We start from the raw sequence: 55,635 nt of genomic DNA, 5'->3' as shown, positions 1-55,635 counted from the left end.
GCGCGGCTGGCGCGAGCATCTCGCGTTCGCGGTGGCGGCCGGCGCCGCCGCGTGCCGGCATACGGGCGCGCACGCCCCGACGCTCGACGAGGTCGTCGCGCTGCTTGAAGGGTGAAGGCACGCTGAAGAGGCGAAGAAGGGACGGTGGCCGGCCGCCGATCGGTCACCGATAAACCGCATTCACCATGCTGCGCCGCAGTGCTACGATGAAGCGTCCTATTGCGGGAGAGGCACGATGGACACGAACACGTTCACCAAAGGCATCTACACGGCCAAGGCGCATACGCACCGCTCGGACAACGGCGAGTTTCAGGGCTACGTGATCCTGGCGCGGGACGACGGCGACGAGACGGAAAACATGCGCTACGACGTCCACACGACGAGTTCGAGCGAGGAAGAAGCGTTCGAGGAAGCCAAGGCGCTCGCGCACCGGATCCTCGGCGAGATCGAGCTGTGACGCGCAGCACCCTCACGCGCGCGCCGCGGCGCGACCGCGACGCGCCGTCCCGCTCGATTCAGAGCAGCCGCGCCACCATCGATACCAGCATCGTCAGCACCAGCGTCGACATGAACGGGAACGGGTAGCGCCGCCCGCCGAGCGTCAGCGTGACGTCGCCCGGCATCCGTCCGATGCCGAGCTTGCCGAGCCACGGCCAGCAGCGCGTGAGGATCATCACCGCGATGAACGTCGTCAATAGCCAGCGCAACATGCCTGAGGCCCGTTTACATAGGGAACGTACATGTGTCGCGCCCGTCAGAGCGCGTGCGAACGGTCGCCGCGCGCGAACGCGTCGAGCGTGCCGTCGATCCCGCGCGAAAACGCGATCACCTTGAACAGCTCGCCCATCTCGGCCTCCGAGATCAGCTTCTGCACCGCATTCGCGGCCGGCAGGAACGCGTGGACGTCGGACGGATCGATCGCGGCCAGCGCGTCGGTGATGCCCGCGTTCAACAGGAAGCGCGCCTGCGACGTGTAGCCGAGCAGATCGGCGCCGGTCGCGACGCCCGCGTCGTAGATGCCGGTGAATTCGACGTGCGCGGTGATGTCCTGCAGGCCCGGGTACACGAACGGGTCGTCGTGCGCGTGGTGGCGGTAGTGGCACATCAGCGTGCCGCGGTCGCGCTGCGGGTGGTAGTACTCGTGCGCAGGGAAACCGTAGTCGACCAGCAGCACAGCGCCGCGCGCGAGCATCGTGCAGACGGTGCGCGTGAACGCCAGCGCGGCCTCGTGCGTTTCGGTCACGTAGCCGTCGCCGACGTCCAGCCCCGCGAGCACCGCCGGCAACGCGGCCGCGCCGACCGGCCGGTCGTCGAACACGAACGCCTGCCGCGCGTCGAGCGCGACGCCGCGCTCGCGCCACGCGCCGTCCGCCTTCGCGAAGAGGCGCACCGGCATCGCGTCGAGCACCTCGTTGCCGACCACGACACCCTCGAACCGCTCAGGCAGCGCGTCGAGCCAGCGCACCTTCGCGGCCCGCGCCGGCACCGCGGCTTCGATCGTGTCGCGCTGCCGCTCGCGCAGTTCGCCGGACAGGTCGACGATCAGGTATTCGTCGAGTTCGACGCCCGGCGCGTCGAGCGCCGCGAGCAGCCCGGCCGCGAGCTTGCCCGTGCCGGCGCCGAATTCCATCACGCGGCGCGTGCCGCTCGCCGCCAGTGCTTCGGCGACCGGATTCGCGAGCGTCTGCGCGAATAGCGGCGACAGCTCCGGCGCGGTGACGAAGTCGCTGCCGTCGTCGGCGCGACGCCCGAACTTGCGCGCGCCGCCGCTGTAATAACCGAGGCCCGGCGCATACAGCGCGCGCTCCATGAAGCGGTCGAACGGCAGCCAGCCGCCGGCCGTCGCGATCTCGTCGCGCAGTTGCGCGGCGAGGGTTTCGGACTGCGCGAGCGCGTCAGGGCCGGGAGCAGGTAAACTAGCGGGTTCGTGAGCTTTCGGGTTCATCCCGGCATTGTAAATGACCGTTTCAGCCGATACGTCGACCCCACGCGTGGTGCTCGTCACGGGCGCCCTGGGCAGCGCGGCCGACGCCGCGTCGATCGGCCGTGCGCTCGCGACGGGTTTCGCCCGCCGGGGCTGGGACGTCGCGCTGCAGCGCGGCCACGGCGCGCCGCGCGCGGCCGCCGACGCGCTCGTCGCCGAAGTCGCGGCGCTCGGCCGTCGCGCGGCCGTGCTCGACGCCAATCTGGCCCTGGAAACCGATGCGGCCGCGCTCGTCGCCGCGTGCGGCGAAGCGCTCGGCCGGCCCGCGTGCGCGGTGTTCGTCAGCGCCAGCGCCGGCGCCGACGACGCGCACACGGTGGACGGCGCGTCGCTCGCTGCTGCGCTCGCACGCAACGTGACGGCGCCGCTCGCCTTGGCGCGCGCACTCGCCGACGCGACGCCCGACGCCGCGCGCGACGACGAAACGCTGCGCGCGTGCGCGATCCACGTACTGGATCAGGCCCTGTTTCACCCGGCGCCAGCGCAGCTGTCGCACGCGCTGATGCAGGCCGCACTGAACCGCGCGACGTCGGCGCTCGCGCTGGCGCTCGCGCCGAAGGTGCGGGTCGCGGCGCTGGTGCGCGGCCACGCGCCGCACGCGGACGACATCGCGGCGGCCGCCTGCTATCTCGCGAGCGCGCCCGGCGTCACCGGCGCGACACTGACAGTCGACGGCGGCGAGCACCTGGTGCCGCCCGCCGCCGGCCCGAATGAATGAACCGCGCGGGCGCGGCCTGAGAGCCGCCGCCCGCGCCGCTTTGCGTGCGCGCACGCCAATTTGACTGGGACGACCATGTTTTCCGCTCTCCTGCACCCCCGCCTCGCGGATTGCCGCAGGCTCTACCTGCGCGACTACGAGGTGCACATCAACATCGGGGCCTTCGAACACGAGAAGCGCGGCGAGCAGCGCGTCGTCATCAACATCGACCTGTTCGTGCCGCTCGCGCTGTCCACCCCGGTCGACGACCGGCTGCACGAAGTCGTCGACTACGACCTGATGAAGCAGAGCGTCGCGCAATGCCTGGCGCGCGGCCACATCCACCTGCAGGAAACGCTGTGCGATTCGATCGCCGCGCACCTGCTGGCGCACGACACCGTGCGCGCGGTACGCGTCCGTACCGAGAAACCGGACGCCTATCCGGACTGCGACGCCGTCGGCGTCGAAGTCTTTCGCATCAAGGACGAGGAGCGCGCATGAACGCCCCCCACATGAACGACACGGCGGCCGACGCCGCCACGCTGGACGACGCCGCCGCGTCGGCCGGCCGCCCCGCGCTGACGCGCCGCGAGCAGAAGGAAGCGTACGAGAACAACAAGCTGTTCAAGCGGATCGTGCGCCAGGTCGGCCAGGCGATCGGCGACTACAACATGATCGAGAACGGCGACAAGGTGATGGTGTGCCTGTCGGGCGGCAAGGACAGCTACGCGATGCTCGACGTGCTGCTGCGCCTGCGCGAGCGCGCGCCGATCGACTTCGACATCGTCGCGGTGAACCTCGACCAGAAGCAGCCGGGCTTCCCCGAGCACGTGCTGCCCGAATACCTGACGCAGGTCGGCGTGCCGTTCCACATCGAGAACCAGGATACCTACAGCATCGTCAAGCGGCTCGTGCCGGAAGGCAAGACGACCTGCTCGCTGTGCTCGCGGCTGCGCCGCGGGATCCTGTACCGCGTGGCCGGCGAGCTCGGCGCGACCAAGATCGCGCTCGGCCATCACCGCGACGACATCGTGCAGACGCTGCTGCTGAACATGTTCTACGGCGGCAAGCTGAAGGGGATGCCGCCGAAGCTGCAGTCGGACGACGGCAGGAACATCGTGATCCGCCCGCTCGCGTACGTGAAGGAAACCGATCTCGAGAAATACGCGGAATTGCGCGAATTCCCGATCATCCCGTGCAACCTGTGCGGCAGCCAGCCGAACCTGAAGCGCGCGGAAATGAAGGCGCTGATCCGCGACTGGGACAAGCGCTTCCCGGGCCGCGTCGACAACATGTTCAACGCGCTCGCGAAGGTCGTGCCGTCGCACCTGATGGACACGACGCTGTATCCGTTCCAGTCGCTGCGCGCGACGGGCGAGGCCGACCCGCAAGGCGACATCGCGTTCGACGAGGAACCGTGCGCGTCGGGTGACGAGTCGGCGGCGCCGGGCGCCGCCCGGCCGATCTCGATCGTCCAGTTCGACGACCTGTAAGCAGGGGCGGAACACCCGCCGGAACCGGGCGCCGGCAGCCCTTTCCGGCGCCGTCGCCCCGCCGCGACAGGCCCGGAGCGCCAGGGGCCGCATGCTAAAATAGAGGGCTTCAAACTCCTCTGACAAGCTGGCGCCATGAATATCGTGATTTTGGCGGCAGGCACCGGCAAGCGCATGCGCTCCGCGCTGCCGAAAGTGCTTCACCCCCTGGCTGGCAGGCCGCTCCTCTCCCACGTCATCGACACCGCACGCACGCTGCAGCCGTCCCGGCTGGTCGTCGTCGTCGGCCACGGCGCCGAGCAGGTCCAGGCCGCTGTCGCCGCGCCCGACGTCCAGTTCGCGGTGCAGGCCGAACAGCTCGGCACCGGCCACGCGGTGCGCCAGGCGCTGCCGCTGCTCGATCCCGCGCAACCGACGCTCGTGCTGTACGGCGACGTGCCGCTCACGCGCGCGTCGACGCTGCGCCGTCTCGTCGATGCCGCGCTCGACGGCCGCTACGGGATCCTGACCGTCACGCTCGACGACCCGACCGGCTACGGCCGGATCGTGCGCGACGCGGCCGGCTTCGTCACGCGCATCGTCGAGCAGAAGGATGCGTCGCCGGACGAGCTGAAGATCGCCGAGATCAACACCGGCATCATCGTCACGCCCACCGCCCAGCTGTCGATGTGGCTCGGCGCGCTGAAGAACGAAAACGCGCAGGGCGAGTACTACCTGACCGACGTCGTCGAACTCGCGATCGAGGCCGGCTTCGAGGTCGTCACGTCGCAGCCCGACGACGAATGGGAAACGCTCGGCGTGAACAGCAAGGCGCAGCTCGCGGAGCTCGAACGCATTCACCAGCGCAACGTCGCCGATGCGCTGCTCGTCGACGGCGTCACGCTCGCCGATCCGGCGCGCCTCGACGTGCGCGGCGCGCTGCGCTGCGGCCGCGACGTATCGATCGACGTGAACTGCGTGTTCGAAGGCAACGTGACGCTCGCCGACGACGTGACGATCGGCGCGAACTGCGTGATCCGCAACGCATCGATCGGCACGGGCACGCGCATCGACGCGTTCACGCACATCGACGGCGCCGAACTCGGCGCGCACACCGTGATCGGCCCGTACGCGCGGCTGCGCCCGGGCGCGCAGCTCGCGGACGAAACGCACGTCGGCAACTTCGTCGAGGTGAAGAACGCGGTGATCGGCCACGGCTCGAAGGCGAACCATCTCACGTACATCGGCGACGCCGACATCGGCGCGCGCGTGAACATCGGCGCGGGCACGATCACCTGCAACTACGACGGCGCGAACAAGTTCCGCACCGTGATCGAGGACGACGTGTTCGTCGGCTCCGACACGCAGCTCGTCGCGCCCGTGCGCGTCGGCCGCGGCGTGACGATCGCCGCCGGCACGACGATCTGGAAGGACGTCGCCGAAGGCGTCCTCGCGTTGAACGAGAAGACGCAGACCGCGAAGAGCGGCTACGTCCGCCCGGTCAAGAAGAAGAGCTGAACCTTTTGCGGGCGCCCGCGCGGCGCCCGCGTCGACTTACAGGACTGACCATTCATGTGCGGCATTGTCGGCGCAGTTGCGCAGCGTAATATCGTTCCGGTGCTGATCGAAGGATTGCGGCGCCTCGAATACCGTGGCTACGACTCGTGCGGCGTCGCCGTGCTCGAGCCCGACGCACCGAAGCGCGCGCGCAGCGTCGCGCGCGTCGCCGATCTCGATGCGCAGGTGCGCGAGACGCACCTCGAAGGCTCGACCGGCGTCGCGCACACGCGCTGGGCCACGCACGGCGCGCCCGTCACGCACAACGCGCACCCGATCTTCTCGTCGAACGCGCTCGCGCTCGTGCACAACGGCATCATCGAGAACTTCGAGACGCTGCGCGAAACGCTGCGCGCGAAGGGCTACGAATTCGTGTCGCAGACCGACACCGAAGTGATCGCGCACCTCGTGCACAGCCTGTACCGCGGCAACCTGTTCGACGCGGTGCGCGAAGCCGTTCACCAGTTGCACGGCGCGTATGCGATCGCCGTGATCCACAAGGACCAGCCGCACACCGTCGTCGGCGCGCGCCAGGGTTCGCCGCTCGTCGTCGGTCACGGCGACGGCGAGAACTTCCTCGCGTCCGACGCGCTCGCGCTCGCGGGCAGCACCGACCGCTTCACGTTCCTCGAGGAAGGCGACGTGTGCGAGCTGTCGCTCGACGGCGTGACGATCGTCGATCGCCACGGCGCCACCGTGCAGCGCGAGATCCGCGTGGTCAGCGCGTACGGCGGCGCGGTCGAGCTTGGGCCCTATCGCCACTTCATGCAGAAGGAAATCTTCGAGCAGCCGCGCGCGATCGGCGACACCGTGCCGCAGACGGAAGCCTTCGACGCGACGCTGTTCGGCGACGCCGCGCCCGCCGCGTTCGCGGAAATCGACAGCCTGCTGATCCTCGCGTGCGGCACGAGCTACTACTCGGGCCTCACCGCGAAGTACTGGCTCGAATCGATCGCGAAGATCCCGACCCAGGTCGAGATCGCCAGCGAATACCGCTACCGCGAGTCGGTGCCGAACCCGCGCCAGCTCGTGCTCGTGATCTCGCAATCGGGCGAGACGGCCGATACACTCGCGGCGCTCAAGCATGCGCAGTCGCTCGGCCATACGCATACGCTCGCGGTGTGCAACGTCGCGACGAGCGCGATGGTGCGCCTGACCGAGATGCAGTTCCTGACGCACGCGGGCACCGAGATCGGCGTCGCGTCGACGAAGGCGTTCACCACGCAGCTCGTCGCGCTGTTCGTGCTGGCCGCGACGCTCGGCAAGCTGCGCGGGCACGTGGACGCCGCGCAGGAAGCGCAATTCGTGAAGGAGCTGCGCCACCTGCCGGCCGCGCTGAACAGCGTGCTCGCGCTCGAGCCGCAGATCATCGCGTGGTCGGAGGAATTCGCGCGCAAGGAAAACGCGCTGTTCCTCGGCCGCGGGCTGCACTACCCGATCGCGCTCGAAGGCGCGCTGAAGCTGAAGGAAATCTCGTACATCCACGCCGAAGCCTATCCGGCCGGCGAGCTGAAGCACGGGCCGCTCGCGCTCGTCACCGAAGCGATGCCGGTGGTGACGGTCGCGCCGAACGACACGCTGCTCGAGAAGCTGAAGTCGAACATGCAGGAAGTGCGCGCGCGCGGCGGCGAGCTATACGTGTTCGCGGATGCCGACACGCAGATCGTCAACGACGACGGCCTGCACGTGATCCGGATGCCGGAACACTATGGCCAGTTGTCGCCGATCCTGCACGTCGTGCCGCTGCAACTGCTCGCGTATCACACCGCGTGCGCGCGCGGCACCGACGTCGACAAGCCGCGCAACCTCGCGAAATCGGTGACGGTGGAGTAAGGCCGCGCGACGGGATGGCCCCTCGCCGGGCCGTCCCCGCCGCGTGCGCGCGCAAGGCAGGCCATTCGGCCAGGTCGAAATATGTACCACGTAGTGGTATATAATCCGGTGCTGACTCGACCGGCTCGACATGCCTGCTTCCGTACGGCGCGTGTTCAAGACGAAGGGGTTTCACCAGGCAGCGGGAAAGCGGAATCGCCGATGGCGAGCTCTACCGCGCGGTGCGGGAACTGGCCTGCGGCCGGGGCGTCGATCCCGGCGGCAACGTCTGGAAGAGGCGCCTCGGAAAGCGCGCCGCGGACGTAGGTCGACACACCGACAGCGACATCGCGACGCCGGTCGCACTGAAAGCGCTTGTGGAGATTTGCAATGGCCAAGGGTCGATTCAAGAGCGACGCAACGGAGGCGATCCACAGCGCCGCGTCGGGGCTTTATCGCGCCAACCTGCTCGACAAGAAGACGATGCGGGAATACGACGATCTCTGCATCGAAGCCGCGCCGCAATTCGATCCGGAAGCGATCGCCCGCATCCGCAAGTCGGTCAACGTCAGCCAGAGCGTGTTCGCGCTCTACCTGAACACGACGACATCGACGATCCGCCAATGGGAACAGGGCGACAAGCGGCCGAGCGGCATCGCCGCGCGCATGCTCCAGATCGTCGAAAAACACGGGCTCGAGGTGTTCTCCTGAGCCGGCTTCCCCGACTGCCCATGCACGGCCCGGCCGCACGCGCGCCGCAACGAATATGACGGAGAGACAATGGTAAGACTGTTTGGATGCGGATTGCTGGCGCTGACGTTCGCGTCGACGAGTTGGGCCGCCGAGCACTATGTCGAGGTCTGGAACCCGCCCGAGGCGCGGCAACCCGCGGCTCGCACGCCGGCTGCGCGCCCGGGCGCCGACGCGCGTACCGGCAAGAGCGCGGAGAAGCACGCGAGCGCCACGCCGAAAGCCACCGCGAAACCGCACAAGCGCCGCGTCGCGCAGGCCGTGAAAGCCGGCCCGCACCGCCCGGCCGCCACCGCGACCGATACGCCGGCCGCCCCGCGCCCCGTGGCGCAACCCGCGCCGGGGCATCTCACGGTGATGCAGCCGGGCGCACCGGACGCGACGCATGCGCTCACGTTCTCCGACATCCCGCGTCAATACACGCCGGACGGCAACGTGCTGCAGGTCGGCACGCACGGCCGCTCCGCGGAGGTGACTCGATAATGGAAGCGCAGACCTACCACGGCTACCAGATCTGGGGCCACGCGATCCTGCAGCAGGACGAGATCATGCAGCCCGAGCGCTTCGCGGCGAGCGGCACGATCACGCAGAACAACCGGCTGGTCGAGGCGTCGGGCGTGCTCGGCGTATTCGACACCGAAGACGACGCGCGCGATGCAGGGCTCGAATGGGCGCGCGCGTGGATCGACAACCACAGCTGACCGAACGCAAGCGCGCACCCACGGCCGTCACCGATGAGGCCGCGCAGGTGCGGCGCGCACCGCAAATGAAGAAGGGGCGTCCGCGACGCCCCTTCTTTCATTCGAACCCCTCGACTCACGCCGCGGCGTGCGGCGGCCTCACCGTCTCCCGCGGCCGGCCGACGAGCCGTGCCAGCACGACGATCGCCACCAGCGTCGCGACGTACACGGCGATCTGGATACCCGCCGGGCGCGCGGTATAGCCGACGAGCGTATGCAGCGCCTTGCCGACGATGCTCGATTCCTTGAGCAGCCACGACGTGTCCCACACCGCATCGCCCCACGACGGCACGAGGCCCGCGGCCAGCAGGAAGCCGACGCACTGGCTTGCCATGCCCGCCGCCAGCAACACGATCAACCCGTTGGTGACGGAGAACAGGCGCTTGAGCGGAATCTGCAGCAAACCCGCATACATCGCATAGCCGAGGCCCGCGCCGCCGAGCACGCCGAGCAGCCCGCCCGCGATCATCTGCGGCGTCTGCCCCGGGTCTCCGGCCGCGATCCCGTACAGGAACAGGACGGCCTCGGAACCCTCGCGCAGCACCGCGACGCCGACCACGATCGCGAGCCCGGTCAGCGGCCGGCGGCCGCCCGCGACCGCGCGGCCGACCTCGCCCATGTGCAGCGCCATTTCGCGGCCGTGCCGGCTCATCCAGATGCAGTGCCACGCGAGCATCAGCGTCGCGACGAACATCACGCCCGCGTTGAAGACCTCCTGCCCCATGCCGGACGCCCATTGCGAGATCACGTCGGCGAACGCCGCGATCAGGCCGGCGCCGACCACGCCGCCGACCAGCCCGCCGCCCACCCACCAGCCGCGCCGCGGCACGCCCTTCGTGGCGGCCATCACGATCGAGACCACCAGCGCGGCCTCGAGCACTTCACGAAAGACGATCAGGGCAGTGGACAGCATGTCGGTATCGGCTTACTTGACGGTCAGGTGCGTCTTCGACTGCGCTTCGTGATACTCGTCGTGGAACTCGTAGGTCCCGGCCTTCAGCGGCCCGACGAGAATCTCGACCGACTTGCCGGCCGGCACGACCTTCTCCGCCTTGAAGTCGTCGCTCTCGAATTCGGCGGGCGTCGCGTCGAGGTTCTTCACGACGAATTTCACCTTCTTGCCGGCAGGAATCGTCACGCCGTCCGGCGAAAACTTGTGGTCCTTCAGCGTGAGGTTGACGACGTCGTCGGCAGCGAAGGCGGACGTGGCCGACGCGCCCAGCAGGGCCAATGCGAAACCGATAGCGAAACGGGTCATGTGCGTAATGGTTTGAAATATGGAAGGGAATCGATACTAAGATCGATTCGCATTTTCACCTCGAAGTACCCTTACTCGCGGCATGGAGATCGTGCACCGTCGATGCGACGCGCGCGTTGCCGCGCAAGGCTTTGCCGGGTTTTGCCGGCAATGCACGGCCGTCAATCGGGAAAGATTCGGACTGACGCACGCATGCAAATGCCCATTCATCAGACCTCAGCATTACAAATGGCTGATGCGATGCCCACCGCCGTATGCGGCGCACTTGACCTTCCCACCATGGCAAGCTTCATGCTGAACGTATTCGTCAACCACCAACCCGGAGAACACACGATGGAATTCGAAGTCCAGGACATGACCTGCGGCGGTTGCGCCAGCGCGATCACGCGCGCGGTGACGGCCGCCGATCCCGCCGCGAAGCTCGACATCGATGTCGCGGCGAAGATCGTCAAGGTCGAGTCGGCGCAAGGCGCCGAACGCGTGCGGTCGATCATCGAAGCCGCCGGCTTCCATCCCGCGCTGCGCAGCGCGTAACGCGCTTGCGATCGCCGGCGCACCGCCGAACGGCGAGGCGCCGGCAGCCACCCATGCGTCAGCGCAGCCGGATCAGCGTCGACTTCAGTTCGGTGTACTTCTCGAGCGCGTGCAGCGACTTGTCGCGGCCGTTGCCCGACTGCTTGTAGCCGCCGAACGGGAAGTTCATGTCGCCGCCCTCGTCATAGCAGTTCACCCACACCGTGCCCGCGCGCAGCCGGCGCGACACGTCGTGCGCGGTCGTCAGGTTCGACGTCCATACGGCCGCGGCCAGCCCGTATTCGGTGTCGTTCGCGATCCTGACGGCCTCGTCGACGTCGTCGAACACGATCACCGACAGCACGGGCCCGAAGATCTCCTCGCGCGCGATCTTCGCATCGGGCTTCACCTCGAACACCGTCGGCTCGACGTAGAAGCCGCCCGTTTCCGCATGCACGCGTGCGCCGCCGGTCACGAGCCGGCCTTCGCCGCGCCCCGCCTCGATGTAACCGAGCACGCGCTCGAGCTGGATGCCGTCGACGATCGCGCCCATCGACACCGACGGATCGAGCGGATTGCCCGGCACGTACGCGCGCGCGGCCGCGACGAGCTTCTCGATGAACGCATCCTTGATGTCGCGATGCACGAGCAGCCGGGAGCCCGCCGTGCACATCTCGCCCATGTTGTAGAAGATCGCGCCGGCCGCCGTCTGCGCCGCGCGGTCGAGATCGGGGCAGTCGGGCAGCACGATGTTCGGCGACTTTCCGCCGAGCTCCAGCCACGCGCGCTTCAGGTTCGACTGCGCCGCATACTGCATGATCAGCTTGCCGACCGCCGTCGAGCCCGTGAACGCGATGCAGTCGACGTCGCGATGCAGCGCGAGCAGCTTGCCCGGCTCGCCCGCGCCCGGCACCACGTTGAACACGCCGGCCGGCATGCCGGCCTCGAACGCGAGCTGCGCGACGCGGATCGCGGTCAGCGGCGATTTCTCCGACGGCTTCAGCACGACGCTGTTGCCGGCCGCGAGCGCGGGGCCGAATTTCCATGCGGCCATCAGGATCGGGAAATTCCACGGCACGACGGCGGCCACCACGCCGACCGGCTCGCGCGTGACGAGGCCGACGAGATGGTGATCGGCCGGCGCGACCTCGCCGCCGACCTTGTCGATCGCCTCGGCGAACCATTCGACGCAGTACGCGGCGCCCGGCACGTCGACCGTCGTCGTGTCGCCGATCGGCTTGCCCGCGTCGAGCGTCTCGAGCAGCGACAGCTCGTCGAGATGCGCGCGCATCAGTGCGGCCCAGCGCAGCAGCACGGCCTTGCGCTCGCGCGGGTTCAGGCCGGCCCACACGCCCGCATCGAACGCGCGGCGCGCGGCCGCGACGGCGGCGTTCACGTCCGCTTCGCCGCAGTCGGCGACCTTCGCCAGCACGCGGCCGTCGATCGGGCTCACGCAGTCGAAGGTCCTGCCGCCGTGCGCGTCGCGCGGCGCGCCATCGATGAATGCGCGCCCTTCGATCTCGAGCGACGCCGCCTTGCGTTGCCAGTCAGCCAAAGTCAACTTGTTCATCGGGATACCTCAATGTTGTGGCATTCGCGATGCGGCACGCCGCGCGCGTGGCACGCGGCCGGCCTGCAGCGAATGCGGTGACGCGCGGTCAGAAGGTCGCCGGCGAATTGGCCGAGACGACCTCGCAGATCAGTTCCGCGCTGGGATTGCGAAAACGATGCGGCAAACGGCTTTCGAAGTAGTAGCCGTCGCCGGGGTCGAGCAGCCACGTCGCGCCGTCGACGGTCAGCTCGAGCCGGCCCGACACGACGACGCCGCCCTCGTGCCCCGCGTGCACCAGCATCTCGGGGCCCGTGTCGGCCAGCGGCTGATAGGTTTCGCGCAGGATGCACATGTTGCGGTCCTTCACGTTCGCGCCGACGAGCTGAAACGCGAGCAACTCGTTGCCGAGGTTCGGCATCTCGTCGCGACGCGACACGATCGCGCGCGATTCGACGAGTTCGAACGTGAAGAACTCGGCGAGACTCATCGGAATGCATTCGAGCAGTTTCTTCAGCGAGCCGACCGACGGGCTCACGCGCCCCTGTTCGATCAGCGAGATCGTGCCGTTGGTGACGCCGGCGCGTTTCGCGAGTTCGCGCTGCGACAGGCCATGCTTGTTGCGCACGAAACGCAGGCGCTCGGCGACTTCGGTGGACATCGATTCGGTTTCGGACACGATAAGTGCGATGACAAAGTGAAACGACGCATGGGACAGCCGTTGAATATTCTAATCACTTTATGACGCACATCAGCGGGGAAAACCCTGAAAGCCGTTCGAAATAATGGACGGCGCGCCGACTATTCCCTTTATGAATCTTTTATTCGTACTGCTCGGGAAAGCCCTGATGCAGGACCATTAAAAAACATTTGACGCCGTTATTGGCTCGTATATGCTGGCTCTCAGGTCAGCGTCAAAGCGGCATCGCAATGCAGCAATCGATGCCCGTCAATGTTGAATGACGCAGGGCCGGCGCCTCGATTATTTTAAACGCCCCGCGCGTCGAAACGATCAGGTGTTCAATACTTTCAACAAACCAGTCGAGTGTAATCGTGAGAGTCCGTGGCCCTCTGGTGAGGTGGGATCGAGGCGATGTGCGAAGTTTGCGCAGCGCCGGTCCCGCTTCCGACGGCAGTTGCGGCTGGCATAGTCCTCGCCTGCTTCACCTGTCGATCTACACCATCCTGTCCCGTCGTTCCGTTCGGCGCCACAACGCCGTTTCCGCACGCGCATTCGTCGCCGTCGATACCGACGAAGTGGCGTCGCTGCTGCCGTAGCGCCTCTCCTTTCTTTACGCCGTTCGTTTCGTCCGCCGATTCGCCAACCGCATCGTCCATGCGGTGACGGAACGCGTGCGCGCATGCGTTGCCGCGTCGCGCATCGCGATGAACCGAACGACGGCCTGACCGTCGCGCGCAGCGCGGATCGCCACGCCATCCCGTTGCGCCCATTCACCAGCGGCCGTGCGCCTCGCGCCCGGCTGCGGGGTCGTGTCGCGCCCGCGTTTTGCCGCATTCGGCTCGATGCACGTCACGTCCCTACGGATTACTGATTGACGTCATGGAAAGGAAACCTCTCGTCGGCATCACCGCCGACCTCACCCAGCTCGGCGCCCACGCGTCGCATACGGTCGGCGACAAGTACGTCGCCGCGATCGTCGACGGCGCGCAGGCGCTCGCGATGGTGCTGCCGGCCCTCGGCGAGCGCCAGTCGACCGACGACGTGCTCGACGCGGTCGACGGGCTGCTGTTTACCGGCAGCTACTCGAACGTCGAGCCGCATCTGTATGGCGGCGAACCGAGTGCGCCGGGCACGAAGCACGACCCGGCGCGCGACGCGACGACGCTGCCGCTGCTGCGTGCGGCCATCGTCGCAGGCGTGCCCGTGCTCGCCGTATGCCGCGGCTTCCAGGAGCTGAACGTCGTCTTCGGCGGCACGCTGCACCAGCACGTGCACGACGTGCCCGGCCTCGCCGATCACCGCGAGGACGACGACGCGCCGCTGGACACGCAATACGGCCCCGCGCACGTCGTGCGCCTGACGCCCGGCGGCAAGCTGCATGCGCTCGCCGGCGGCCGCGACGAAGTGCACGTGAACTCGCTGCACAAGCAGGGCATCGCGCGGCTCGGCGCGGGCCTCGCGATCGAGGCCGTCGCGCCGGACGGCCTGATCGAGGCCGTGAGCGTCGCCGACGCGCCGGCGTTCGCGCTCGCCGTGCAGTGACATCCGGAATGGCAGCACGCGCAGAACCCGCTGTCGAGCGCGATCTTCCGCGCGTTCGGCGACGCCTGCCGCGCCCGCCGCGCCGCCCGCACGCGGGCCACGGCCGCCGCCGCGCTCGCCTGAGCGCGCCCACCAGACAACGAGAACAGACATGCAAGACATCGAAGGCTTTCTGAAGCAGCACCGGATCACCGAGATCGAAGCGATCATTCCCGACATGGCCGGCATCGCGCGCGGCAAGATCACGCCGCGCAACAAGTTCACGTCCGGCGAATCGATGCGCCTGCCGCAGGCCGTGATGGTGCAGACCGTCACCGGCGACTATCCGGAAGACGGATCGCTCACCGGCGTGACCGACCCCGGCATGGTGTGCGTGCCCGACACGTCGACGATCCGCCTGATCCCGTGGGCCGTCGACCCGACCGCGCAGGTGATCCACGACTGCGTGCATTTCGACGGCTCGCCGGTCGAGATCTCGCCGCGCTACGTACTGCGCCGCGTGCTCGACCTGTACAAGGCGAAGGGCTGGAAGCCCGTCGTCGCACCCGAGCTGGAGTTCTACCTGGTCGACATGAACAAGGACCCCGACCTGCCGCTGCGCCCGCCGGTCGGCCGCACGGGCCGCCCGGAAACGGGCCGCCAGTCGTATTCGATCGAGGCCGTCAACGAGTTCGACCCGCTGTTCGAGGACATCTACGAGTACTGCGAAGCACAGAACCTCGACATCGACACGCTGATCCACGAAGTCGGCGCCGCGCAGATGGAGATCAACTTCATGCACGGCGACGCGCTGTCGCTGGCCGACCAGGTGTTCCTGTTCAAGCGCACGGTGCGCGAGGCCGCGCTGCGTCACAACATGTACGCGACGTTCATGGCCAAGCCGATGGAAGACGAACCGGGCTCGGCGATGCACGTGCACCAGAGCATCGTCGACGAGGAAACGGGCCAGAACCTGTTCACGTCGCAGGAGACGGGCGGCGCGACGTCGATGTTCTACAACTACCTCGCGGGGCTGCAGAAGTACACGCCGGCGCTGATGCCGATCTTCGCGCCGTACATCAACTCGTATCGCCGCCTGTCGCGCTTCATGGCCGCGCCGATCAACGTGCAGTGGGGCTACGACAACCGCACGGTGGGGTTCCGCATTCCGCATTCGGGCCCGGCCGCGCGCCGCATCGAAAACCGCATCCCGGGCGTGGACTGCAACCCGTACCTCGCGCTCGCCGCGACGCTCGCGGCCGGCTACCTCGGCATGACGCAGCGTCTGGAGCCGACCGAGCCGCTGGTGAGCGACGGCTACAGCCTGCCGTACCAGTTGCCGCGCAATCTCGAGGAAGGGCTGACGCTGATGGCCGCGTGCGAGCCGCTCGGCGAGATCCTCGGGCCCAAGTTCCTGAAGGCGTATTTCGCGCTGAAGGAAACCGAATACGAAGCGTTCTTCCGCGTGATCAGCTCGTGGGAACGCCGCCATCTGCTGCTGCACGTGTAAGCGTGCCAACCGCATACGGAATCACGGAGGAAACATGACTTACCGCAACGAATCTGCCTGGATCCAGCCGGCCGCGCCGAGCGCCACGGCCGCCGCGCCGCGCGCGACGCAGGCGCGCTCGACCGCCGAATACCGCGCGCTCGACGCCGCGCACCACATGCACCCGTTCTCGGACATGGGCGCGCTCAACCGCGCCGGCAGCCGCGTGATCGTGAAGGCCGACGGCGTCTACCTGTGGGACTCGGACGGCAACAAGATCATCGACGGGATGGCCGGCCTCTGGTGCGTGAACGTCGGCTACGGCCGCAAGGAGCTCGCCGACGCCGCGTATCGCCAGATCCAGGAACTGCCGTTCTACAACACGTTCTTCAAGACCACGCACCCGCCGGTGATCGAGCTTTCCGCGATGCTCGCGGAAGTGACACCGGCCGGCTTCAACCACTTCTTCTACTGCAACAGCGGCTCGGAAGGCAACGACACCGTGCTGCGCCTCGTGCACCAGTACTGGCGCGTGCAGGGCAAGCCGCAGAAGAAATACGTGATCTCGCGCAGGAACGGCTATCACGGCTCGACGATCGCGGGCGGCACGCTCGGCGGGATGGGCTACATGCACGAGCAGATGCCGTCGAAGGTCGAGCACATCGTGCATATCGACCAGCCGTATTTCTTCGGCGAAGCGCAAGCAGGCGAGACGCCCGAAGCGTTCGGCCTCGCGCGCGCGCGGCAGCTCGAGGCGAAGATCCTCGAACTCGGCGCGGAGAACGTCGCCGCGTTCATCGGCGAGCCGTTCCAGGGCGCGGGCGGCGTGATCTTCCCGCCGTCGACGTACTGGCCGGAAATCCAGCGGATCTGCCGCAAGTACGACATCCTGCTGGTGGCCGACGAGGTGATCGGCGGGTTCGGGCGCACCGGCGAATGGTTCGCGCATCAGCACTTCGGCTTCGAGCCGGACCTGATCACGATGGCGAAGGGCCTGACGTCGGGCTACGTACCGATGGGCGCGGTGGGCATCCACGAGCGCGTCGCGCGCCCGATCATCGACAACGGCGAATTCAACCACGGCCTCACGTATTCGGGCCACCCGGTGGCGGCGGCCGTCGCGGTCGCGAACCTGAAGCTGCTGCGCGACGAAGGGATCGTCGAGCGCGTGAAGACCGACACGGGCCCCTACTTCCAGGCGCTGATGCGCGAAACCTTCGCACGTCATCCGATCGTCGGCGAAGTGCACGGCCACGGGATGGTCGCGAGCCTGCAACTGGCCGAAGCGCCGGCCGAACGCCGCCGCTTCGCGAACGGCGGCGACGTCGGCACGATCTGCCGCGACTTCTGCTTCAACGGCAACCTGATCATGCGCGCGACCGGCGACCGGATGCTGCTGTCGCCGCCGCTCGTGATCTCGCGCCAGGAAATCGACGAGCTCGTGTCGAAGGCGAAGAAGGCCGTCGACGCCACCGCCCAGCAACTGGGTATTTCGTAACGGTTTTGCCTACAGGCGTGCGGCGGGCGCCGCACGCCGCCATCATCCAGGGGAATTCCACCATGCGTGCCTGCTTACTTCGCCAAGCCTGTTCCATCGCGGCCCTTGCCGCAGTGGCCGCGTTCACGTCGGTCGCCAGCCCGTCGGCCCATGCCGAGGACCTGAACGTCTACAACTGGTCCGACTACATCGCGCCGGACACGATCCCGAACTTCCAGAAGCAGACGGGTATCCACGTCAAGTACGACAACTACGACAGCGACGACACGCTTCAGGCGAAGCTGCTGGCCGGCAGCTCGGGCTACGACATCGTCGTGCCGACGTCGAACTACATGGCCAAGCAGATCCAGGCCGGCGTGTACCAGAAGCTCGACAAGTCGAAGATCCCGAACCTCGCGAATCTCGACCCGCTGCTGATGAAGATGATCGCCGACGCCGACCCCGGCAACCAGTACGGCGTGCCGTGGGCGTACGGCACGGACGGCATCGGCTACAACGCGCAGGCGGTGAAGAAGGCGCTCGGCGACAAGGCGCCGGTCGACAGCTGGGCGCTGGTGTTCGACCCGGCCAACATGGAAAAGCTGAAGAGCTGCGGCGTGTCGTTCCTCGACCAGGCCGTGGACGTGTTCGCCGCCACGCTGCAGTACATGGGCAAGGATCCGAACAGCAAGAACCCGGCCGATTACCAGGCTGCGTTCGAGGTCCTGAAGAAAGTCCGCCCGTACATCACCCAGTTCAATTCGTCCGGCTACATCAACGACCTCGCGAACAACGACGTGTGCGTCGTGCTCGGCTGGTCGGGCGACGTCGGCATCGCGCACCGCCGCTCGGCCGAGGCGAAGCGCTCGTACGACATCAAGTTCGCGAACCCGAAGGAAGGCGGCCTGCTGTGGTTCGACGTGATGGTGGTCCCGAAGGACGCGCCGCACCCGGAAGCCGCGATGAAGTGGATCAACTACATTTCCGACCCGAAGGTCAACGCGGCGATCACCAACACGGTGTTCTACCCGACCGCGAACAAGGCCGCGCACCCGTTCGTCACGCCGGCCGTCGCGCAGGACCCGACCGTCTACCCGCCCGAAGACGTGCTGAAGAAGATGGTGCTGATGAAGCCGATGCCGGCCGACATCCTGCGCCTCGAGAACCGTCTGTGGGCGCAGTTGAAGACGGGCCACTGACCGCCATGCATCGCGGCGGCGCAGGCATCGCGGTACGCCTGCCCGCCTGAGATCCGCGGACGTCCGTCCGCCCGCGCGCCACGCGCGCTGTTCCATCCGGCACGAGCCGTTGCTCGCGAGTCGCGTTGCGCGCCTCGCGCGGGGACGCTCACGCCTGCAATCCGTGAAGAACGAATGGTGACTCCCATGCAATCGATACCCTCTTCCGCTGCCGCACGCCAGACCCAACCGGCCGCCGCGCCCCGTACGCAGAACGATGCATTCGTGCGCATCGAAAACGTCGTGAAGAAATTCGGCGACAGCACGGCCGTCGACAACGTGAACCTGACGATCGCGAAGAACGAGCTGTTCGCGCTGCTTGGCAGCTCGGGCTGCGGCAAGTCCACGCTGCTGCGCATGCTCGCCGGGCTGGAAACGGCCACCTCCGGCAAGATCTTCGTCGACGGCGAGGACCTCGCGTCGCTGCCGCCGTACCGCCGCCCGGTCAACATGATGTTCCAGTCGTACGCGCTGTTCCCGCACATGACGGTCGAATCGAACGTCGCGTTCGGCCTGAAGCAGGAAGGGACGCCGAAAAACGAGATCAAGGAGCGCGTGGCCGATGCGCTCGCGCTCGTGCAGATGAGCAAGTACGCGAAGCGCAAGCCGCATCAGCTGTCGGGCGGCCAGCAGCAGCGCGTCGCGCTCGCGCGTTCGCTGGTCAAGCGCCCGAAGCTCCTGCTGCTCGACGAGCCGATGTCCGCGCTCGACAAGAAGATCCGCCAGAAGACCCAGCTCGAACTCGTGAACATCATCGAGAAGGTCGACGTGACCTGCGTGATGGTCACGCACGACCAGGAAGAGGCGATGACGATGGCGAGCCGCCTCGCGGTGATGAGCGAAGGCAAGATCGTGCAGATCGGCTCGCCCGGCGAGGTCTACGAATACCCGAACAGCCGCTTCTCGGCCGAATTCATCGGCTCGACGAACCTGTTCGAGGGGCGCGTGGTCGAGGACGAGCCCGATCACATCTTCGTCGAGAGCGACGACCTCGAAGCCCGCATGTACGTGAGCCACGGCGTGACCGGCCCGCTCGGCATGCCGGTCGGCATCTCGGTGCGCCCGGAGCGCATCCACGTGTCGCGCGAGAAGCCGGGCTCGAAGCACAACTGGGCGCGCGGCGTCGTCACCGACATCGCGTACATGGGCAGCTATTCGCTGTATCACGTGCGCCTGCCGAGCGGCAAGACGGTGGTGTCGAACCTGTCGAGCTCGCACCTGATGAACGACGGTGCGCCGGCGTGGAACGACGACGTGTTCGTGTCGTGGTCGCCGGCCAGCGGCGTCGTGCTGACGCAGTGAGGACGCCGCGATGAGAACCTCCGCTTCCACGCCTTCCGCGCCGGTGTCGACCGGCGCCGCGCGCACCGGCGCGGGCCGCGCCCGCCCGGGCCGCTTCGCCCCGCTGTCGCGCTTGCTTCCGTCGGGCCGCACCGTCGCGATCGGCGTGCCGTTCCTGTGGCTGGCCGTGTTCTTCGCGCTGCCGTTCGTGCTGGTGCTGAAGATCAGCTTCGCCGACCAGGTGATGGGCATCCCGCCGTACACGTCGCTCGTCGAGATCAAGGACGGCGTCGTGCACTTCGCGCTGCAACTGTCGCACTACGCGTTCCTGCTGCAGGACGACCTGTACGTCGCGACCTACCTCAGCTCGCTGAAGATGGCCGCCGTGTCGACGGTGCTGTGCCTGCTGATCGGTTACCCGATGGCGTACTACATCGCGCGCTCGGAGCCGAGCCGCCGCAACGTGCTGATGATGGCCGTGATGCTGCCGTTCTGGACGTCGTTCCTGATCCGCGTGTACGCATGGATCGGCATCCTGAAGGACGACGGCCTGCTGAACCACACGCTGATCGCGCTCGGCATCATCCACACGCCGCTGCGGCTCTACCACACCGATGCGGGCGTCTACATCGGGATGGTCTATTCGTACCTGCCGTTCATGGTGATGCCGCTCTACGCGCACCTCGTGAAGATGGACCTGACGCTGCTCGAGGCCGCGTACGACCTCGGTGCGAAGCCGTGGGTCGCGTTCACGCGCATCACGCTGCCGCTGTCGAAGAACGGGATCATCGCCGGCAGCCTGCTGGTGTTCATCCCGGCGGTGGGCGAGTACGTGATCCCGGAGCTGCTCGGCGGCGCCGACACGCTGATGATCGGCCGCGTGATGTGGGATGAATTCTTCAACAACATGGACTGGCCGATGGCGTCCGCGGTGACGGTCGCGATGGTGCTGCTGTTGCTGGTGCCGATGGCGCTGTTCCAGTACTACCAGGTCAAGGAACTGGGAGACGCGAAATGATCAAGCCGAACAAACCGCTGTCGACGGGCGTGCTCGCCTTCGGCTTCCTGTTCCTGTACATCCCGATCATCAGCCTCGTCGTGTACTCGTTCAACGAATCGAAGCTGGTGACGGTGTGGTCGGGCTTCTCGCTGAAATGGTACGCGGCGCTGCTGGACGACGACGAGCTGCTCAACTCCGCGTGGCTGTCGCTGAAGATCGGTCTCCTGACAGCCACCGCGTCGGTCGTGATCGGCACGTGGGCGGGCTTCGTGCTCGCGCGCTTCGGCCGTTTCAAGGGCTTCACGCTGTACACGGGGATGATCAACGCGCCGCTGGTGATTCCGGAGGTGATCCAGGGGATCTCGCTGCTGTTGCTGTTCGTCGCGCTCGAGCAGATGTTCGGCTGGCCGAAGGGGCGCGGGATGGTGACGATCTGGATCGGCCACGTGATGTTGTGCGTGTCGTACGTGGCGATCATCGTGCAGTCGCGCGTGAAGGAGATGAACAAGTCGCTCGAGGAGGCCGCGCTGGATCTCGGCGCGACGCCGCTGAAGGTGTTCTTCGTGGTGACGCTGCCGCTGATCTCGCAAGCGCTGCTGTCGGGGTGGCTGCTGTCGTTCACGCTGTCGATCGACGATCTGGTGCTGTCGGCGTTCCTGTCCGGGCCCGGCTCGACGACGCTGCCGCTGGTGGTGTTCTCGCGCGTGCGGCTGGGCTTGAACCCCGAGATGAATGCGCTGGCGACGCTGTTCATCACGGCCGTGACGATCGGCGTGATCGTCGTGAACCGGATGATGATCGCGCGCGAGCGGCGCCGGATGGCCGACTTGAAGGCGGCGTTCGCGGCGGCCTGACGGCCCGCCGCCTGCTTCGACGACAACAAGCACTGCAGACAAGCAACACGCGCTGCCCCAGGGGGGCGCGCGATTCGATCCCGATTTGACAGGCGCACGACTAGGAGAATCCGCAATGAAGAAGAAACTGATCTGCCTGCTGGTGGCCGGCGCGTTGCCGGGCGTCGCGCTGGCCGGTTCGACATCCGCCGAAATCAAGGCGCTGCAGGCGCAGGTCGCGGCGCTGCAGAAACAGATGAAGGCGATGCAGGCGCAGCTCGCCGCGAAGCCGGGCGGCGCAGCGGCCGTCGCGGCGTCCGGCGCGAGCGGCGGCATGGCCGGCGGCGGCAGCGGCGGCAGCGCCGTCGCGGTCGCGGCCGATCCGGGCTCGCCGGATTACGGCCGCGCGCGCGCCATGCTGACCAACGACGAGGTCAGCGAAATGAAGCAGCAGATCGCGAACCAGCAGTTGAAGGTCGACTCGCTGACCGACGCGGCCAACACGGGCCCGCTCGCCGGCCTGTCGGTCACCGGCTACATCGATCCGACCTACGTCTACAACCGCGCGGCCGGCACGTCGTCGTTCCTGTTCGCGAACCACGAGAACGCGTACAACTATTTCAACAGCACGTTCGGCGATCTTTACCTCGACATCAAGAAGACGTTCGGCGTCGGCCCGATGGCGCCGTCGGCCGAGATCACGCTGATGCCGAACCGCGGCAACGGCATCACGCTGCTGCAGAACTCGCGCGGCTCGATCACCGACAACCTGCTGAACACGGCGGTCGTCAACGTGCCGATCACCGCGTCGACCACGCTGGTGGCCGGCCTGATCCCGAGCTTCGGCGGCTACGAGGTGCAGCAGTCGAACCAGATGCTCACGCTCACGCACAACCTGCTGTACGATTTCTCCGATCCGGGCAGCTACGTCGGTGTCGGCGCGAACTACACGAAGGGCGCCTGGGCGTGGAAGTTCTTCCTCGGCAACGAGCAGTACCGCACGTACGGTTCGGTCACGCAGACGGGCACCAACGCGCTCGGCGATCCGATCACCACCAGCAACAAGGTGCCGACCTTCACTGCGCGCGCGGACTACACGTGGTCGAGCGCGCTCGACATCGGCGGCTCGTTCAACATCGGGCGGCAGACGCTGGCGAGCGCGATCGACGATCAGGGCAACGTCCACTACGGCCCGGGCGGCGCGGCGCCGAGCGGCTACGGTTCGTTCTTCTTCGGCGAACTCGACGCGACCTACACGCTCGCCGACGTTCAGTACAACGCCGAAGTCGACTACGGCCGGCAGCAGCATGCGGCGTTCAACGGCGGGCTCGCGCAGTGGTACGGGCTGTCGCTGCTCGCGCACCGCAAGTTCAACGCGCCGGTGGTCGGCCGCATGGGCGTGACGCTGCGCTACGACCTGCTCGCGAACTCGAAGAACGGCGGCGGCGGCGGCGGCATCGCGCTGAACGGCAACGGGATGGACCCGAGCAACGGTTTCGGCGTCGACGCGGACTGCCTCGCGATGTCGAAGGCCGGCGGCGGCCTGGGCTTCGAGTGCAAGGGCGCGGTGCGCCAGGACGTCGCGCTCGACCTGCTGTTCTATCCGACCCAGCAGATCACCGTGAAGGTCGAATACCGGCACGACTGGGCGAACAACAAGGTGTTCCTGCGCAACGACGGATCGTACGGCAAGTCCAACGACCTGCTCGCGACGCAGTTCATCTATTCGTTCTGATGCGGCACGCGCGGGGCGCCGTGGCGCACGCGCGGCGTCCCGCGCCGTTTTTGGGGTGGCCGCGCGCAGCGCGCGGCCTTGTCGAGGGAGTCGGTTTCATGACGCAGTCCTTCACTCGCCGCGCCGATGCGCTCGCGCGCGACTCGTACTACGAAGCAACCGCCGCGCGGCCCGCGGCGGACGATCCGACGCTCGAAGCGGCAATCGACGTCGACGTGTGCGTGATCGGCGCCGGCTTCGCGGGCCTGTCGACGGCGCTCGACTGCCGCGCGCGCGGGCTGTCCGTCGCCGTGATCGATGCGCACCGGCCCGGCTGGGGCGCATCGGGCCGCAACGGCGGCCAGGCGATCACGGGCTTCGCGAAAGACGAAGCGATCGAGCGGCAGCTCGGCGCCGACGGCGCGCGCGCCGCGTGGTCGCTGTCGCTCGACGGCGTCGCGCTGATCGCCGAGCGCATCGCGCGCTACGGAATCGACTGCGACTTCACGCGCGGCTACCTGACGGTCGCGACGAAGCCGCGCCGCATCGACGACCTGCGTGCGTGGATGAACACCGCGACGTCGCGCTGGGGCCATCCGTCGCTCGCGTGGCTCGATACCGGCGAGATCCAGGCGCGCATTGCATCGACGCGCTATCTGGCCGGCGTGCACGATCCGCTGTCGGGCCATCTGCATCCGCTCAAGTACTGCCTCGGCCTCGCCGATGCCGCGCGCCGCGAAGGCGTCGAGCTGTATGCGCACACGCCCGCGCTCGACGTCGTGCGCGGCGCGCGGCCCGTCGTGCGCACGCCGTCGGGCGAGGTGCGCTGCCGCTTCGTCGTGTCGTGCTGCAACGCGGGCCCCGGCGGCGTGCTGCCGGCGGCGACCGCCGCGCGCATCGCGCCGATCGCGTCGTACATCATCGCGACCGAGCCGCTCGGCCGCACGCGCGCCGACGCGCTGATCGCCCGACGCGAAGCCGTGTGCGACAACAATTTCTTCCTCGACTACTTCCGGCTGTCGGCCGACCACCGGATGCTGTTCGGCGGCCGCGCGAATTCGGCCGGCGCGTCGCCCGCCGCGCTCGCCGAAGCGATCCGGCAGCGCATGGCCGGCGTGTTCCCGCAGCTCGGCGACGTGCGCGTCGAGCACGCGTGGGGCGGCTTCGTCGACGTCACGCGCAACCGCGCGCCGGATTTCGGCGCGATCGATCCGAACTTCTTCTACGTCCAGGGCTTCAGCGGGCACGGCGTCGCGCTCACCGGCATCGCCGGGCGCGCGGTCGCGGGCGCGATCGCGGGCGACACGCGCGCGTTCGACCTGTTCGCGCGCCTGCGTCATCGGCGCTTTCCCGGCGGCGACGCATGGCGGCAGCCCGCGCTCGAGCTCGGCATGCTGTACCACCGCGTACGCGAGCTGTTCTGAGCCCTTTCACTCCGCGCTTCCTATCATGCAGACATTCGCCAACCAGCCGCACGTCGCGTCGTACTACGCGGCGACCGCCAACGATACGACCCGCCACGCGCCGCTCGCCGGCACGACCGACGCCGACGTGTGCGTGATCGGCGCGGGCCTCACCGGCCTGTCCGCCGCGCTCAACCTCGCCGAGCGCGGCCATTCGGTGACCGTGCTCGAAGCGTCGCGGGTCGGATGGGCGGCGAGCGGCCGCAACGGCGGGCAGTTGATCGGCGGCTTCGCGTGCGACATCGACACGTTCGCGCGATTCATGCCGGAAGGCGACGTGAAGCGCATCTGGGACATGGGGCTCGAAACGCTATCGCTCGTGAAGTCGCGCATCGCGCGGCACGGCATCGACTGCGCGCTGATGCCCGGCTATCTGACCGCGGCCAACACCGAGCGCGACGCCGATGCGCTGAAGCGGTGGCGCGACAAAGCCGCGAAGCGCTTCGGCTACGACCGCTTCCACTTCGTCGAAGCCGACGCGCTCGGCGATTACGTGCAGTCCGAACGCTATCGCGGCGGCCTGTACGACCCGGACAGCGGCCACCTCCATCCGCTGAACTACACGCTCGGCCTCGCGCGGGCGGCAACCGAAGCAGGCGTGCGCATCCACGAGGACAGCTGCGTGACGCGCGTGCGCGACGTGTCCGGCGGCCACGTCGTCGAGACGAGCGGCGGCAACGTGCGTGCGCGCTTCGTCGTGCTCGCGTGCAATACGTACGTCGGCACGCTCGCGCCCGCGCTGTCGAGGAAGATCATGCCGGTCGGCACCTACGTGATCGCGACCGAGCCGCTCGGCCAGGCGCGCGCCGACGCGCTGATGCCCGCGCGCGCGGCGATCTGCGACAGCCGCTTCGTGCTCGACTATTTCCGGCCGGCGCCGGACACGCGGCTCGTGTGGGGCGGCAAGGTCAGCTATTCGACGCGCGAGCCGCGCGATCTCGCCGCGGCAATGCGCGCGGACATGCTGAAGACGTTCCCGCAGCTCGCGGACGTGAAGGTCGATTATGCGTGGGGCGGCTTCGTCGACATCACGATGAACCGTGCGCCGCATTTCGGCCGCATCACGCCGACGACGTACTTCGCGCAGGGGTTTTCAGGGCACGGCGTGAACACGACCGCGCTTGCGGGCAAGCTGATCGCCGAAGCGATCGACGGACAGGCGAGCCGCTTCGATCTGTTCGACAAGATCCGGCATCGCGACTTCCCCGGCGGCGAGGCGCTGCGCACGCCGGCACTGGTGCTCGCGATGAGCTGGTACCGGCTGCTGGATGCGTTCGGCGTGCATTGAGCGTGATTGCGCGGCACTGGATTGCGATACGGCCGTGAGCGCGAAAACGCGGCAAACACACACCGCGCGCGCACATGGTGCAGCCGTTCGGCCGGATTGCATGCTGTCGGCACGGCGGGCGCATGAAGCGCCCGCGCGCCCTGCGCCGCTCAGTCCGTGCCGTACTTCGGCGAATGCGGACCGTACAGCAGCCCGTTCGGCGGACCGGCCGACAGCAGTCGCGTGCTGGTGTACGCCGCAACGTCGTGGCTCTGGTCCATCAGCGTGTTCGCGATCTGCTTGACCGCGGCCACCACGAGCATGCCGATCAGGCTGCCGCCGCCATTGTTGTTGCCTTCGTCGCTGCTCGCGCTCGCGCGGCCCTGCCACAGCACGTCGCCGGTACGCAGATCGACGAGCTTCGCCGATGCCGACACGACCGTCGCGCTCGCGAGAACCCGGTAGACGGTGCCGTACTGCGACACCTTCGAATACAGCGCGGCGTCCGCGCCGAAGATCTCGCGCAGCTTCGCGGGCGACGTCTCCTGGATCTCGGCCGGGTTGGTCAGGCCGTTCTGCTTGAACGTCTCGTCCATCACGGCGACCGGCACGACGTAATAGCCCGACTCGGCGAGCGGCAGCGTCATCTGCGACAGCAGCCCGTAGGTCGCGCCCACGTCGGACGTCTCGTTGAGCGGCGGCAGCACGAGGATCGAGCGCGGCTGGCTCTTCTTGAACGCCGTGTAGTCGGGCCGTTTCACCGGTTGCGCGCACGCGCTCAGCAGCGCGACGAGCGACAGCACGGACAGCAGCTTGAATGAGAGTGTCTTGAACATGGCGGGTGCGTCGCTCACTGTTTGGCGGTGGTCGGATCGGCGTTCTTCTGGCCGGCGACCGTCTGGTCGACCGCCTTCTGGCCGGCGGCCTTCGGGTCGGCGGCCTTCGGCGCACCGGTTTTCTTCTTCAGCAGGAAGTCCATGTAGGTCGCGGACTCCGGAAACAGCTGTTTCTCGGCCTGCAGTTCCTGTTCGGCCTGCTGCTCGCTGCCGATGCTCGCGTACAGCATGCCGAGATGCGCGTGGAAGCCCGGCGGCGGCGTATGGCCCTTGCCGCGAATCTCCTGCAGCGCTTTTTCGAGCGCGTCGATCTGCTCCTGCGGCGACTTCTGCCCCTTGAAGTATTCGTACACCTGCGGCTGATAGCCGGTCCACTGATAGAGCGGCGGCGTGGAGCTCGCGCAGCCGGCGAGCAGCAAGGCGGCGGCCGTCGCCGGCAGCCAGTTACCCCGTTTCATGGTCTTTTCTCTTGTGATGTCGTGTTGAATCGGTCGAGCGCGGCGCCGGCCCCGGCGCCCGCTGCGGCGGGTTGCGACGCTTACTGCGCGACCTTCAATGCGCCGGCGTCGACCTGCTCCGCCAGATGGTTCACGGCTTCCTGGATCGCGAGATCCAGCACCTTGCCGTTGAGCGTCGAGTCGTAGCCGGCCGTGCCGCCGAAGCCGATCACCTCGCGGTTCGACAGGCTGAACTCGCCCGCGCCCTGGCTCGATGCGACGACTTCCGACGTCGTCGTGTCGACGATGTTCAGGTTGACCTTCGCGTACGCGACCTGCGTCTTGCCGCGGCCGAGAATGCCGAACAGCTGATGATCGCCGACGTCCTTGCGGCCGAACTCGGTCACGTCGCCGGTGACGACGTAGTTCGCGCCCTTCACGGCCTGCGCCTTCTTCATGAAGCCCGCTTCCTGCTTGATCTCGTCGAGGTTCTCGCGATCGAGCACGTTGAAGCGGCGGCTCTGCTGCAGGCGCGTGACGAGGATCGTCTTCGCCTGTCCGCCGAGGCGGTCGATGCCGTCGGAGAAGATGCCGCGCATGTAGCTCGAACGGTTGTCGAACTTGCCGACGGCGATCGCCACGGGCTTGCCCGCGTACGGCTTCTGCGCGCTGCTGACGGCCGGCACGTCGAGCGTGCGCGACGATTCGGTCGCGCAGCCGGACAGCGCCGCGACGACCGCGGCCGCCACGAGGACGGTGCGTCGTGTCTGAATGTTCACTGCTGGTCTCCTTGCGTGGAAAGATGGCCCGGAACGGGCATGCCGGCTCACAGGCTGACTGAAGAGCCGGCGGTTGATGCGGTGATCGAAACGGCCTGGGCGTGCTTCGGCGCGCGCGACTTCATCGCCCGGACGGCGACGGAGAGGGCGGCATGCGAAGAGAAAATGCGCGCAACGGATCGGTCGCGGCAAGATGCGAACGCGCGGCGCATGAATCGGCGCTCCCACGTGCGCCCGCTACGCGATGATTCTGGTTACTGCGCTGTTGTTCGCGCATGATCGGCCCCGTATATGATTTTTGTCGATCATACCAAGCCTGATTATTGAGACGGTATTTCTTGAGAAGAATGGACGTGCTTTCCGAATCGTCGGCCAGCGCGTGATATACGACGCGCCGACCGAGCATGGGCGAAACGCGCACGGCGGCCCCGCGAGCCGGCGCGCCGGTGCGTCCCGGCGCGTGTTCACGCCCTAGTCGGCCACCTTCTGCCGCATCGTCACGAATTCCTCGGCCGCGGTCGGATGAATGCCGATCGTGTCGTCGAACTGCGCCTTCGTCGCGCCCGCGCGAATCGCGATCGCGATGCCCTGGATGATCTCGCCCGCATCGCGGCCGACCATGTGCGCGCCGACCACGCGCTGGCTGTCGCGCGCGACGACGAGCTTCATCAGCGTGCGCTCGTCGCGGCCCGACAGCGTGTGACGCAGCGCCTTGAACGACGTGCGGTAGATATCGACGTCGCCGTGCGCGTGACGCGCATCGGCCTCGGTCAGGCCGACCGTCGCGACCTCCGGCTGGCTGAACACGGCCGACGGCACGTACGCGTGATCGACCGCCACGCGCGAGCCGCCGAACAGCGTGCGCGCGAGCAAGCCGGCGTCGCGCGTCGCGACCGGTGTGAGCTGCGGCCGCGACGTGACGTCGCCGATCGCGTGGACCGACGGCACCGACGTCGCCGAATACGCATCGACGGCGATCGCGCCGCGCGCATCGAGCAGGATGCCCGCCTGCTCGAGCCCGATCCCGTCGACGTTGGGCACGCGCCCCGTCGCATAGAGCACCTGATCGTACGGCCCGTGCCGCGCGTCGCCGACGCGCACGAACAGCGTGCCGTCGCTCGCGCGCTCGATCGATTCGATCACCGCGCGCGGGTGAATCGTGACGCCCTGCTTCGTCATCTCGTCGGTCAGGAACTGGCGCACGTCGTCGTCGAAGCCGCGGAGAATTTTTTCGCCGCGATAGAACACGTCGACGTGACTGCCGAAACCGTTGAAGATGCCCGCGAACTCGACCGCGATATAGCCGCCGCCGACCACCGCGATGCGCTTGGGGCACGTCGCGAGCGACAGCGCCTCGCGCGACGTGATCGCGTGTTCGATGCCGGGCCGCGGCGGCAGCACCGGACGCGAGCCGGTCGCGATCGCGATGTGGCGCGCACGGATCGTGCGCGCGCCGACCGCGACCGTGTGCGCATCGACGAGCGTCGCGCGGCCGGCGTGCATGTCGACGCCGGATTGCCGCAGCAGGCTGATGTAGATGTCGCTCAAGCGGTTGATCTCGCGATCCTTCGCGGCGATCAGCGCGGGCCAGTCGAGCGTGCCGGCGCCGAAAGTCCAGCCGAAGCCCTTCGCATCGTCGACTTCGTGCGGGTAGTGCGACGCGTACACGAGCAGCTTCTTCGGGATGCAGCCGCGCAGCACGCAGGTGCCGCCGATCTGCTCTTCTTCCGCTATGCCGACGCGTGCGCCGTATGACGCGGACATGCGCGCGAGCCTCACACCGCCCGAGCCGGCGCCGATGACGAACAGGTCGTAGTCGAAATCCATCGCATTCCCTCATCGCAGTTCGGATGGGGGCACGATAGCAAGATTCGGGGATTCGTGCGGCGCATGGCGCGCGCCCGATAAAAAACGGCGAGAGACGACGCCTCTCGCCGGTCAAACCGGCTGGCGGTTGTGCCATGCGTCACCGATCGACCGCATGCCCGACCTGCCGGTTGCGCGGCACCGGTCGGCCCGGGCGCGCGAAGGGCGCGCCCGCGGCCGGACCGGCCGCCATGCTCATGCCTGCGACGTGTCGCTGCCGTCCGTCGCCTGCGTATCGTCTGCCTGCCGCGGCTGCTCGTCCTTCTTCTCGAGCATGCCTTCGATCGCCTCGGCGCCCTTGAAGCCGGCGACGGCTGCGGCCACCTTGGTCAGCAGGCCCGCATCCGGGTCCAGCTTTTCCACGCCTTCGACGGCGGCCACTGCGCCGGCGATTTCACCCACGACGTTCAGGATACCCATCGTCATCCCCTTTCAAGAAAATCGTGAGCGCATCGTCCCACGAAAGAAACCGGCGAACCGCGTTTGTCATCGCCGGATACACAAGTTACGCACCAGGCCGGCCGCGCTCGCGGAGCGCGATCGGAACGACGCACGCGCACGCCTGACGGCGTGCCGCGCGCGATGCACGCAGCGTAGCGGAAAGCCCGCGCGCGGACTGTAAAAGTGTGTTCTGGATTGCCGACGAATCGCTTACGGCGCGGGACTGCCGCAATGGAGCGTTCGCCGAATAGTCGAACGCGCGCATGAAGGTCGCGCGACGAAAAAAAAGAGGCTCCGCGGAGCCTCTTCGATGCACGCCGGACGAAGCCGGCGCATGCATTTTCCGACGTTCGTCAGAAGATATTGCGCAGGCCGATCGCGATGCCGGTCTGGTTGCTGCGGCCGGGCAGCTCGACGTTCGCCGCGCCGTTCGTCTTGTTGAAGTCGACGGTGCCGTAGATTTCGGTGCGCTTGCTCAGCGCGTACTCGGCGATGCCGACGATCGCGTAGCGGTTGCCGCTCGCGAGCGTGCCGTTCGTGGTCATCGCATTGCGCATGTGGTCGTAGTAGAACGCGCCCGTCAGCGTCAGCGGCGCGCTGACCTGCCAGCTCACGCCCGCGAACGGACCGTCGTCGATGCGGCCCGTGCCCTTCGCGACCGGGATCGACTGCTGCGCGAGCAGGCTGTCGACGAAGCCCGTGTCGTCCTTCGAGCGCAGGTAACCCGCGTAGATCTTCGCCTTGCTGAACGCGTACACGACGTTCGCGTGGTAGATCGTCTGCTTGCGCGCCGAGTTGTCGCTGTTCTGCTGCGCGCCGGCCGCGATGCTGAGCGGGCCCATCACGTACGACAGCGACACGCCCCATGCATTGCCCTTGCCGAGCGAGCCCGGAATCTGGCCCGAGAAGCCGCCGGCGCCAGTCGATTCGTAGTTGGTGCCGGTCGAGTACATCGCCTTCGCGGTCAGGCCCGCGAACTTGCCCGTGTACTTGATCTGGTTGTCCGCATACAGGCCGCCGCCGAGGGCGACCGGCAGCCACGCGTTTTCGAGGTAGTTGCCGACGGTCAGGGGATCGTAGGTGTCCGCCAGCAGGTCGAACAGCGGCGTCTTCTGGCGGCCGAGCGTCACCGTGCCGTACGGGCTCTGCAGGCCGACGTACGCCGCGCGGTTGAACAGGCGGCCGCTGTCGGCGAATGCGCCGTTCTGCAGGTTCACGCCGCTCTCGAGGTTGAACACGGCCTTCAGGCCGCCGCCGAGGTCTTCCGTGCCGTAGATGCCGAAGCGGCTGTTCGTGATCGCGCCGTTGCTCATCGACAGCAGGCCGTCGTTCTTCGCGTTGGCGTTGGTCAGGTAACGGATGCTGGCGTCGGCGACGCCCCACAGCGTGACCGAGCTTTGTGCTGCTGCGTACTGGCTGGCGAAGGCCAGCGCCGCGCCCCCTGCGATAGCGGCGAGTCGGGTGGTCTGCTTCATGAGCGTTCCTTTTTTAGGTGTCTCCATTCGTGACCGGCCGCGTGCGCAGCCGGGTGGCGATCGCACACGTTCATGGCGCGCGCGATGTGGGCTGAATCATAAGACGAGTGCGAACGCTGAAAGAAATTGAAATACGCGGCAAGCGCGCGATTGTCGTCCGGGAGCAACGTTTCCCGCGCGGGGCCTGGCTCGCGCGGTGGGTGGACGGGAGGTGACGGTGCGCGGCGGCGCCGGCGGGCGAGTACGGCACTGCGAGGCTCGACGATGGTGCGGTGCGGTCACGCGGATTGCGGCGAAAGAGCCGGCGAAATCGTTGCGCTGGCTGCCGCTTGCTGTCCGCTGCTTGCCGATTGCCGCCCGCCGCCGCCTGCCGCCTGCCGCCTGCCGCCTGCCGCCTGCCGTCAGGCCGTTTGCGTCGCCCCGTCGCTGCCGGTGCCCGCGTCGCCGTTACCGTCCTCGCTCCCCGCACCGCCGTTCCCCGCGCGCCGCCACGCCCGCCGCACGATCTCCGCGAACGCGCCGACGAGCAGCAGCACCGCGCCCCACAGCGCGATGTCCGGCACGAGCCGCGTCACGAGGCCGCCGACCACCGCGCCGGCCAGGAAACAGAAACTGATCGTCGCGAGCAGCGCCGAGTCGTGCAGCGCGCCGGCGTCGTAGCGCGGGATCAGCCCGACGAACAGCTTCTGCGCGGCACGCCGCAGGTTGCCGGTCGTCATCACCGACGTGTACGACAGTTCCTCGAGATGCGTGAACGACAGCGTCTGCAACGTCGCGACGAACGAGATGCCCGGAATCAGCCATGCGCTCGACGCACCGACGAGGCCGCTCGCGGCGACGCCGAGAAACGCGATCTCGACGATAAGGCTCACGAACGCCGTATGACGCATCCAGCCGCGCCGCGCGGCGAGGCCGAACAGATGCGCGACGAAGACCGCGAGCACGAAGCCGCCGAGCGGGGGCACGTGGTGCAGCGCGGCGGCCCATTCGCCGGCCGACAGGTTGATGCCGAGCAGCGCGACGTTGCCGGTCATCGTGTTCGCGAACACGTGGCCGTGGCCGACGTAGGTGTACGCGTCGAGATAGCCGCCGGACAGCGTCAGCAATGCGGCGACAGTGAGATTGCGGCTGGCGCCGTCGAGATCCATCGATCCTCCGTGGTGTGCGCGGCGGGCGGCGCGAATGTCGGTCGTGCCGGCAGGCGCGGCGCGCCGCCGGCACTGCGCGACCGAGCTTCGCCGCCTGCCGTGCGCCAATATAACGTGCGCCACCGGGCGCCGCGCGTCGCACTAGCCGCTGAACCGTCGCGCGCAACGGCCGGCGACATGCGACACGCCAGTCACTGCCCGATGCCCGTGAGCCCGATCAACGCGCCGCCCGCGAGCAGCCACAGCGGATGAATGCGCGTGCGCCACGCCAGCACCGCGCATGCGGCCGTGATGCCCCACTGGATCGCGGTGCGGTTCGACGCATCGGAAATCAGCACCGCGCTTGCCGCGACGAGCCCGACCGTCACCGGCATCATCCCCTGCTGCACGTAGCGGCGCCACGGCCGGTCGCGAAAGCGCTCCCACGCATGCAGCGCGAGCACGGTGACGATCGACGACGGCCCGAACTTCGCGAGCGACGCGACCAGCAGCCCGGCCCAGCCGGCCACGTGCCAGCCGACCAGCGACACGATCATCATGTTCGGCCCCGGCGCCGCCTGGGCCAGCGCGAACAGCGCGGTGAACTCGTGCGCGCTCATCCAGTGATGCACGTCGACGACCTGCCGCTGCATCTCCGGCAGGATCGTGTTGCCGCCGCCGAACGCGAGCAGCGACAACTGGCTGAAGATCGTCGCGATGGCGATCAGCGTGTCGCTCATGGCCGGCGCTCCTGTTGCCCGTGGGGCGAATCGTGCGAATCGTGCGTGCCCCGCTCGGCAGCCGGCGCCGGCCGCGGCGTGCCGGCCGCGCGGCGGCGCGACGCGAGCCAGATGCTGACGGGCGTCAGCACCAGCATCGTGGTCAGGAGCGGCATGCGCAGCACCGCGATCGCCACGAACGCGAGCACCGCGATCGCGGCCGCCGCGCGCGGCGCCTGAAGCAGCGGCTTCGCGACCTTCACGGCCATCGCGACGAGCAGGCCGGCCGCCGCGGCCGCGAGTCCCGCGAACAGGTGCTGCACGCGCGGATCGTTCTGCGTCTTCGCGTACAGCACGCCGAGCGCGACGACGACGAGCGTCGGGCCGGCGATCAGCCCGAGAATGCCGGCGAACGCGCCGGCCACGCCGCGAAAGCGCATGCCGACGGCGACCGACAGGTTGATCACGTTGCCGCCCGGCAGGAACTGGCAGAGGCCGAGCAGATCGGTGAATTCGTCGGCGGAGAGCCACTTGCGCTCGTCGACGATCGTGCGCCGCGCGAACGGCAACGCGCCACCGAACGACATCAGGCCGAGCGACAGGAAACCGGTGAACAGCTCGGTGAGACCGACGCTGCGGGGGGACGCGGCAGGCGGCGGCGAGGCCGGCGGGAAGGCGGATTGCATGGGGCTCCTCATCAAGCGGTGAACCGAGGTTACCGCCGTTCGGGATGCCGTCAAAACGATTTTATCGGCGCGTCCTTGTGATCTAGAATCACAAGCATGGCACGCGATCTCCCACCCTTTTCCGCGCTTCGGGCCTTTGAAGCCGCGGCACGACATGAAAGCTTCAGCGCCGCGGGCGACGAACTGCATGTGACCCACGGTGCCATCAGCCGGCAGATCGCCGGGTTCGAGGCATGGCTCGGCAAGCCGGTGTTCCATCGCCACGGCAAGCGCGTGAAGCTCACCGACGAAGGCCGCCGCTACCTGGACACCGTGCGCGCGGCGTTCGACAGCATCGCGCACGCGACCGAACAGTTGCGCAGCACCGGCGCGGCGCGCGTGCTGCGCATCAATGCGCTGCCGACCTTCGCGATGAAATGGCTGCTGCCGCGCCTGTCGCGGTTCCAGCGCGACGTGCCGAACGTCGAGCTGAAGCTGTCGACGTCGAACGCGCCGCTCGACACGCTGAACGGCTTCGACGTCGCGATCCGCCGCGGCCCCGGCCACTGGCCGAATTGCACGAGCGGCCACTTCCTCGACGAAAGCGTGATCCCGGTGTGCAGCCCCGCGCTGCTCAAGCGCGCGCCGATTACCCGCGCGGACGATCTCGCGCGGCACGTGCTGCTGCATTCGGATACGCGGCCGGAAGGCTGGCGCGACTGGTTCGCGGCGGCCGGCGTGACGATGAAGGGGCGCAAGCGGCAGTCGTTCGACCACTTCTACCTGGCGCTGCAGGCGGCCGTCGACGGGCTCGGCGTCGCGCTCGGCCCGTTGCCGCTGATCGACGACGAGCTCGCGAGCGGGCGCCTCGTGATGCCGCTGCCCGGCCCGCGCATCGCGACGCGCAGCTACTGGTGGATCGCGCCGGGCGCGCCGGCCGACGATCCGCTCGTCGCGCAGTTCTGTGCGTGGCTCGCCGCGCAGTCGAATGTGAACGCATGATGCGCGGTGCCGCCGACACCTGACCGAAACGGCCGCGCGCACGTTGCACGAATGAAACCGATCGGCCTGCGGCGCGTGCGATTCCCCAGCGGAATCGCGGCCGCGTGCGCCGTGAGCCGCCCCCGTCATCCCGCCATCGCCCGCCCGCCGGGCCCGCCGCCGGCCAGCCCGCGCCGCGCCGTGTTGCACGACTGAAACATTTGCGCACGCACACCGTCGCCGACGGCCCCACGCGGTCCTCTCTGCCCCTGTTTGCGCGGCTCTGCGCGCGTTGGCCCGTTGCTTGCTGATGCAGCGGTGCAGACAACGACACTGCACGGGCCGGCGGCTCGATGCAGGCGACGAACAATCATCAAGCGGGTCGGGGAAATCATGTCGAATCTCATATCGGCCGTCACACGGCTGCTGTCCTGCATCACTGCTCCTGTCACGCATCCGCTGATGCCGGCGGCGCGGCTTCGCACCGTCGCCGTCCGATGCGCGCACACGGCCCACACCGTTACCCGAAGTCACGACGCGCCGATCCGATAGGCGAATCCCGGAAATCCCTCGCCGCGCGCATGCGCGCCGCGCCGAGTCGTGCCGCTCGCCAGGGCGGCGCCGCCCGCGTGCCGACGCGCACGCGAGCGGCACGGCCACGGCTCGCGCGGTACGCGCCGCAGCAGCGGCCGGCTGCCCGGCCGCGCGCCCGATTCCGCACGACGACACAAAGGAGGTGCCCGCCCAGCAAGCGACCCGATTCCGACACGACCAGAAGACGCATCGCGCGCTGACGATCGAGATCCCGTCCCGAACGGCTCGACGCACCGGCCGCACATTCCAGCTCTCAAGGGAGAACTGCATCATGAAGCACTCCGTACTGACCCACGCGGCGCTTGCCGCATCGCTCGCCTGCACGGCCCTCTCGGCATCGGCCGGACAGACCACCACGACGTTCGGCGTATCCGCCACCGTCAACGCAACGTGCCTGATCGACTCGGCCGGCGCGCTGACTTTCCCCGCCTACACACCGGGAACCGGCGATCAATCGGCGCAGTCCGCGATCACGGTCCGCTGCACGAACGGGACGAACTTCAACATCGGCCTGAATGCGGGCACGACGTCCGGCGCCACGGTCGCCAACCGCATCATGACGAGCGGCTCGAACCAGCTCAACTACTCGCTGTACCAGGATTCGAACCGCACGGTCGTGTGGGGCAACACGCCGCCGAGCGATACCGTCAACGGCACCGGCCAGGGGATGGCGATGGCGCAGGCGATCACCAAGACCGTGTACGGCAAGGTGCCGGACCAGCCCAATGCGGTGCCGGGCAGCTATGCGGACACGGTGACGGTCACCGTCACGTTTTAGTGCCGCGCGGAGGGCGTGCGGCAGCGCAGATGCGCGCCCTCCCGACCGGCAGACGTCGAACATCCAGCAGCGCCCCCCCTGGAGGTGGATCCGTGATGAAACCGAACGTGTACAAACTCGCGACCTGGCTCGCGGCCGTGACGCTCGCCGCCGCCTCCGCCGACAGTCGGGCCACCGACTTCACCGTGTCGCCCGTGCGCGTCGAGCTGTCGGCCGCGCAACGCAGCGTCGCGCTGACGGTGCGCAACGAATCGCCCGACCAGCCCGTGATCGTCCAGCTGCGCACCGTCGCGTGGTCGCAGAACGCGGGCGACGACGTCTATGCGTCGACCGGCGACCTGATCGCCGCGCCGCCGATCTTCACGATCGCGCCGGGCAGTGCGCAGGTCGTGCGCGTCGGCCTGCGGCATCCGCCCGCCGCTGACCGCGAAACCAGCTACCGGCTGTATCTGCAGGAGATTCCGCCCGCGCCGAAGCCCGGTTTCACCGGCGTGCAGATCGCGCTGGAAATGAGCCTGCCGATCTTCGTGAAGCCGGCCGTCGACACCGCCCCGCGGCTGCGCTGGAGCGCGGAGCCGCGCCCGGGCGGCTCGGGCACGCTCGCGTTGCGCGTGACCAACGACGGCACCGCGCATGCGCAGGTGGCGAACCTCGCGCTGCTCGCGCCGGGCAGCGATCGCCCCGTCGCCACGCATGCGGAATTCGCGTACGTGCTGCCCGGCCAGTCGCGCGAACTGACGTTCAAGCCCGGTGCCGGAACCGCGCCGGCCGTTGCCTCCAGCATGCACCTGATCGGCTACTCCGATGCGGGCGACATCGATACGACGCTCGCGCCGAACGCGCGCTGACGCGGCGCTGCTGATCGCGATTCTCATGAGCGCGCAGACCCCACACGCACAAGAACGTCTCGTCGCGGCACCGGCCGCCGCGGCCGCGCAGGCGTCGCATGGCGCGGCGGGCGGCCCGGCCGAGCTGCTGTACCAGGTCGACATCAACCGCCAGGGCCTCGACGAAACCGCGTTGCTGATCAAGGCGGCCGACGGCGCGTTCTACGTGTCGGCCGACGACCTGAAGCGCTGGCGGCTCACGCGGCCGGACGTCGCGCCGCTGGCCGGCAACGACACGCCGTACTACCCGCTGAACGCGATCGCGGGCCTCACGTACACCGTCGACGAGCAGAATCTGACGATGGCGATCAGCGCTCCGGCCCAGGCATTCGTCGGCGCGACCTTCGACGAGACCGAGCGGCACCGCGCGTCGGCCGTCGAGCCGGGCATCGGCGGCTTCTTCAACTACGACCTGCTTGCCGAACAGGCCGCGGGCCAGACGCACGGCTCCGGACTGTTCGAGCTTGGCTTCTTCAACCGCTTCGGCGTGGGCGTCGGCACGTTTCTCGCGGACGAAGCGGGCCCGACGCGGCGCCTCACGCGCCTCGAAACCACGTGGACGACCGATCGGCCCGGCCATCTCGCGAGCCTGCGCATCGGCGACGCGATCAGCCGGGCGGGCATGTGGGGCCGCGCGGTCCGCTTCGGCGGCATCCAGTACGCGACCAATTTCGCGACGCAGCCGGGGCTCGTCACGATCCCGCTGCAGGGCGTGAGCGGGCAGGCCGTGCTGCCTTCGACGGTCGACGTCTACGTCAACAACGCGCTGACGTCGACGCGCGAGGTCGCCCCCGGCCCGTTCGCGATCAACAACGTGCCGGTGGTGACCGGCCAGGGCGACGTGCGGGTCGTGGTGCGCGACGTGATGGGTCGCGAGCAGGTGATCACGCAATCGTTCTACGCAAGCGCGAATCTGCTGAAGCGGGGGATGCAGGATTTCTCGTACGAGATCGGCAAGGAGCGGCGCGATTTCGGCCTCGCGAGCAACGACTACGGGCGCTGGTTCGCCAGCGCGACGCACCGGATCGGCATGACCGACCGGTTCACCGGCGAGATCCACGCGGAAGCCGAAGCGTCGCGGCAAAACGTCGGCGTCGGCGGCGTGGTGCTGGCCGGGCCGCTCGGCGTCCTCAACGCGGCGGCGGCGGCGAGCCGCAGCGCCGATGGCGCGGGCGCGCTGGCGACGATCGGCGCCGAGAGCCAGGCCGGCCTCGTGGAGATCGGCGCGCACGCGCAATGGGCGACCCCGCATTTCGCGCAGATCGGGCTCGAGCCGGGCAGGCTCGCGCCGAAGCTGCTGACGAGCGTCAACGTCGGCCTCGGGATGGGCCGCTTCGGCTCGCTCGGGCTCGCGCACGTGTTCCTCGACGATCGCGACGGCTACAAGACCCAGTTGCTGTCGCTCAGCTACAGCGCGCAGCTCGGTCGCTTCGGCTTCGCCAACGTCAGCGTCAGCAAGCCGCTGAGCGGCGCTGGCGCGACGATCGTCGGCGTCGCGTGGACGATTCCGGTCGACAACCGCACGAGCGCATCGGTCACGATGACGCACCAGCAGGGCCGCACCGAAATGCTCGCGCAACTGCAGCGCAGCCTGCCGGTCGGCGAAGGTTTCGGCTACGCGCTGCAGGCCGGCAACGATACGCAGGACGCGAGCGCGACGCTGCAGACGCGCACCGGCACCTACAGCGTCGAGGCGGCGGCGTATCGCGGCCGCGCCGGCGTGCGCGCCAACGTCGCGGGCGGCGTCGCGTTCGTCGACGGCACCGCGCGCCTGTCGCGGCAGATCACCGACAGCTTCGCGCTGGTCAAGGTGCCGGGCTTCGCCAACGTCGGCATCCTCGCGGACAACCAGCTCGTCGCGCACACGGACGCGAGCGGCGTCGCGCTGCTGCCGCGGCTGCGCGCGTATGAAAACAACCCGATTTCGATCGAGCAGGCCGACCTGCCGTTCGACGCGACGATCGGCACGCTGAAGCTCGACGCGGTGCCCTACTTCCGCAGCGGCATGGCGCTCGTGTTCCCGATCACGCGCTCGCGCGGCGCGATGCTCACGCTCGATCTCGCGGACGGCGCGCACCTGCCGGCCGGCGCGATCGTCACGATCGACGGGCAGAAGGACGCGTTTCCAGTCGGCCGCGACGGCGTCGTGTACGTCACCGGACTGTCGGAGCAGAACCGCCTGCATGCGGCGTGGCGCGACCGGCAGTGCGACGTGACCGTGCGCTTTCCCGCCGGTGACGATCCGCTGCCGGACCTCGGCACCCATCTTTGCAAGGGAGTCACACCATGAGACATCGCAAGCATGCCGGGCGGCCGGTCCGGCTCCCGCGCGTTCGCGCGACGGCCGCGACCTCCGCGGCGTCCGCCGCGTTCGCGTTGTTCGCCGCCGGCGCCGCGCTGATGGCCGCGCCGGCCGCGCGCGCGGCGACGACGTGCACGATGACGGCACCGTCGTCGATGGTGTTCGGCACGTACGACACCATCAACGCGGCGACGTCGGCCGTCACCGTCTCGGTGAACTGCACCGGCAGCGGCAACGCGACGCCGACGGTCACGGCGAGCGCGGGCGGCGGCACGTTCGCGAACCGGCTGATGACGCGCACCGGCGACACGCAGACGCTCGGCTACAACCTGTATCTCGACAGCGCGCACACGTCGGTCTGGGGAGACGGCACGAGCGGCACGTCGACGATTTCATGGGGCAAGATCACGGGCGCCGGCGCATTCAGCGCGACCGTGTACGGGCTGATCCGCGGCGGCCAGAACGCCGTGCCGGGCAGCTACGCGGACCACAACATCACGATCCTGTTCAACTACTAGGCGAGCCAACGGCGCGTGCGTCGCGCATGCCGCCATCGACCACCATCACGGACTCGGACAACGGGGGCAGACATGAATCGAACCCAGACAGCGAGCGCCGCCGCAGCGCGGCGCGCCCGCGGACGGACCGGTGCGGCGCCACTCGGGGCGCCACTCGCGCCATGCGGTGCGGGCCGCGCGCGCGGGCTGCTGGCCGCACTGGCCGCGCTCTCGATCGCGCTCGTCGGCGCGGCGCCCGGCCCGAGCGCCGCGAAGCAGGCCAGCCGCCCCGTGCAGGTCGGGGCAACGGTCCAGGCGTATGCGCGGCTGAACGCGACCCATCCGGCGAAGCTCGTGATCGCGAACAAGGACACGAGCATCGGCTACCTGGCCGTGCCGAACGCGAACAACCCGTCGGGGACGACCCTCGCGGTCCAGACCAACGACCGGGCCGGTTATACGGTGCGCGTACAGGTTGCCGCCGCGAGCCTGTCGCAGTTCAGTTCGATCGAGATCAGCGGCTTCGGCGGCAAGGTGGTGCTGCCGGGAACGGGCGGCACGATCAACGTGCCGTATACGGCGCTGAACACGACGTTCACGCTGACCTATCGGTTCGTGTTCGCGCCGAAGGCGAAGGACGGGACCTTTGCGTGGCCGCTCACGTTTTCGGTGCAGCCGAATCCGTGACGGCCGATGCGCCGGCCTCCCCCGCGCCTCACACCACCGGCCCCGGCTCCTTCTCCTTGCGTAGGATCGCGTACAGGATGATCGCGCCGAACGTCGCGGTGCCGATCCCGCCGAGCCCGAAGCCACCGATCTTCAGCGAGAAGTCGCCGGCGCCGAGCACCAGCGTGACGGCCGCGACGATCAGGTTGCGGTTGTCGGAGAAGTCGACCTTGTTGACGACCCAGATCCGCGCGCCCGTCACCGCGATCAGCCCGAACACCACGATCGACACGCCGCCGAGCACGGGGCCGGGGATCGTCTGGATCACCGCGCCGAACTTCGGCGAGAAGCCGAGCCCGATCGCGATCAGCGCGGCGACCGCGAACACCAGCGTCGAATAGATCCGCGTGACGGCCATCACGCCGATGTTCTCCGCGTAGGTGGTCACGCCCGTGCCGCCGACGCTGCCCGACACGATCGTCGCGAGCCCGTCGCCGATGAATGCGCGGCCGACGTAGCGGTCGAGGTTGGTGCCCGTCATCGCGCTGACGGCCTTGATGTGGCCGAGGTTCTCCGCGACCAGGATCACCGCGATCGGCGCGAGCATCAGCATCGCGTGCGGATCGAACACCGGCGCGCGAAAGCCCGGCACGCCGAACCACGCGGCCTGCGCGACGATCGCGAAATCGATCGGCTTGCCGAAGCCCATCCCGTTGGTCGCGATCGCGTAGATCACGTAGGCGATCACGAGCCCGACGAGGATCAGCAGGCGCTGCACCGTCCCGCGCGCGAACACCGCGACGCCGCCGACGCACAGCACCGTGACGAGCGCCATCACCGAGTCGAAGGTCGAGCCCGACACGCCCTTGACCGCGATCGGCGCGAGGTTCAGCCCGATCACCGCGACCACCGCGCCGGTCACGACGGGCGGCATCAGCGTCTCGATCCAGCGCGTGCCGATCGCCTGCACGAGCGCGCCGAGCGCGACGTACACGACGCCGCACGCGACGATCCCGCCGAGCGCGACCGGAATGTTCGGGTTCGGGCCGCTGCCGCCGTAGCCCGTCACCGCGATCACGAGGCCGATGAACGCGAAGCTCGAGCCGAGGTAGCTCGGCACGCGCCCGCCGACCAGCACGAAGAACAGCAGCGTGCCGATGCCCGACATGAAGATGCACAGGTTCGGGTCGAAGCCCATCAGCAGCGGCGCGAGTACGGTCGAACCGAACATCGCGACGACGTGCTGCACGCCCATCGCGACCATCTGCGGCCACGCGAGACGTTCGTCGGGGCCGACCACGCGCGAGGCCGCGCCGGTCGGTTGGACCCGCCAGCGCGGGAAGTAGGAATCGGACATGGGAAAAGCGCTCCTGTCGGTCGTCGGTCGCCGGCTGCCAGGGATGCGCCGGTCTGGAATCTGGCGCGAGTTTACGGAGCGGAAATGGGGCTGGCAAGCGAACCGGCAGGCGGGGCCGGCAAGCCAAACAGCCAGGTGCGGGCGCGGCAGGTCGCGCCAGAGAACCGGTGCGCGGGTGCGCGGCCCGGTGAAGCGCCCGTCCGCGCCCGACGCGCGGGGCGGCGGCGCGCGCCGGCCGCGAAGCAAGCATGCGCTCACATCGCAGCCGGCGCCGCGTACGTCACGGATTGATGTACTGGAACAGCGACATGTTCTGCAACTGCACGTAGGCCTTCTGCGCGCCGGTCAGCGCGTTCTGCACCTGCAGGTACTGGCTGATCGTCGTCACCATGTTGGTGCTCGTCAGATCCGACAGGTTGCTGCTCGTCTGCAGCGCCGCGGACTGGTTGACGGCCTGCATCGCCTTGACTTCCTGCTCGCGGCCGCCGACCGACGCCTGGATCGTCGTGACGTTGCGCATCGTGTTGCCGAGCTTGGTCGAGCCCGTCATCAGCGCATTCGTCAGCGCGGCGCTCGCCACCGGGTTGCCGGTCACGGGCTTGTTCAGCGCCGAAATCATCGCGTCGAGTGTCGAGAATATGTCGGCGCCGCCGCTCGCCTGCGGCGCCGGGTCGACCGCGAACGTGTCGCCGACGGCCGGCGTGCCCGACACCGTCACCGTCATGCCGTTGCCGAGCGAGATCGCCGAGCCGGCCGAATAGGCCTGCGCCGGCGTGGTGCTCGGCGGGCTGACCGAGTTGTCGGTCACCGTGTAGGTCGGCGCGGCGGGCGTGCCGCCGAACGTGATCGCGAACTGATGGCCGTTCGTCGCGGCCGCCGGGTTCGTCACGGCCACCGTGCCGATCGTGGCGGTGCCCGCATTGGCGGCACCCGCCGACGGCACGGGTGTGCTGCCGATCGCCGGCACCGACATGAAGACGGCCGCCCCCGTATCGCTCTGCGACACGGTGCTCGAATCGGCGATCTGCACGTCGCGCGTGCCGGTGTCGCCGACATACGCCACGCTGCCGTTCGGCGCGGCCTTGAACGGCGGCGCGGAATTGTTCGTGCCGGCGAACAGGTAGGTGCCGGCGCCGTCGTTGGTGTTCGCGAGCGTCAGCAACTGGTCGCGGTAGCCCTGCAGCTGCGTCGCCAGCGCCGCCCGGTTGCTGTCGGACAGCGAGCCGTCGCCCGCCCGCACGAGCAGCGTCTGCGCGCTCGTGAGCACGCCGCTCACGTTCTGCAGCGCCTGGTCCTCGGCCTGCAGCGACGCGAGCGCCGTGGTCTGGTTGGTCGCGTACTGCGACAGCGTCGCCGACGTCATCGACAACTGCACGGCCTGCGCCGCGCCGACCGGATTGTCCGCCGCCGTCTGCAGGCTCACGCCGCTCGCGATCTGCTGGTACAGCTGCGCAAGCTGGGCCTGCTGGTCGTTCATCTGCGTGACGTTCAGCTGGAAATACTGGGCGCTGGAGATCCGCATCGTTTCTATCCTCTCGAATCCGGTCAGTTGAACAGGCCAAGGACGGTCTGGAACAGCGTCGCCGCCGTCTGAATCACCTTCGCGTTCGCCTGGTAAAGCTGCTGGTACTGCATCAGGTTGGCCGCTTCCTCGTTCTGGTTCACGCCCGACACCGACTGCTGTGCCTGCGTGATCTGACCGACCAGCGCGGTCTGCGCGGTGCTCGACGATTTCAGCTGCGTCGCCGTGTTGCCGATGCCGTTGACGTAGGTCGCGTACGCGCCCGTGAGGGTCGTCGTGCCGCCGCCGAGCGCCTTCGCATTGACGAGTTGCGACAGCGCCCGTGCGTTGGAGCCGTCGCTGGTGCCGCCGGCGTACGGCCCGATCGTGAACGAATCGCCGGTCGCCGGCGCGCCGGACAGCGACACGCTCACGCCGTTGAGTGCGCCCGCGGCCGTCCCCGACATCGTCATCGTCGCGCCGGACGCCGGGTCGTACGGGACGGTGTCCGTCGGATTCACGATGGTCACCGTCGTCGGCGGCGTCGTCCCGACCGTCACCGTCGTGCCGACCGGGAAGCCCGTCAGCGTCTTTGCCGTCGCGTCGAAGGTCAGCTTGGTCGTCGGCACCTGATAGCCCGAGGTCACGCCGCCCAGCGTGATCTTGCCCGTGCCCGTGTTGGTGCTCGCCGCCGACGTGACGGCCGGCGACGCGGCCGCGATCGCCGAGAAGCTCGTCGTCGCAAGGCCGAAGCCGTTCAGCGCGCCGCGCGTCGGCAGCACGGTGAACTTGTCGCCCGGCTGCATCTGCGTGCCGGTCGCGGCCGAGAAGTTCAGCCCGCCGAGCGAAACCGGCATCGGGCCCGCCTTCTGGTCGACCACCGCGCCGCTCGCGCGGTCGGTCAGCGTGTAATTCGCCCCGTCGAACGAGAGCGTGTAGTCGCTCGTCGTCGGCCGCGACGCGTTCGCGAACGACACCGACAGCGACGCGTTGCCGGTATTCCCCTGGGTCGCGTACACGGTCGGCGACGGCACGGTGAACAGGTTGCCGCCCGGATTGCCCGACAGGTCGATGCCGAGCGCGTTCTGCGCGTTGACCTGCGCGGCGAAGCTGGTCGCGATCGCGCCGAGCTGCGCCTGCGCGGGGTCGAGCGTCTGGCTGCGGAATGCGAGCAGGCCGCCGAGCGTGCCGCCCGACAGCGACGAATCGGGCAGCGCCTGGTTCGGCCCCTGCGGGTTCGCGCCGGCGATGCCTTGCGACACGACGGTCAGCTCGCTCGGGTCCGACGGCGACGAGACGGTCGCGAGCTGGTAGCTCTTGTCGGCGACGACGAGCGGCTGGCCGCCCGCGAGGAACAAGCTGTAGCCGCCCTCGTTGCGCACGACCTGGACGCCGGCAAGGCTCGACAGGTTCGACACGGCGAGGTCGCGCTGGTCCATCAGCTGGTTCGGCGGCTGGCCCTGGCTGCTCGCCGCCGAGATCTGCTGGTTCAGCTCGGCGATCTGAGCGGTGTACGTGTTGATCTGCGACACCGTGCTGGTGAGCTGCGTGTTCACGCTCTGGCGCAGCGCGTCGTACTGCTGGCCGGCCGCGTTGATCTGGTTGGCCAGCGTCTGCGCGTTACTGATCGCGGTTTGCCGCACGGACGGGTCGGACGCGTTGTTCGCGACGTTCTGCAAGCCGGTGAAGTAGCTCGTGATCGCGGTCGAGATGCCGGCCGTCGGGCTGCCGATGTAGTTGTTCAGCTGCGCGACGAGCGTGTACCAGGTCGACAGCGCGCTGCCCTGCGTCTGCGCGGTGTTCAACTGGTCGCTCAGGTACTGGCTGTACTGCCGCTGCACGGTGACGGTGTTCACGCCTTGCGGCATGTAGCCGCTGCCCGTGTACTGGCCGCTCGCTTCGGCATACACGGGCCGCTCGACCGAATAGCCGGGCGTCGCGGCGTTGCTGATGTTGTTGCCGGTCGTCGTGAGGCCCCAGAGCGCGGCATTCAGGCCGCTGACGCCGAGGTTCATGAGTGTGTTGGACATGCGCGATCCTGATGAGCCGGCCGCGCGTTGCGGCCGCCGGGTTGCGTGACTCCCGGTATAACGGCCGCGGATCGAAAAAATTGAGGAAAAAATGCACGCGCGGCGCACGAGCGTGCGTCGCCGTCGGAAGCAGCCGGCACGAGGCGCCGGCGGCGCCGCGCGGGCCGCCCGTGGGGGCCGCCCGCTGGAGGCGCGTCAGGCCCGCGCGAGCGAGCGGCGCTTCATTTCGAGCTGCGTGATCAGCCGCTGCAGCGTGTTCTCCGCGCTGCCCGGCAGCGACATGTAGCGGAAGCCGAGCTGGTAGCGCCGCGCCCCGTTCGGCATCTGCGTCGAACGCTGCGACACGAGCTGCAGGTCGAGCGACAGCTTGCCGTGGCCCGTCAGCTCGAGCTCGACGTCCGGCAGCAGCGTGCCGACCTCGAGCGCCTCGACGCGCTCGTCGGCCGTGCGCAGCCCCACGCCGCCGAGCGACAGGTTGTGCACCTCGAACAGGAAGCTTTCGCCGTCCGGCAGCTTGCCGCGGCACAGGAACGGATCGACGATCGGCGCGTCGACGCGGAAATATTCGCGGCGCTGGATGCAGACCAGCACGTCGGGGAAATCGGCGACGAACGCGGGCAGCCCCTCGTAGCGCGTCTCGCGCGGCGTGCCCGTGGTGAATTCGACGCGCACGCCCTCCGGCGCGGCCGCGAACGTGCAGTGCGACGCGCCGAGGATGCCGGCGTTCTGCTCGGACAGCGCGCCCCAGTCGAACGTGAACGTCCGCGCGCCGACGTCGACCTCGAGCAAACGCGTGACGAGCTGGCCGCCCGGGTACTGGACGGTCAGGAAATCGCCGCGATTCACCAGGTTGCGCAGCTGCACGCCGATTTCCAGCGGATTGCGGCGGGCATAGTCGGGCCCGGAGTGGCCTGCATCCAGGCTGGGGTCCGTCGACGTTTCGATATTCATGGCTAGCCGGTCTTTCTTGTCATGGGCGCCCGGGGCAACCGGTGCGCAATAAAACCGGGCCAGAACGGGGGCCCGGTCGCAGGTCTCTCACACTTAGCGGCAGTGCTGACCGAAAGTTTAGATCGAAACGGCCATTTATTTGTCGCAAACGTTGAAACCGCGCGCGGCAAGGTGCCGGGCGCGGTCCGAAGGGGCCAATCGGTGGCGGGCGGGCCGTCAGCCGATCTGCTGCATGATCGAGATCAGCTTCTTCGCGTAATTCGGGTCGGTCGCGTAGCCGGCCTTCTGCATCCCGTGCGCGAAGCCTTCGACGCTGCGGCTCGCGCTGAGCACGCCCGCGTAGCGCGGGTTGTTCTTCAGCAGGTTCGCGTAGTCGGTCATCGCGTGCTCGTACGAGTCGTACGCGCGGAACTTCGCGACCACGCGGCGCGGCGTGCCGTTCACGTATTCGGTGGTCAGCGCCGACACGGTGCGGCCGGTCCAGCCCTTGTTCGCCTTGATGCCGAACACGTTGTAGCTGGTCGAGCCGTCCGTCGCGCGGATCTCGCGCTTGCCCCAGCCCGATTCGAGCGCGGCCTGGCCGACGATGAACCGCGCCGGGATGCCGGTCGTCGCGCTGGCCGCCTGCGCGGGGCCCGCGAGCCGGTCGACGAACGCGTCCGCGTCGCGCACGCCGCTCGCGCCCTTGAGCGGCGGCGTCAGCGCGCTGCCGGCCGAATAGCCGCGCGCGCCGGCAAGGCCGCCGTTGTTCGCCGCGTTCGCATAGGCCTTCGCCATCGCGTTCATCGCGGCGAGGCCGCCTTCGTTGCCGGCCGTGCCGAGGCCGCCCGCGCCCATGCCGCCCATGCCGCCCGCGCCAACGTCCGCCGCGCCGCCGCCGGCGCCGACGCCCGCGTTGCGCAGCAACTGCTTCATCAGCGCGTCGGCCACGCCGATCCCGCGCGTCGACATCTGCTGCGCGAGCTGCTGGTCGAGCATCGACGTGTACATCTTCGACGTGTGCGAATCGAGCAAGCCGCCGTCGGGCGTTGCGTCGCGCATGCTCTTGAGCATCATCTGCGTGAACATCGCGTCGAACTGGCCGGCGACGGCCTTCGCGCCGGCCTGCGGCGACTGCTTCGCCTGCGCGCGCAGCGCATCGAAACCCTGCACGTCGAGCGCGAAGCGCTGCGTGAGGTCGTTTGCGTTGGGGAGCGTGGCTGCCATTTAGATCACCTCCAGGTCGGCGCGCAGCGCGCCGGCCGCCTTCATCGCCTGCAGGATCGACATCAGGTCCGCGGGCGTCGCGCCGAGCGTGTTCAGCGCCTTCACGACGTCGGCGAGATTCGCGCCGGCCGTCACCATCTTCAGCGCGCCGTTGTCCTGCTTCAACTGGATCTGCGACTGCTGCGCGACCACCGTCTGCCCGTTCGAGAACGGCCCCGGCTGCGACACCACCGGCTGCGTGTTGACGACCACCGACAGGTTGCCGTGCGCGACCGCGCAGCTTTGCAGCGTAACCATCTGGTTCATCACGATCGAGCCGGTGCGCGCGTTCAGGATCACCTTGGCCGCGGCCTTGTCCGGGCTCACGTCGAGGTTCTGCAGCCGCGCCATGAACGCGACCTGCTGCGCGGAATCGGCCGGCGCCGCGAGCTGGATCGTGCGGCCGTCGAGCGCCGTCGCGGTGCCCGGGCCGAAGCTCGCGTTGACCGCGGACACGATGCGCTGCGCGGTGCCGTAGTCCATGTCGTTCAGTTGCAGTTGCAGCACGCCGTTCATCTGCGCGACCGCGTTCGGCACCGCGCGCTCGACGATCGCGCCGCCGACGATCCGGCCGGCCGCGAGCTGGTTCACCTGCACGCGGCTGCCGTTCGCGCTGGCGCCCGCGCCGCCGACCGCCATGTTGCCCTGCGCGAGCGCGTAGACCTGGCCGTCCGCGCCCTTCAGCGGCGTGAGCAGCAGCGTGCCGCCGCGCAGGCTCTTCGCGTTGCCGAGCGACGACACGGTGACGTCGAGCGCCTCGCCGGGCCGCGCGAACGGCGGCAGCGTGGCCGTCACCATCACGGCCGCGACGTTCTTCAACTGCATGTTGTTCGGCGACGACGGGCCGCCGTTGGCCGAACCGTTGTTGATCGAGATGCCGAGGTTCGCGAGCATGTTCGCGAGCGTCTGCGTCGTGAACGGCGTCTGCATCGTCTGGTCGCCCGTGCCGTCGAGGCCGACGACGAGGCCATAGCCGATCAGCGGGTTGTCGCGCACGCCCTGGATCTGCGCGAGATCCTTCAGGCGTTCCGCGTGCGCGGGCGCGGCGCCGAGCATGCACGCGGCAGCCACCGCCGCGAACGCGACGGCGAGCCGCGCGGCCGTGTGCGCGCGGGCCGACAGGCGGCTGAACAGGGTCGTTCGCATCGTCATCACCACGGCGCGATGTTGAGGAAGAAGCGCTGCAGCCAGCCCATCGTCTCGGCTTCGTTGATGTAGCCCTTCGACGAATATTCGATCTTCGCGTCGGCGACCTGCGTCGAATAGACGGAGTTCGCGCCCGAGATCGTGTTCGGGTTGACGACCCCCGAGAAGCGCACGAATTCGTTGCCCTGGTTGATCAGCATCTGCTTTTCGCCGCTCACCACGAGGTTGCCGTTCGGCAGCACGCCCGTGACGGTCACCGTGATCGTGCCGTTGAACGTGTTCGCCGCGCTCGCGCCGCCGGTGGCCGCGAACTTGTTCGCGCCGGCCGCCGACAGGTTCGCCTTCGCGAACAGCCCGCCGAGGAAGCCGGCCGTCGGCACGTTGAAATCGGTGTTGCCCTGCCGGTTCGTGTTCGCGCCCGACGACTTGGTCGCGTTGATGTTCTCCGCGATCATGATCGTCAGGATGTCGCCGACGTTGCGCGGGCGCTGATCCTCGAACAGCGGCCGCCCCGCGAAGCCGGGGTTGTAGATCGAGCCGGGCGCCTGCATCGACATCGGCATCGGCGGCTGCGCCGTCATCGGCTGCTGGATGATCGGGTCGCGCGGAATCTGCGCGCAACCGGCGAGCGCCGCCACCGCGACCGCGCAGGCGGCGCGGACGGTGGCTGACGAGGGGAGGCGAACCTGCTTCATGGCGACGACGGGACTTCCGGTTAGCTCTTCATCTGCGTGACGGTCTGCAGCATCTGGTCGGACGTCGTCACGGCCTTGCTGTTGATCTCGTAGGCACGCTGCGTCTGGATCATGTTGACGAGTTCCTGCACGACGTTCACGTTCGACGCCTCGACGTAGCCCTGGTTGAGCACGCCCGCGCCGTTCAGCCCCGGCTGCGACACGTTCGGCGCGCCCGACGACGTCGTTTCCGCGAACAGGTTCTCGCCCTTCGCCTCGAGGCCGGCCGGGTTGATGAAGGTCGCGATCTGCAGCGAGCCGATCTGCACCGCGTTGCTCGAGCCCGGCTGCGTGACCGACACGACGCCGTCCTTGCCGATCGTCAGCGACTGCGCGTTCTGCGGCACGGTGATCGCCGGCAGCACCTGATAGCCGCTCGACGTGACGAGCTGGCCCTGCGCATTGGTCTGGAACGAGCCGTCGCGCGTGTACGCGTTGGTGCCGTCCGGCATCAGCACCTGGAAGAAGCCCGCGCCGTTGATCGCGACGTCCTTCGAGTTGCCGGTCTGCGTGAGGCCGCCCTGCGTGTACAGGCGCTCGGTCGCGACCTGCTGCACGCCGGTGCCGAGCTGCAGGCCCGACGGCAGCTCGGTCTGCTGCGTCGAATTCGCGCCGGGCTGGCGGATGGTCTGGTACAGCAGATCCTCGAACACCGCGCGCGACGCCTTGAAGCCGTTCGTGCTGGTGTTCGCGAGGTTGTTCGAGATCACGTCCATCTGCGCCTGCTGCGCATTCATGCCGGTGGCGGCGATGTAGAGCGAACGGTTCATTTGAATCTTCTCCTGATAGCGAGGGCCGTGCCGCTCAGCTGAAATTGAGCAGCTGGTTCGCCGTCTGCTCGTTCTGGTCGGCCGTCTGGATCAGCTTCGACTGAAGCTGGAACGCGCGCGCGTTGTCGATCATCGCGACCATCGCGGTCACCGGGTTCACGTTGCTGCCTTCGAGCGAATTCGGCGTGACGACCACGTTCGGGTCGACGTCGGCCGGATTGCCGTCGGCGGTGCGGAACAGCCCGTCGTTGCCGCGCGTGAGCGTGGCCGGGTCGGGATTGACGAGCTTCATCTGGTCGACGATCGCGACGGCGGTGGGCGGGTCGCCCGGCATCAGCGCGGACACCGTGCCGTCCTTGCCGATCGTCACTTCCGCGTTCGGCGGCACCGAGATCGGGCCGCCGTTGCCGATCACCGGCAGGTTGCTCGCGTTCACGAGCTGGCCGTTCTCGTCGACGTGCAGGTTGCCGGCGCGCGTGTACGCCTCGCTGCCGTCGGCCGTCTGCACCGACAGCCAGCCGGCGCCCTGCACGGCCACGTCGAGCGGGTTGCCGGTGCGCGTGATCGGACCCGGCGCGTAATCGGCGCCGGGCGTGGACGCCAGCACGTAGGTGCGCGTCGTCGTCGGGTCGATGTTGCTGCCGTCGCCGAAATTCATCGGCACCGCGCGATACGTCGCGAGCTGCGCGCGAAAGCCCGTCGTCGACGCGTTCGCGAGGTTGTTCGCGACCACCGCCTGCTGGTCGAGCGACTGCGACGCGCCCGTCATCGCCGTATAGATCAGTCGGTCCATGGCTGCCGGTTATCCGCGCTTACAGGTTGATGAGCGTCTGGTCGACGGTCTGCTGCGTCTTGATCGTCTGCGCGTTCGCCTGGTAGTTGCGCTGCGCGGTGATCAGGTTGACGAGCTGCGCCGTCAGATCGACGTTCGAGTTCTCGAGCGCGCTGCCCTGCAGCGTGCCGTGGTTCGTGCTGCCCGGCGCCGACACCTGCGGCACGCCCGACGCCGACGATTCGGCGTACTGGTTGCCGCCGAGGTTCACCAGCCCGTTCGGGTTGTTGAAGTTCGCGATCGCGATCTGGCCCAGCACGGCGGTCTGGCCGTTCGAGTAGTTGCCGGTCAGCTTGCCGTCGGCGCCGATCGTGTAGGTCGTCAGCGTGCCGCTCGCGTAGCCGTCCTGCGCGAGGTTGTTCACGCCGTTCTTGCCGCCGTACTGCGTCGTGCCGGTCAGGTTGAGCGTCAGTTGTTGCGGCGTCGTGGAGCCGTCGGTGGTCGGCACCGTGAAGTCGAACTGGCCGAGCGACGTGGTCGGCGTGGTCGAGCCCGGCAGCGTCGTGCTCTTGATCGCGCCCGACGAATCGAAGGTGATCGTGCCGAGGTCGGTCGGGGTCGCGGCGCCCTGCACGTTCGCATACGCTTCCCACGTGCCGGCCGCCGACTTCACGAAGTACATGTTCACCGCTTGCGAGCCGCCGAGCGAGTCGTACACCTGGATCGACGTCGAATAGTTGTACGTCGTGTTGTCGTTCGGGTCGAACGGCGTCTTGGCCGGCACCTTGTCCTGCGAGTTCAGGTTGAACTGGCCGGTGATCTTGGTCGTCGCGGTCGGCGCGATGTTGCTGGTCGGCGCCTGCAGCGGCACGGTCTGCGCGGTGTTGATCACGCCGCCGCCGTTGGCCGCGTAGCCCATCAGGTTACGGCCCTGCGAGTCGATGATGAAGCCGTTCTTGTCGCGCTGGAACGTGCCGTCGCGCGAGTACGTCGTCACGCCGTTGTTCGACATCTGGAAGAAGCCGTTGCCGTTGATCGCGACGTCGAGCGACGAGTTCGTCGTGTTGATCGTGCCCTGCCCGAAGTTCTGCTGCACCGCGTTCAGCGACGTGCCGATGCCGATCTGCGTGTTGACCGACGTCGCGACCGAGTTCGCGTACATGTCGGCGAATTGCGCGGTGCTCGACTTGAAGCCGACCGTGTTCGCGTTCGCGATGTTGTTGCCGATCACGTCGAGCGCGTTCGATGCGCCGGCGAGGCCGCTCAGACCCTGTTGATAACCCATTTCGGTCTCCGTTAGGAAAAAGCTCGATCAATCAGTTGGTGGTGGTGTCGCCGGACGAGGACGACTTCGTGTTCGGGAAGATCGACGCAACCTGGGTGAGCCCCACCGTCGTGCCGTTCGACAGCACGAGCCCGGCGGTGCCGTCCGCCTGCTTGATCACGCTCTGCACCGTCGCGGCCGCGAGCACGGTCGGCGCATACGTCTTGCCGTCGCTGCCCGTGTACTGCGCGCTCACGGTGTAGGTGCCGTCGGGCAGCGCGTTGCCGGCCGCGTCCGTCGGCGTCCAGTTGAACGGCACGGTGCCGGCCGACTGCTTGCCCGCGTCGATCGTGTTGACGACGGCGCCCGTCTTGTCCTTCACGGTGATCGTCAGGTTCGACACGTCGTTCGCGAGCGACACGCCGAACGGCGACGCCGCGCCGCCCTTCACGCCGACCGAATTGCCCGGCGCGAGCACGTTGGTGCCGATCAGCAGCGCGGCCTGCGTCTGCTGGCCGGCCGCGAGCTGCGACGACAGCGACGTGAGCGACGTGTTCAACTGCGCGATGCCGCTCACCGTGTTGATCTGCGCGAGCTGCGACGTCATCTGCGAACTGTCGACGGGGCTCGTCGGATCCTGGTTCTGCAACTGCGTGACGAGCAGCTTCAGGAACGTCGCCTGCAGGTCGCTCGCCGACGTGCCGTTGGTCGACGACACTTTGTTGGTGTTCATCGTGTCGGTCGGCAGCGTCGACACGTTGGTGCCGTTGCTGCCGATCGTCGTGTTGGAGGAAGTCATCCTGGGTGGCCTTCTGTCGGAACTGTCGGTGTCGGGTCGGTCGGGTCGGCGGCGCGCGGCTTACGAGCCGATCGTCAGCGTCTTGAGCATCAGCGTCTTCGCGGTGTTCAGCGTCTCGACGTTGGCCTGGTACGAGCGCGACGCCGAGATCATGTTCACCATCTCCTGCACCGGATCGACGTTCGGCATCTGCACGTAGCCGTTCGCGTCGGCGGCCGGGTTCGCCGGGTCGTAGGTCGATTTCATCGGCGACGGGTCGTCCATCACCTTCGTCACGCGCACGCCGCCCACGCCCTGGCCGGACGCGGTGCGCGCGCTGCCCATCGGGTCGGTCGCGAACACGACCTGCTTGGCCTTGTACGGCTTGCCGTCGGGGCCGGTCGCGCTGTCGGCGTTCGCGAGGTTCGACGCGGTCACGTTCAGGCGCTGCGATTGCGCGGACAGCGCCGAACCGGCGACGCCGAAGATGTTCATCAACGAAGGCATGGAGGCTCCTTGTGCTTGGGTCCGGGTCCGGATTCGGAAGCGGCGCTTACGAGTTCGTCGAGATCGCGGCGATCATCGCCTTGATCTGCTGGGTCATCACGGTCATCCCGGTTTCGTAGTGCAGCGCGTTGTTCGCGAACTGCACGCGCTCGACGTCGAGATCGACCGTGTTGCCGTCGAGCGACGGCTGCAGCGGCATCCGGTATTGCGCGCGGCCGTAGTCGTCCGACGGGCCGCCGGTCGGAATCAGCTTCGCGGTGCCGGCCATGTGGCCCGGCGCCGTCGACACCATCGACATGCCGCTCGTCACGCCGGCCGGCTGCGCCATCGGCAGTGGCGCGGCGTTGCTCGGCGCGAGGCCGCCGCCCGTCTGCTTCAGCGAGCGCGCGAGCGTCGACGCGAAATCGACGTCGCGGGCCTGGTAGCCGGGCGTGTCGGCGTTCGCGATGTTCGACGACAGCAGTTCCTGCCGGTAGGCGCGCACGTCGAGCGCCTGTCGGCCGAACGCGAATTCCGCATCGAGTTTGTCCAGCATGTGTGCGTCTCTCCGTATGAAGCGCTGCACGCCCCTCGCGCCGGATGGCGGCCCGAGCGGCTTTTTTCCATGACAGCGATGGTAGGCGCGGCACGCAACCGGCAATCGGGCGAATAACGCGGCAAAGACCCCCTCTATTCATCGTTTGCGCGACGCCCGCGCTCCCTAGAATGCGAAGCGAATCAACGGATCGAGGACACGGCGATGACGGGCGGCGCACTTCGCGACAGGAACGGGCGGCTCACGCACGTCCGGCGTGCATTCGCGCTCGCCGCGGCGCTGTGGATCGCCGCGCCCGCCGTGCACGCGGACGACGGGATGATCGTGATTCCCGGACGCGGCGAGACGGCCGAAACCGCGCTCGCGCACGCCAACGCGGTGAGCGGCGGGCAGTTCGGCGCGAATGCGGGCGCCGCTTCCGCTTCGGGCGCGCAGCGCGCGGCCGGCGGAGCGAGCGCTGCGACCGGCGCCGGCTACGCGGCGCAACCGGCCGGCCAGATGGTCGTGACGAGCGTGCCGCCGCCGGCCGCCGCGCCGGCTCCCGCGCCGGTCCCCGTCTACGCAGCCCGCGCGAACGCCGGGTACGGCGCGTCGCCGCGTGCGGCGGACCCGGCCGCCATCGCGACGGTCGTCGCCGGCACGGCCGAGCCGGCATCGAATGCCGCGCGGCCGGCGCCGCCACCGGCAGCATCGGCCCC

Annotated in this window: 55 protein-coding genes and 3 pseudogenes (1 of these 58 only partly in view); 30 read left to right on the top strand and 28 right to left on the bottom strand. The window is 68.4% G+C overall.

Annotated features, from left to right (window positions below):
- Both LGN10_RS29590 and LGN10_RS29585 read left to right on the top strand, forming a co-directional pair.
- Positions 1-115, top strand: partial view of a carbohydrate kinase family protein gene (locus LGN10_RS29590; protein ID WP_226225901.1) — the end only. Its footprint begins 794 nt before the window's first position; 115 of the gene's 909 nt are visible here — the last part of the coding sequence; the start codon falls outside the window, past its left edge; its stop codon occupies positions 113-115.
- Between the two features lie 120 nt (positions 116-235).
- Positions 236-457, top strand: a complete 222-nt coding sequence (locus LGN10_RS29585) for a hypothetical protein (RefSeq protein WP_059576415.1) — start codon at positions 236-238, stop codon at positions 455-457.
- A gap of 58 nt (positions 458-515) precedes the next feature.
- On the opposite strand, the gene LGN10_RS29580 is transcribed toward LGN10_RS29585, so the two are convergent.
- Positions 516-710 (bottom strand): DUF2905 domain-containing protein, encoded by a 195-nt coding sequence (locus LGN10_RS29580; RefSeq protein WP_011546377.1) that lies wholly within the window; start codon positions 708-710, stop codon positions 516-518.
- 44 nt (positions 711-754) lie between these two features.
- Entirely contained in the window at positions 755-1,945 is a 1,191-nt protein-coding gene (locus tag LGN10_RS29575) for a class I SAM-dependent methyltransferase (protein WP_059576412.1), read from the bottom strand.
- A 13-nt stretch (positions 1,946-1,958) separates the two neighbouring features.
- On the opposite strand from LGN10_RS29575, the gene LGN10_RS29570 reads away from it, so the two are divergent.
- From LGN10_RS29570 to LGN10_RS29535, 9 genes and pseudogenes are all read left to right on the top strand, one after another.
- A complete protein-coding gene (locus tag LGN10_RS29570) occupies positions 1,959-2,702 on the top strand; it encodes an SDR family oxidoreductase (protein ID WP_226225899.1) in 744 nt (247 codons plus the stop codon).
- A 75-nt stretch (positions 2,703-2,777) separates the two neighbouring features.
- The gene (locus tag LGN10_RS29565; protein WP_059576406.1) at positions 2,778-3,182 is read left to right on the top strand and encodes a dihydroneopterin aldolase; all 405 of its coding nucleotides are present in this window, start codon (positions 2,778-2,780) and stop codon (positions 3,180-3,182) included.
- Positions 3,179-4,174, top strand: a complete 996-nt coding sequence (ttcA, locus tag LGN10_RS29560) for a tRNA 2-thiocytidine(32) synthetase TtcA (protein ID WP_059576403.1) — start codon at positions 3,179-3,181, stop codon at positions 4,172-4,174. Before LGN10_RS29565 ends, ttcA begins: the two co-directional genes overlap by 4 nt.
- A 135-nt stretch (positions 4,175-4,309) precedes the next feature.
- Complete coding sequence (gene glmU / locus LGN10_RS29555) at positions 4,310-5,671, top strand: bifunctional UDP-N-acetylglucosamine diphosphorylase/glucosamine-1-phosphate N-acetyltransferase GlmU (protein ID WP_226225897.1); 1,362 nt, start codon at positions 4,310-4,312, stop codon at positions 5,669-5,671.
- 54 nt (positions 5,672-5,725) lie between these two features.
- Positions 5,726-7,543: a glutamine--fructose-6-phosphate transaminase (isomerizing) gene (gene glmS, locus LGN10_RS29550; protein WP_060317126.1), complete on the top strand. Its 1,818-nt coding sequence runs from the start codon at positions 5,726-5,728 to the stop codon at positions 7,541-7,543.
- 130 nt (positions 7,544-7,673) lie between these two features.
- A pseudogene (locus LGN10_RS33770) lies at positions 7,674-7,917 on the top strand (type II toxin-antitoxin system RelE/ParE family toxin); the annotation flags it as partial.
- Positions 7,913-8,233, top strand: a complete 321-nt coding sequence (locus tag LGN10_RS29545) for a helix-turn-helix domain-containing protein (RefSeq protein ID WP_059576393.1) — start codon at positions 7,913-7,915, stop codon at positions 8,231-8,233. The pseudogene LGN10_RS33770 and the gene LGN10_RS29545, both read left to right, overlap by 5 nt.
- A 69-nt stretch (positions 8,234-8,302) precedes the next feature.
- The gene (locus tag LGN10_RS29540) at positions 8,303-8,755 is read left to right on the top strand and encodes a hypothetical protein (protein ID WP_226225895.1); all 453 of its coding nucleotides are present in this window, start codon (positions 8,303-8,305) and stop codon (positions 8,753-8,755) included.
- Entirely contained in the window at positions 8,755-8,973 is a 219-nt protein-coding gene (locus tag LGN10_RS29535) for a hypothetical protein (protein WP_006477594.1), read from the top strand. The genes LGN10_RS29540 and LGN10_RS29535 overlap by 1 nt, the downstream gene beginning before the upstream one ends.
- Positions 8,974-9,088: 115 nt before the next feature.
- On the opposite strand, the gene LGN10_RS29530 is transcribed toward LGN10_RS29535, so the two are convergent.
- Positions 9,089-9,925, bottom strand: coding sequence for an FTR1 family iron permease (locus LGN10_RS29530; RefSeq protein ID WP_226225893.1), 837 nt, complete (start codon positions 9,923-9,925; stop codon positions 9,089-9,091).
- Between the two features lie 12 nt (positions 9,926-9,937).
- Positions 9,938-10,270 carry a cupredoxin domain-containing protein gene (locus tag LGN10_RS29525; RefSeq protein ID WP_006488047.1) on the bottom strand — a complete coding sequence of 111 codons (333 nt, stop codon included), beginning with the start codon at positions 10,268-10,270 and terminating at the stop codon, positions 9,938-9,940.
- A gap of 333 nt (positions 10,271-10,603) precedes the next feature.
- On the opposite strand from LGN10_RS29525, the gene LGN10_RS29520 reads away from it, so the two are divergent.
- The gene (locus LGN10_RS29520) at positions 10,604-10,804 is read left to right on the top strand and encodes a heavy-metal-associated domain-containing protein (RefSeq protein WP_226225905.1); all 201 of its coding nucleotides are present in this window, start codon (positions 10,604-10,606) and stop codon (positions 10,802-10,804) included.
- Between the two features lie 58 nt (positions 10,805-10,862).
- On the opposite strand, the gene LGN10_RS29515 is transcribed toward LGN10_RS29520, so the two are convergent.
- The gene (locus LGN10_RS29515; RefSeq protein WP_059641229.1) at positions 10,863-12,353 is read right to left on the bottom strand and encodes an aldehyde dehydrogenase; all 1,491 of its coding nucleotides are present in this window, start codon (positions 12,351-12,353) and stop codon (positions 10,863-10,865) included.
- Positions 12,354-12,441: 88 nt separating this feature from the next.
- Positions 12,442-12,993, bottom strand: coding sequence for a cupin domain-containing protein (locus tag LGN10_RS29510; RefSeq protein ID WP_226225891.1), 552 nt, complete (start codon positions 12,991-12,993; stop codon positions 12,442-12,444).
- 434 nt (positions 12,994-13,427) lie between these two features.
- Here LGN10_RS29510 and LGN10_RS29505 point away from each other — a divergent pair, with 434 nt between their 5' ends.
- From LGN10_RS29505 to LGN10_RS29455, 11 genes and pseudogenes are all read left to right on the top strand, one after another.
- Complete coding sequence (locus LGN10_RS29505) at positions 13,428-13,610, top strand: hypothetical protein (protein WP_059576381.1); 183 nt, start codon at positions 13,428-13,430, stop codon at positions 13,608-13,610.
- Between the two features lie 283 nt (positions 13,611-13,893).
- Positions 13,894-14,679, top strand: a pseudogene (locus LGN10_RS29500) (gamma-glutamyl-gamma-aminobutyrate hydrolase family protein).
- 28 nt (positions 14,680-14,707) lie between these two features.
- A complete protein-coding gene (locus LGN10_RS29495) occupies positions 14,708-16,045 on the top strand; it encodes a glutamine synthetase family protein (protein WP_226225889.1) in 1,338 nt (445 codons plus the stop codon).
- A 34-nt stretch (positions 16,046-16,079) separates the two neighbouring features.
- Entirely contained in the window at positions 16,080-17,522 is a 1,443-nt protein-coding gene (locus LGN10_RS29490) for an aspartate aminotransferase family protein (RefSeq protein WP_226225888.1), read from the top strand.
- A gap of 62 nt (positions 17,523-17,584) precedes the next feature.
- Positions 17,585-18,700, top strand: a complete 1,116-nt coding sequence (locus tag LGN10_RS29485) for a polyamine ABC transporter substrate-binding protein (RefSeq protein WP_059583859.1) — start codon at positions 17,585-17,587, stop codon at positions 18,698-18,700.
- A gap of 186 nt (positions 18,701-18,886) precedes the next feature.
- Positions 18,887-20,041 (top strand): ABC transporter ATP-binding protein, encoded by a 1,155-nt coding sequence (locus LGN10_RS29480; protein ID WP_226225887.1) that lies wholly within the window; start codon positions 18,887-18,889, stop codon positions 20,039-20,041.
- Between the two features lie 10 nt (positions 20,042-20,051).
- Positions 20,052-21,038, top strand: a complete 987-nt coding sequence (locus LGN10_RS29475) for an ABC transporter permease subunit (protein WP_226225886.1) — start codon at positions 20,052-20,054, stop codon at positions 21,036-21,038.
- Positions 21,035-21,874 (top strand): ABC transporter permease subunit, encoded by an 840-nt coding sequence (locus LGN10_RS29470; RefSeq protein WP_059583866.1) that lies wholly within the window; start codon positions 21,035-21,037, stop codon positions 21,872-21,874. The genes LGN10_RS29475 and LGN10_RS29470 overlap by 4 nt, the downstream gene beginning before the upstream one ends.
- Before the next feature lie 115 nt (positions 21,875-21,989).
- Positions 21,990-23,588 carry a DUF3138 family protein gene (locus LGN10_RS29465; protein WP_226225885.1) on the top strand — a complete coding sequence of 533 codons (1,599 nt, stop codon included), beginning with the start codon at positions 21,990-21,992 and terminating at the stop codon, positions 23,586-23,588.
- A gap of 98 nt (positions 23,589-23,686) precedes the next feature.
- Positions 23,687-24,991 (top strand): NAD(P)/FAD-dependent oxidoreductase, encoded by a 1,305-nt coding sequence (locus tag LGN10_RS29460; RefSeq protein ID WP_226225884.1) that lies wholly within the window; start codon positions 23,687-23,689, stop codon positions 24,989-24,991.
- Positions 24,992-25,016: 25 nt separating this feature from the next.
- Positions 25,017-26,318, top strand: a complete 1,302-nt coding sequence (locus LGN10_RS29455) for an NAD(P)/FAD-dependent oxidoreductase (protein WP_226225883.1) — start codon at positions 25,017-25,019, stop codon at positions 26,316-26,318.
- A 149-nt stretch (positions 26,319-26,467) separates the two neighbouring features.
- Here LGN10_RS29455 and LGN10_RS29450 read toward each other — a convergent pair whose 3' ends face one another.
- The 9 genes from LGN10_RS29450 to LGN10_RS29410 form a co-directional block, all read right to left on the bottom strand.
- Positions 26,468-27,133, bottom strand: a complete 666-nt coding sequence (locus tag LGN10_RS29450; RefSeq protein WP_059583871.1) for a DUF799 domain-containing protein — start codon at positions 27,131-27,133, stop codon at positions 26,468-26,470.
- Positions 27,134-27,147: 14 nt separating this feature from the next.
- Complete coding sequence (locus LGN10_RS29445; protein ID WP_059583873.1) at positions 27,148-27,591, bottom strand: DUF4810 domain-containing protein; 444 nt, start codon at positions 27,589-27,591, stop codon at positions 27,148-27,150.
- A gap of 80 nt (positions 27,592-27,671) precedes the next feature.
- Positions 27,672-28,343, bottom strand: coding sequence for a CsgG/HfaB family protein (locus tag LGN10_RS29440; protein ID WP_185716591.1), 672 nt, complete (start codon positions 28,341-28,343; stop codon positions 27,672-27,674).
- Positions 28,344-28,820: 477 nt separating this feature from the next.
- Positions 28,821-30,176 carry a glutathione-disulfide reductase gene (gene gor / locus LGN10_RS29435; RefSeq protein WP_059642412.1) on the bottom strand — a complete coding sequence of 452 codons (1,356 nt, stop codon included), beginning with the start codon at positions 30,174-30,176 and terminating at the stop codon, positions 28,821-28,823.
- Between the two features lie 234 nt (positions 30,177-30,410).
- Positions 30,411-30,635 carry a hypothetical protein gene (locus LGN10_RS29430; RefSeq protein WP_226225904.1) on the bottom strand — a complete coding sequence of 75 codons (225 nt, stop codon included), beginning with the start codon at positions 30,633-30,635 and terminating at the stop codon, positions 30,411-30,413.
- A 374-nt stretch (positions 30,636-31,009) separates the two neighbouring features.
- Positions 31,010-32,131: a porin gene (locus tag LGN10_RS29425; protein WP_059642415.1), complete on the bottom strand. Its 1,122-nt coding sequence runs from the start codon at positions 32,129-32,131 to the stop codon at positions 31,010-31,012.
- Positions 32,132-32,532: 401 nt separating this feature from the next.
- Positions 32,533-33,279, bottom strand: a complete 747-nt coding sequence (locus LGN10_RS29420; protein ID WP_060010296.1) for a YoaK family protein — start codon at positions 33,277-33,279, stop codon at positions 32,533-32,535.
- A 191-nt stretch (positions 33,280-33,470) separates the two neighbouring features.
- Positions 33,471-33,998 (bottom strand): chromate transporter, encoded by a 528-nt coding sequence (locus tag LGN10_RS29415; protein ID WP_059583880.1) that lies wholly within the window; start codon positions 33,996-33,998, stop codon positions 33,471-33,473.
- Positions 33,995-34,663 (bottom strand): chromate transporter, encoded by a 669-nt coding sequence (locus LGN10_RS29410; protein ID WP_226225882.1) that lies wholly within the window; start codon positions 34,661-34,663, stop codon positions 33,995-33,997. The genes LGN10_RS29415 and LGN10_RS29410 overlap by 4 nt, the downstream gene beginning before the upstream one ends.
- Before the next feature lie 96 nt (positions 34,664-34,759).
- Here LGN10_RS29410 and LGN10_RS29405 point away from each other — a divergent pair, with 96 nt between their 5' ends.
- The 6 genes from LGN10_RS29405 (at position 34,760) to LGN10_RS29380 (ending at position 41,368) form a co-directional block, all read left to right on the top strand.
- Positions 34,760-35,644, top strand: a complete 885-nt coding sequence (locus tag LGN10_RS29405; protein ID WP_059583884.1) for a transcriptional regulator GcvA — start codon at positions 34,760-34,762, stop codon at positions 35,642-35,644.
- Between the two features lie 844 nt (positions 35,645-36,488).
- The gene (locus LGN10_RS29400; protein ID WP_059583886.1) at positions 36,489-36,995 is read left to right on the top strand and encodes a spore coat U domain-containing protein; all 507 of its coding nucleotides are present in this window, start codon (positions 36,489-36,491) and stop codon (positions 36,993-36,995) included.
- Between the two features lie 95 nt (positions 36,996-37,090).
- The gene (locus LGN10_RS29395) at positions 37,091-37,843 is read left to right on the top strand and encodes a molecular chaperone (protein ID WP_226225881.1); all 753 of its coding nucleotides are present in this window, start codon (positions 37,091-37,093) and stop codon (positions 37,841-37,843) included.
- A 25-nt stretch (positions 37,844-37,868) separates the two neighbouring features.
- Entirely contained in the window at positions 37,869-40,172 is a 2,304-nt protein-coding gene (locus tag LGN10_RS29390; RefSeq protein WP_226225880.1) for a fimbria/pilus outer membrane usher protein, read from the top strand.
- Positions 40,169-40,702: a spore coat U domain-containing protein gene (locus LGN10_RS29385; protein ID WP_226225879.1), complete on the top strand. Its 534-nt coding sequence runs from the start codon at positions 40,169-40,171 to the stop codon at positions 40,700-40,702. Before LGN10_RS29390 ends, LGN10_RS29385 begins: the two co-directional genes overlap by 4 nt.
- A gap of 72 nt (positions 40,703-40,774) precedes the next feature.
- Positions 40,775-41,368 (top strand): hypothetical protein, encoded by a 594-nt coding sequence (locus tag LGN10_RS29380; protein WP_226225878.1) that lies wholly within the window; start codon positions 40,775-40,777, stop codon positions 41,366-41,368.
- Between the two features lie 28 nt (positions 41,369-41,396).
- Here the strand turns inward: LGN10_RS29380 and LGN10_RS29375 are convergent, their stop codons facing one another.
- The 13 genes from LGN10_RS29375 to flgB form a co-directional block, all read right to left on the bottom strand.
- Positions 41,397-42,704, bottom strand: coding sequence for a solute carrier family 23 protein (locus tag LGN10_RS29375; RefSeq protein ID WP_226225877.1), 1,308 nt, complete (start codon positions 42,702-42,704; stop codon positions 41,397-41,399).
- A gap of 280 nt (positions 42,705-42,984) precedes the next feature.
- Positions 42,985-44,226: a flagellar hook-associated protein FlgL gene (gene flgL, locus LGN10_RS29370; protein ID WP_226225876.1), complete on the bottom strand. Its 1,242-nt coding sequence runs from the start codon at positions 44,224-44,226 to the stop codon at positions 42,985-42,987.
- Positions 44,227-44,249: 23 nt separating this feature from the next.
- Positions 44,250-46,235 (bottom strand): flagellar hook-associated protein FlgK, encoded by a 1,986-nt coding sequence (gene flgK, locus LGN10_RS29365; protein WP_059642428.1) that lies wholly within the window; start codon positions 46,233-46,235, stop codon positions 44,250-44,252.
- 195 nt (positions 46,236-46,430) lie between these two features.
- Positions 46,431-47,186 (bottom strand): flagellar brake protein, encoded by a 756-nt coding sequence (locus LGN10_RS29360; RefSeq protein ID WP_059583897.1) that lies wholly within the window; start codon positions 47,184-47,186, stop codon positions 46,431-46,433.
- A 216-nt stretch (positions 47,187-47,402) separates the two neighbouring features.
- Positions 47,403-48,392: a flagellar assembly peptidoglycan hydrolase FlgJ gene (flgJ, locus tag LGN10_RS29355; protein WP_089465225.1), complete on the bottom strand. Its 990-nt coding sequence runs from the start codon at positions 48,390-48,392 to the stop codon at positions 47,403-47,405.
- A complete protein-coding gene (locus tag LGN10_RS29350; RefSeq protein ID WP_226225875.1) occupies positions 48,393-49,577 on the bottom strand; it encodes a flagellar basal body P-ring protein FlgI in 1,185 nt (394 codons plus the stop codon).
- A 5-nt stretch (positions 49,578-49,582) separates the two neighbouring features.
- Positions 49,583-50,272 carry a flagellar basal body L-ring protein FlgH gene (gene flgH / locus LGN10_RS29345; RefSeq protein ID WP_059642434.1) on the bottom strand — a complete coding sequence of 230 codons (690 nt, stop codon included), beginning with the start codon at positions 50,270-50,272 and terminating at the stop codon, positions 49,583-49,585.
- A 20-nt stretch (positions 50,273-50,292) separates the two neighbouring features.
- On the bottom strand, positions 50,293-51,081 hold the full coding sequence (gene flgG / locus LGN10_RS29340) for a flagellar basal-body rod protein FlgG (protein WP_006485706.1): 789 nt from the start codon (positions 51,079-51,081) through the stop codon (positions 50,293-50,295).
- A 34-nt stretch (positions 51,082-51,115) separates the two neighbouring features.
- Complete coding sequence (gene flgF / locus LGN10_RS29335) at positions 51,116-51,874, bottom strand: flagellar basal-body rod protein FlgF (protein WP_059583901.1); 759 nt, start codon at positions 51,872-51,874, stop codon at positions 51,116-51,118.
- Positions 51,875-51,893: 19 nt separating this feature from the next.
- On the bottom strand, positions 51,894-53,138 hold the full coding sequence (gene flgE, locus LGN10_RS29330) for a flagellar hook protein FlgE (RefSeq protein WP_059583903.1): 1,245 nt from the start codon (positions 53,136-53,138) through the stop codon (positions 51,894-51,896).
- Between the two features lie 31 nt (positions 53,139-53,169).
- Complete coding sequence (gene flgD / locus LGN10_RS29325; protein ID WP_226225874.1) at positions 53,170-53,916, bottom strand: flagellar hook assembly protein FlgD; 747 nt, start codon at positions 53,914-53,916, stop codon at positions 53,170-53,172.
- A gap of 60 nt (positions 53,917-53,976) precedes the next feature.
- Positions 53,977-54,402 (bottom strand): flagellar basal body rod protein FlgC, encoded by a 426-nt coding sequence (flgC, locus tag LGN10_RS29320; protein WP_226225872.1) that lies wholly within the window; start codon positions 54,400-54,402, stop codon positions 53,977-53,979.
- 46 nt (positions 54,403-54,448) lie between these two features.
- Complete coding sequence (gene flgB / locus LGN10_RS29315) at positions 54,449-54,937, bottom strand: flagellar basal body rod protein FlgB (protein WP_059583906.1); 489 nt, start codon at positions 54,935-54,937, stop codon at positions 54,449-54,451.
- Between the two features lie 204 nt (positions 54,938-55,141).
- Here flgB and LGN10_RS29310 point away from each other — a divergent pair.
- Positions 55,142-55,635, top strand: a pseudogene (locus LGN10_RS29310) (flagellar biosynthesis protein FlgA); the annotation flags it as partial.

The sequence above is a fragment of the Burkholderia sp. AU32262 genome, from assembly GCF_020419985.1.
Lineage (GTDB): Bacteria > Pseudomonadota > Gammaproteobacteria > Burkholderiales > Burkholderiaceae > Burkholderia > Burkholderia semiarida.
The sequence above is the reverse complement of the archived record's forward strand: the minus strand, read 5'-3'. Positions and strand labels throughout refer to the sequence as shown.

What these genes read in the sequence shown, in the direction of transcription:
- flgD (WP_226225874.1), bottom strand. Translation starts at nt 53,916, where the DNA reads ATGACTTCCTCCAACACGACGATCGGCAGCAACGGCACCAACGTGTCG.
- LGN10_RS29465 (WP_226225885.1), top strand. Translation starts at nt 21,990, where the DNA reads ATGAAGAAGAAACTGATCTGCCTGCTGGTGGCCGGCGCGTTGCCGGGC.
- LGN10_RS29430 (WP_226225904.1), bottom strand. Translation starts at nt 30,635, where the DNA reads ATGGGTATCCTGAACGTCGTGGGTGAAATCGCCGGCGCAGTGGCCGCC.
- LGN10_RS29445 (WP_059583873.1), bottom strand. Translation starts at nt 27,591, where the DNA reads ATGAAACGGGGTAACTGGCTGCCGGCGACGGCCGCCGCCTTGCTGCTC.
- LGN10_RS29350 (WP_226225875.1), bottom strand. Translation starts at nt 49,577, where the DNA reads ATGCGAACGACCCTGTTCAGCCGCCTGTCGGCCCGCGCGCACACGGCC.
- LGN10_RS29495 (WP_226225889.1), top strand. Translation starts at nt 14,708, where the DNA reads ATGCAAGACATCGAAGGCTTTCTGAAGCAGCACCGGATCACCGAGATC.
- LGN10_RS29410 (WP_226225882.1), bottom strand. Translation starts at nt 34,663, where the DNA reads ATGCAATCCGCCTTCCCGCCGGCCTCGCCGCCGCCTGCCGCGTCCCCC.
- LGN10_RS29540 (WP_226225895.1), top strand. Translation starts at nt 8,303, where the DNA reads ATGGTAAGACTGTTTGGATGCGGATTGCTGGCGCTGACGTTCGCGTCG.
- flgC (WP_226225872.1), bottom strand. Translation starts at nt 54,402, where the DNA reads ATGCCTTCGTTGATGAACATCTTCGGCGTCGCCGGTTCGGCGCTGTCC.
- LGN10_RS29380 (WP_226225878.1), top strand. Translation starts at nt 40,775, where the DNA reads ATGAATCGAACCCAGACAGCGAGCGCCGCCGCAGCGCGGCGCGCCCGC.
- LGN10_RS29525 (WP_006488047.1), bottom strand. Translation starts at nt 10,270, where the DNA reads ATGACCCGTTTCGCTATCGGTTTCGCATTGGCCCTGCTGGGCGCGTCG.
- LGN10_RS29535 (WP_006477594.1), top strand. Translation starts at nt 8,755, where the DNA reads ATGGAAGCGCAGACCTACCACGGCTACCAGATCTGGGGCCACGCGATC.
- flgH (WP_059642434.1), bottom strand. Translation starts at nt 50,272, where the DNA reads ATGAAGCAGGTTCGCCTCCCCTCGTCAGCCACCGTCCGCGCCGCCTGC.
- glmU (WP_226225897.1), top strand. Translation starts at nt 4,310, where the DNA reads ATGAATATCGTGATTTTGGCGGCAGGCACCGGCAAGCGCATGCGCTCC.
- LGN10_RS29460 (WP_226225884.1), top strand. Translation starts at nt 23,687, where the DNA reads ATGACGCAGTCCTTCACTCGCCGCGCCGATGCGCTCGCGCGCGACTCG.
- LGN10_RS29420 (WP_060010296.1), bottom strand. Translation starts at nt 33,279, where the DNA reads ATGGATCTCGACGGCGCCAGCCGCAATCTCACTGTCGCCGCATTGCTG.
- LGN10_RS29480 (WP_226225887.1), top strand. Translation starts at nt 18,887, where the DNA reads ATGCAATCGATACCCTCTTCCGCTGCCGCACGCCAGACCCAACCGGCC.
- flgG (WP_006485706.1), bottom strand. Translation starts at nt 51,081, where the DNA reads ATGAACCGTTCGCTCTACATCGCCGCCACCGGCATGAATGCGCAGCAG.
- LGN10_RS29405 (WP_059583884.1), top strand. Translation starts at nt 34,760, where the DNA reads ATGGCACGCGATCTCCCACCCTTTTCCGCGCTTCGGGCCTTTGAAGCC.
- LGN10_RS29395 (WP_226225881.1), top strand. Translation starts at nt 37,091, where the DNA reads ATGAAACCGAACGTGTACAAACTCGCGACCTGGCTCGCGGCCGTGACG.
- LGN10_RS29530 (WP_226225893.1), bottom strand. Translation starts at nt 9,925, where the DNA reads ATGCTGTCCACTGCCCTGATCGTCTTTCGTGAAGTGCTCGAGGCCGCG.
- LGN10_RS29400 (WP_059583886.1), top strand. Translation starts at nt 36,489, where the DNA reads ATGAAGCACTCCGTACTGACCCACGCGGCGCTTGCCGCATCGCTCGCC.
- ttcA (WP_059576403.1), top strand. Translation starts at nt 3,179, where the DNA reads ATGAACGCCCCCCACATGAACGACACGGCGGCCGACGCCGCCACGCTG.
- LGN10_RS29360 (WP_059583897.1), bottom strand. Translation starts at nt 47,186, where the DNA reads ATGAATATCGAAACGTCGACGGACCCCAGCCTGGATGCAGGCCACTCC.
- flgL (WP_226225876.1), bottom strand. Translation starts at nt 44,226, where the DNA reads ATGCGGATCTCCAGCGCCCAGTATTTCCAGCTGAACGTCACGCAGATG.
- LGN10_RS29450 (WP_059583871.1), bottom strand. Translation starts at nt 27,133, where the DNA reads ATGTTCAAGACACTCTCATTCAAGCTGCTGTCCGTGCTGTCGCTCGTC.
- LGN10_RS29575 (WP_059576412.1), bottom strand. Translation starts at nt 1,945, where the DNA reads ATGAACCCGAAAGCTCACGAACCCGCTAGTTTACCTGCTCCCGGCCCT.
- glmS (WP_060317126.1), top strand. Translation starts at nt 5,726, where the DNA reads ATGTGCGGCATTGTCGGCGCAGTTGCGCAGCGTAATATCGTTCCGGTG.
- LGN10_RS29475 (WP_226225886.1), top strand. Translation starts at nt 20,052, where the DNA reads ATGAGAACCTCCGCTTCCACGCCTTCCGCGCCGGTGTCGACCGGCGCC.
- flgJ (WP_089465225.1), bottom strand. Translation starts at nt 48,392, where the DNA reads ATGGCAGCCACGCTCCCCAACGCAAACGACCTCACGCAGCGCTTCGCG.
- LGN10_RS29470 (WP_059583866.1), top strand. Translation starts at nt 21,035, where the DNA reads ATGATCAAGCCGAACAAACCGCTGTCGACGGGCGTGCTCGCCTTCGGC.
- LGN10_RS29585 (WP_059576415.1), top strand. Translation starts at nt 236, where the DNA reads ATGGACACGAACACGTTCACCAAAGGCATCTACACGGCCAAGGCGCAT.
- flgB (WP_059583906.1), bottom strand. Translation starts at nt 54,937, where the DNA reads ATGCTGGACAAACTCGATGCGGAATTCGCGTTCGGCCGACAGGCGCTC.
- LGN10_RS29580 (WP_011546377.1), bottom strand. Translation starts at nt 710, where the DNA reads ATGTTGCGCTGGCTATTGACGACGTTCATCGCGGTGATGATCCTCACG.
- LGN10_RS29490 (WP_226225888.1), top strand. Translation starts at nt 16,080, where the DNA reads ATGACTTACCGCAACGAATCTGCCTGGATCCAGCCGGCCGCGCCGAGC.
- LGN10_RS29545 (WP_059576393.1), top strand. Translation starts at nt 7,913, where the DNA reads ATGGCCAAGGGTCGATTCAAGAGCGACGCAACGGAGGCGATCCACAGC.
- LGN10_RS29570 (WP_226225899.1), top strand. Translation starts at nt 1,959, where the DNA reads ATGACCGTTTCAGCCGATACGTCGACCCCACGCGTGGTGCTCGTCACG.
- LGN10_RS29485 (WP_059583859.1), top strand. Translation starts at nt 17,585, where the DNA reads ATGCGTGCCTGCTTACTTCGCCAAGCCTGTTCCATCGCGGCCCTTGCC.
- LGN10_RS29520 (WP_226225905.1), top strand. Translation starts at nt 10,604, where the DNA reads ATGGAATTCGAAGTCCAGGACATGACCTGCGGCGGTTGCGCCAGCGCG.
- LGN10_RS29515 (WP_059641229.1), bottom strand. Translation starts at nt 12,353, where the DNA reads ATGAACAAGTTGACTTTGGCTGACTGGCAACGCAAGGCGGCGTCGCTC.
- gor (WP_059642412.1), bottom strand. Translation starts at nt 30,176, where the DNA reads ATGGATTTCGACTACGACCTGTTCGTCATCGGCGCCGGCTCGGGCGGT.
- flgF (WP_059583901.1), bottom strand. Translation starts at nt 51,874, where the DNA reads ATGGACCGACTGATCTATACGGCGATGACGGGCGCGTCGCAGTCGCTC.
- LGN10_RS29375 (WP_226225877.1), bottom strand. Translation starts at nt 42,704, where the DNA reads ATGTCCGATTCCTACTTCCCGCGCTGGCGGGTCCAACCGACCGGCGCG.
- LGN10_RS29510 (WP_226225891.1), bottom strand. Translation starts at nt 12,993, where the DNA reads ATGTCCACCGAAGTCGCCGAGCGCCTGCGTTTCGTGCGCAACAAGCAT.
- LGN10_RS29385 (WP_226225879.1), top strand. Translation starts at nt 40,169, where the DNA reads ATGAGACATCGCAAGCATGCCGGGCGGCCGGTCCGGCTCCCGCGCGTT.
- flgE (WP_059583903.1), bottom strand. Translation starts at nt 53,138, where the DNA reads ATGGGTTATCAACAGGGTCTGAGCGGCCTCGCCGGCGCATCGAACGCG.
- LGN10_RS29565 (WP_059576406.1), top strand. Translation starts at nt 2,778, where the DNA reads ATGTTTTCCGCTCTCCTGCACCCCCGCCTCGCGGATTGCCGCAGGCTC.
- LGN10_RS29390 (WP_226225880.1), top strand. Translation starts at nt 37,869, where the DNA reads ATGAGCGCGCAGACCCCACACGCACAAGAACGTCTCGTCGCGGCACCG.
- LGN10_RS29425 (WP_059642415.1), bottom strand. Translation starts at nt 32,131, where the DNA reads ATGAAGCAGACCACCCGACTCGCCGCTATCGCAGGGGGCGCGGCGCTG.
- LGN10_RS29455 (WP_226225883.1), top strand. Translation starts at nt 25,017, where the DNA reads ATGCAGACATTCGCCAACCAGCCGCACGTCGCGTCGTACTACGCGGCG.
- flgK (WP_059642428.1), bottom strand. Translation starts at nt 46,235, where the DNA reads ATGTCCAACACACTCATGAACCTCGGCGTCAGCGGCCTGAATGCCGCG.
- LGN10_RS29415 (WP_059583880.1), bottom strand. Translation starts at nt 33,998, where the DNA reads ATGAGCGACACGCTGATCGCCATCGCGACGATCTTCAGCCAGTTGTCG.